Here is a 56951-nt window from a genome sequence, read left to right as displayed (position 1 = left end):
TCGTAAGCTGACCGAAAATGTGCTCCTGTTACGAGAATAGCGACTTCGCGGACCGCCGCCGGTAAGGATGGCTGGGTCACCATCGCTTTAGTCAACTCCCAAACAGGTTTACCGAATTGCGGTTCGTGCAACCAGGGATTCCATGGTCCCAGTAAAGCCCCATCGTCTCGCACATTGATAAACCCCTGGAAATTTGCGGCGATTCCCTTTCGCATATCGTCGTAGAGGGCTTTCTGGTCCAGATTCAAAGTAGCGGGCGAAATAACTGGCAAGCGCATGTGAGAATCTCCCTATTTGCGACTTTTCGATTAAGCTTCGGACTGAAGGGCGGCGAGCAGTGGCGCTGCGCGGCCTGAAATCCGCTGGATTTGCAAGAAATTCAGTTCGCTTTATTTGGTACCTTTGGTGCGTGTCAGATATTCGACAATCGCCGGGACATCTTTCTCGTCCACCGGAGCTTTGAATATGTGGATCATCTTTTCGGCTTCGGCTTGCCACGTCGCCGTGGGCAACGCTGGTTGGTTGAGCACCATACCGGCCGAGTGACAGGCCAGGCAGTTGTCGTTGACGACGTCTGACCCAGGACCGGAAAACATCGTGCTGCGATCCGGCAGATCAATCGACACCGATTTGAGCGTCAGCGGCGATTGGGCATAAGCGGCGATCTGTATTGCGGCGGCGCTTACCAGTGCAAGGGTAAATATCATGCGCGACATCGGCGATCTCCTCAGGCCACGACGACGGGCGTTGCTTCGATGACGTTGCGCATAAACCCCGACGGATTCCAATTCGCCTGGTCGGGTTGCGCTACGCCGTTGCTGTTGGTGCAGCGAGTCATCAGTGTGTAGTTGCCGCCGGACCGCAAGGTGACCTGAGCCTGCCACTGCCGGAAACTGAACTTGCCCTCGTCCTTGCCAAGCGTGGTCGCCTGCCAGTTCCTGCCGCCGTCGCTTGACAGATCGACACCTGCCACGCCGGTATCGCCGCCGAACGCGATGCCTCTGACCAGCGTCGATTGATTTGGCCGCACGGTCTCCCCGGATCTGATGTTTGTGATGAACGATCGCGGCACCATCTTGTTGATCGGCACCATTTTGACGCCAGTCTGGCCGGGCTTCATGTCAGCACGCGGCGTGTCGGGGATGGTATAGGCGGTCTTGGTCCAGAAATTGTCGTCGGGTTGGTCAAGGACCTCGATGTCGCTGATCGCCTTCACCCAATAGGTGGCATACCAGCCGGGCACGACCAGTCGCAACGGAAATCCGTTGAGAAGCGGCAGCTGCTCCCCGTTCATTGCATAGGCGATCATGACCTCGCCGTCGCGCGCGTGATCGATGTCCAGCGACTTCTTGAAGTCAGGCGCGCCTGAAACCACCGGTTCGTCCAATCCGTTGAGCCGCACCTGAACGGCACCGGCCTTGATGCCGGCACGGTCGAGCACGTCCTTGAGGCGAACCCCCGTCCAGCGGGCATTTCCCATCGCGCCATTTGCCCATTCACCGCCGGCGACACGGGGTTGAAAAAAGCCTCGCGAATTGCCTGAGCACTGATTGACCGCCGCGATCTCGACACGCGGGAGGCTGAGGATATCCTTGATTGATAGGGACAGCACCTGGTTCACATGGCCACGCACCGCTAGTCGGAATTTATCGACGTCGACCTCCGTGGGGATCACCGCCCAATGCCAGCGGACATAGAACTGGTCGTTCGGCGTGAAGACGCCTTTGTCGAAGACCTCAAAAGGCGTTTCGAGCAGGGGTGGGCGCGAGCGCTGCAGAATCATCGAGCCCTTCTGCGGAAAGTCCGTTGTCATCGACCTTGCGTCGGGACCGCCCGGCAACCGCAGATGGACCAGCGTTTCTGCCCAGGCAGGCGCGGTTACCAGCGCGGCACCGGCAGTAACTGCTTGGCCGAGCAGATGTCGACGTGTCAGTGCGTAGCGCGTTGGATCTGGCTTCATTGAGGCTCCCGTTCCGTGTGAGCCTGGACCCGCACAGGCAATCCTGCTCGTCGCTTGTCTCGAACATGCTACGGGACGGCTTGACGACGGTAAGTTCGGCAAGCCGCCGTCCGTTGCCTAGCTGGTGTATCGCGCGGCTTCCACGATAACGTTCGCCACCGCGCGGGGTTGGGACAGGAAGACGGCATGGCTGGCCTTGATTTCGGTCACATGCGCCTTTGCACGCTTGTACATCGACCGCTCCAGGTCGGGATTGATCATCCGATCCTGGGTGGAGACGATTGCAAAAGTGGGCTTCACCTTCCAGGCTGGCTGCTGGCTGATCGCTGTACCAAAAGCCTTGGCGGCAACGGGCATTTGCGACAACGCGAGGAACTCTCCTTCTGCCTTCGGCAAGTCGCCAGCAAAATCGGCGGCGTAGACGGCCGGATCCAGAAATAGGAAACCATCCTTGGACGGTGCAATTCCCGTCGAAGCGGACGGGGTCTTCTCAAGCAACCCGCCAAGAACCTCGCCCGTATCGGGGGCAAAGGCGGCAACGTAAACGAGCGCGGTTACTTTCGGGTGGTTTCCGGCCTCGGTGATGACGGCGCCGCCATAGCTGTGCGCGACCAAGACCACAGATCCGTCTTGACGATCGAGGATACGGCCGGTCGCTGCAACATCGTCCTCGAGCGAAGTCATCGGTTGTTGCACGATGGCTACCTTATAGCCGTCCTTGATAAGGATGTCGGCGACTGGTTTCCAGCCCGAGCCATCGGCGAAGGCGCCGTGGACCAGCACAATGGTCTTCGCAGGGGCCGCCATGTCGGAGGCGCCTGCCAGCGCGATGGGCGAAGCAGCAGCGGATAGCGGGGCACTGATATTGGTCATGGAGTCTTTCCTTTGAGCCGGCAGCCGCCGGCGGTTCTTTCGAAATGGAATCGGCGCCGGTCGGCTGTCCGCGCACCGAGATGCGACTTGAAATCTCATGATAAGGCCGTGCCGGCCTCAACCCGTTCCCTAGGGGACAAGGGCGCCGTGACATCGAAGCCGTTAAGCGAGGTCGAAACAAAGGCATAAACCCCGACGAGGTAGACGAGCTGCGCTGCGCCCAGGTCGCCGAAGGCAGCAACGGCACGACGCCAGGTCGCTTCCGGCAACGGACCACCTCTGCAAAGCAAATAGGCCACGTCGAACGCGATACCTTCGTCATCGGAGAGTTCAGAAGGCTTCTCGTTTGCAACCAGCGTCGATATCTTGGCGGCCGACATGCCTAGCCGCTCAGCCACGGCGGTATGAGCGTAGATCTCGTAAAGCGCTTGATGGAAGCCGCCGACAACCAGGATCGCGACTTCTTTGACGTTGGCGGGCAACGTCGCAAGTGCGTTAACCGCCTTGGTCAGTTCCCAAGAAGCTTTCCCGACCGCGGGATGATGCAGTGAGGCGTTCCATGGCCCGATCATAGACCCGTCATCGAGCGCGGTGCTGAACGCGCTGAATCCACTCGCGATACCGGCGCGCATATCGTCGTAGAGGTCTTTCTGAATCGGATCGAGCGCCGATGGATGGATCAACGGAAGGCGAATCACCATCACCGCTCTCCAAAAACTGACGAATCGATCTTGCCTCTCAGGCGGCGCCCAAGCTCGGCGGAATATGCAATCACCTGCTCGTAAGGCCGGTGAAAGAGCTGGATATTCTCGATGGCTCCGGCGGCATCGAACGCCAGGATCGTCGTTCCGGCGATATCGCTCCCCAGGAATTTTCCTTCCCATTCGAGGCACGTACGCAATCCCGCACTCGTCTCATGGGTGAAACGAATGGTATCGTACATGGAGCGTGACGCTTCGAAGAAATGCCATACTCCCTCGGGACCGACAATCGGTTGGCTGGCGATCGATGTGTCGAGGATGACATCACTCGCGAACGCGGCCGCAAACGCTTCCTCCGTTGGACGCCTTACGATCTCGAACCAGGCGTGGCCCGGCGGGTCGCCGGCCGTGACTTTTTCAACGTTTGCAGTCATGAGAAACTCCATCGAAAAGATGCACTGTTACGCCGCACTGGCAGTAGTGGCGCGAAGCGCCGGATAGTCGGTGTATCCGTGCGCGCCGCCGCCATACGAGGTCGACCGGTCAAACGCGTTCAGCGGCATGCCAGCCCGTATGCGCTCGGGTAAATCCGGGTTAGCGATGAACATCCGACCGAAGGCGACGGCATCGGCCAAGCCGCGCTCAACTGCCACAACGCCCATTTCGGGGGTGTACCCGCCGGCGGTGATAACCGGGCCATGGTACAGGTGCCGGAACAGAGTGGCGTTGTCGGCACTGTCGATACTCGCGTCGTCAGCGATCCCAGCGGATGAGGCGCGAGGCTCGATCAAGTGCAGGTAGGCGAGATCGCGCTTGCTGAGTTCAGATATCACGTAGCCGAAATGAGGCACGGTATCGCTGTCGCTGAGGCCGCCGAGATTACCGTGCGGCGAGAGGCGAACCCCGACCCGATCCCTGCCGATGTCGTCAGCGATGCCATCAACCACCTCAAGCAGGAGTCTTGTGCGGTTCTCGATGTTTCCACCATAAGCGTCCTCGCGCTTGTTGCTGCCGTCCTGCAAAAACTGGTCGAGAAGGAAGCCGTTGGCGCCGTGGATTTCGACGGCGTCGAACCCGGCGGCGCGCGCATTCTTGGCGGCTTGGCGAAAATCGGCGACGATCGATGGAAGTTCGCTTGTTTCCAGCGCCCGAGGCGTCTCATAGGGGACTTGTTCAGATGTTATCGTATAGGCATTGCCAGGCGGTGTGATCGCCGATGGCGCGACAGGCAGACTTCCGTCGGGATTGTAGGAAGAGTGCGACCAGCGGCCATGGTGTACGATTTGCAGCACGAAGCGTCCGCCCTGCGCATGTACCGCTGAGGTTACGAGCCGCCAGCCCTCGATCTGTTCCGAGGAGTGGATCCCAGGCATCTGCGGGTAGCCGTGGCCTTGAACACTGATGGCGGTGGCCTCTGTGATATTTAGCCCGGCGGAGGCGCGCTGACCGTAATATTCAGCGTTCAGGGCGTTGGGCACGCCACCAGGGCCGGCTCGCATGCGGGTCAGTGCCGGCATGACGATCCGGTTGGGAAGGTTAAGGGCGCCGAGCTTGAGCGGCTTGAAGAGAATATCGTTGGACATGATTATAACTTTCCAAGAAACGAGCGTTAGCCAAGTGCTATGGCGTCCGCGGTCTAGCTAAAGATGTTCACTCTTCCGACCTAACAGCGTGCGGCCGTTATGCAGGAAACTCCGTGCCGAACATGGGCAGACCGCTTTGCGACTCTGCGTTGGTCGCTTCGTCCTGCAGGACGTCCCAATGCTCCGCACGCAGGCCATCAGCGATGCGCACGACGTCGGCAGCGATCCAACTACGCGGTCTCCCATGACCCGAAAATCGACCGTGGACGATCGCAAGGTGCTTTTCACTCACGATGGCACCGTGTTGATATCGCAGCGTCGAAGGTGCGCTTTTGATAAGATTGAAGAGGCCGTCGCGTCCCGGTGCGATATGGGCGCTGTGTTGACTGTATTTCGGCGACCAATATCGCTCGGCAGCCTGGTAGTCTCGCTTGTTGAAGAGCGCATCGAATGCTTCAAGGACCAGTGCTTTGTTGGTCTCTTCGATCGTCTTTGGCATTTCCGTGTTCCCTTTGCGAGCTAAGCATCTTTGCGGGTCAGGGGCAGGTTAGCTGAAAGTCAGGTCGCCGAAGTCGAGCGAAACGAGCAGCGGCTCGGGTACCTTCTGCATCGCTGTGTCATAGGCGTAGATCCGGCGCGTGGTCGGCATCTTGATGCCCTGAAAATTCCTGTAGTTGGTGGTGTAATTCGCACCGGTCGCGCCGCCCAGAATGTCGACCGTATAGTCATGCCGACGCATCAGACCATCGGGGCCGAAATGCGTGATCTGTGTCTTGTTGTGGCTGGCAATATGATCAGGGAAGGTGACCTTCAGGCGACGCCACACCTCGCCATTCTCGCGCCAGGGCTCGATCTCCTCGCTTTCGAAGCCGGGATAGGTGTAGAGGAAGGGCAAGGTGAGGTAGGTCCACAGCGCCTCGCTCGCGAAATAGGCGACGTGGAATTTGTCCCACGGCGTTTCGAACGTCTGGCCCGCGTAGGCTGCCTCAGGATCGTCGCGGCTCTCGACGACGGTTCCATCCAGCGACTCGAGCACCAACCGGTCGGGTACGAATACACTTCGACGGTCGGGCGCTGTAAAAGGCGTGATCGTCAACCGCTCGCTGTGGGTGTCGATCTCAAAAATCTTGTCGGTGAGTAGCCCCGGCTGCTGCTTTGCGTACCAAATAGCGCCGTCGACTGACAGTTCGGCCTTGAGCGTCGTGAAATCGTTCCAACGGTCGAGGCCGCCGTGGGCATCGAGAGCCATAGTCAAAAGGTCGTTCATCCGTTTTTCCTCTTCGAGAATCTTTGGTGGAACCCCGACACGATCGACCGTGATCGTGCGGATTGATAAGCGCTGGCGGCTGGACTTTCCGATCGTCTCTGGATGTCAGAGTTGCCAACTGGCACCCAACGCTCCTCAAAACGTGGAAGAAGCATCGGCCGGAGCGGACAAGAACGCCAATTAAAGGGTGTAAAAGGGAGTAAAATCATAGCTTCTGTCGTGTCGGTGAAGAATTTCACGCGACACGCCGAAGCGGAAACCCGAGAAAATCGGGTTCGCTTGGATTCGATCAGAACGAGATAGGAGCCTTGGGCTATTATTCTTTAGGACGGAAGCCCGGCAATGAGCTCAGACGCGATTTTCAAATCGGTGGTTTGGTGTCCTTGTTTAAACAAGGCAAGGACCGGCTCGAGAACCTCACGCGCGGAGGGCGCGTCGTCTTCATTTCGCTTCAGGTGGGCGATGCTGGTCGCCAATCGCAATTGCCATGAACGCGCGCCCTGTGCTTCAGCGACTTCGTAGGCGCGGCGCAACAGAAATTCCTTTTGACCTTTCACCCGGTGCGGTCGATCGATTTCTGCATCTATTCGCATCAGTTCCGCCGTGCACCATGTTGGTGAGCCGGGCGGAGAGCGTGCAAGAAGCCTGGTGCTTGCGAAGGTCGGGCTGAAGGTAGCGAAAAGATCCTCTTGGGATGGGATCATCTCGGCAAATAACTTCGGAAACGCGGGCGAGTGCTGGGCCATCTCCAGATCGCCAATAGCGATCCGGTACATGCGCGACCATCCATGCCAGTGCTCGAATGTCTTTACTGATTGCGTGGAGGCGATGGATGCGAACTGACCAGCGAGCGCAACGTCGCCGCGCCAGATGGCAACAGGGCAGAGATTGAATGTGAGTGCCCAGCAGATTGTCTGAGCGTGATCAACTTTCAGTCCGTGCTGGAGGCACTCTTCCGCGGCAGCCAGAGCATCATCGACATGCCCACTGATCCACAGCAATCGAGATCGGATCGCGAGGGAGGCGGTCATATCGTCGATTTCGTAGGCATTGAGAGTAACGGGAGCCGTGAGATCATTGGAGTTGGCGAAGACCTGATCGAGTTCCCGGAGAGCATCGGCGTGATTGCCGAGATCGTGCCACGCCCGCGCAAGGATACGGTGCTTTTTGCGCTTGACCGCAGGCTCATTCATGTTTCGTGCAGACAGAGCGTAATCGCTCGCGAAATCGATGGCTGCCTGGTAGTCCCCCCAGTTTCCGGAGACACCGTAAAGCATCCAGAGAATACTTAGCTCCCGCGACTTTTCCGAAAGGCTACGTGCAATGGAAAGCGCGCGCTCGAGATGAGCGATGACCCCCGGTGTCGGGCCTGTGCCGTAGTAGAACGATAGCCCAATCGCAGTTTCAAGCGCCAACTCGTCGTGACGACGATTTTTGCCTTGCTGGATCAGCGCTTTAAGTGCGAGTTCGAGAAAATCTCGGTTCTCAACCAGGCGTGATAGAGACAGCCATACCGGCAGCGCTGCTATGACTAGATTCAGTCCCACAGAAACGTTTCGCGCCTGACCGAGAGCCCAGTCCAGACTCGCGCGAACGTTTTTCAGGCTTTGACGACAACGTTCAAGCCGCTCGAACCTTCCTCTTTCGTCAGCCTCCGATACAGATGCGAGTTGGTTCAGCAAATAGTTGGCAAGCGAAAGATGGGCATCATCCGCTTTACCGGAGCGATCAAGTTCTTCTAGAGCAAAGGCTCGGGTTGTTTCGTTAAACCGGTACCTAGCGATCTCTCCGCTCACATCGACTGTGAGCATCGACTTCGCGACGAGGTTGGTGACGCCATCGAGGCACGCGCCAGACTCCGCGGCATCGCCTGGCGCCATTTCGGCAGCATCCACGATATTGAACGTCGTTGGGAAGACAGACAACCGGCACAAAAGCAACTGTTCCACAGGCGAGAGCAGTTGATAACTCCACTCAAGCAGTCCTCTGAGTGTTTGATGCCGGGCAAAGGCCGTGCGCCGTCCTCGGGTCAGTAGCCCAAAGCGATCATTGAGACCTTGCGCCAACTGCGCCAGGCTGAACAGGTCCACTCTTGCCGCCGCCAATTCGAGTGCCAACGGAATTCCGCCTAGCCGCCGACAGATGTCCAGAGTTGCCGGAACGTCTGCGTTGCTCAGATGAAACCCATCCTGATTGGCAATGACACGCTCGACGAAAAGCGCGACGGCAGAGTATTTTAAGGCATCGCTGGCTGTGACACCTTCGTTTTCTTCTGGATAGTCCAGTGGGGCGAGGCGATGTACCCACTCATCGGGAATACGCAGTGGCTCGCGGCTTGTCGCAAGTACACGAGTGCCATTTGTGGTTTTAAGGACCGTCTCCGTAAAACGGGCCGCGGCCTCTATCATATGTTCGCAATTATCGAGAATAATCAGGGTCGGCACGTCGCGAACGCGCCTCAGAACGTGGGCGCGAGGTTCCGAAGGAAAATCGGCGCCGAGCGCAACGGCGGCAATCACCCAAATTCGTTCAGGATCCGTTGTGGTGCTCAAGTCGACAAAAGCCCGTACCCTCGTCGCTATATCCGTCCACGATTCTGCAACAACCAGCGCAAGGCTGGTCTTTCCGATCCCTCCAGGTCCCACGATTGTGACCAACCGACGATGGGAAAGCTGCGTAGAAAGGTTGCCGATAGCATTCGATCTGCCCACAAGCCGCATTGGCGCGGGAAGCAGATTATTTCTGGTCGGCTCGACGTCCGCAGGCAGTGAAATAGCAGCGTTGCTATCTCTAACAACCGGTTCGATGAAGCGATAGCCTCGGCCGGGAACATTCAGGATAAACCTCCGCCCAGTACGGCCGTCACCCAACGCCTTTCTCAGCGCTCCTATGTGAACGCGCAGGTTGGCTTCGTCCACCCACACTCCTGGCCAGACTTTCGCTATCAGTTGTTCTTTCGTTACGAGTTCACCCGCCTCTTCGAGCAGGGCCTGTAACAATCCGAACGCTCGACTTCCGACAAGGAGAGGACGACCGCTTTCGCGCAATTGTTGACGCGCCGGCAAGAGTTCAAACGCGCCGAATGAATAAACCAATTCAGACACCGTCGCACTCCTCGCACTCGAACGAGCCGCGGCTTCTATTTACCCGCGCTTTTACATCTTTTTACAACCGTATGATTGAGCAAAATTGAACAGGAGGGCGCATAAAGTGGCCAGGCAGCGCGGGCGAGAGCTAAGGCGACGTCGATTTCTCTCCCAGTTGAACAGTCAAGCAAAGGGGATGTCATTCGCGGCATTGTCATGTGTGACCCCAAAGCGAAGTTCCTCGACCGTCTTTCCCGAGTTGGTCCAAGATCGGGATGCGTTCCTTTGGGGGCAAGTGTCGGTATTTGACCCGCGTCTAAGTCTGCGAGTTTCCAAATTCGTGCATTTATCGTGAAAGTGTTCTTTTTTATACAGGTCGTGGAAGGCCAGATATGCAAACCTTCTTCGCATCACCGTCCTGCTTCAGCATCTACCGGTGGCTGAGAGTTTTGCGCTCCCACCTGATCCAAGGTGAGCAACATGTCCCGACCACAACAGTCATTGACTGGTATGGAGCGCGACACGTGCGAAAGTGCCGTGACTGAGGCTTGGCAGGAGCCAAAGCATTAACGCCATCGCTGCTGGCGGCAAGCCCGCGCCACTGCTCAGATCGTCGAAGCAAAAGGCTTTTGCCGCCGCGCTCACGCGCGAGGACCTCGGCAGAATCTTCGCTGCTCAGAGAGGTCCGCGACTATCGATCAAAGCCGAATGAATGGAGAAAGCACATGACTCGTATATTGTTCGTGGGCCAAAAGCCCGAAACCGTAGACTTCTCCGACCCCGCCTTGCCACCAGGTTTCGATGCGGAAAAGATCAACGCCGGCATTGCCGTCGCCGTTGCGAAGATCGGAGAACGCGGATGGCAAGGCGACACCTGCATGATCACACCCGATGAGGCTGGGCGCGCAATGCTCGAAAAAGCACTAAAGGAGGCAGCCTATGACTGCGTGGTGATCGGTGGCGGCCTCAGGATTCCGCCAAAAAGCCTGACCCTGTTTGAGATGGTGGTCAACGCCGTCCATAAAGCAGCACCTGGCGCAAAAATCGCATTCAACACGCGCCCGGATGACACTGCCGAAGCTGCAGCCCGCCAACTCTAATGCTGGCTAATGCGTGCAAAATAGGCTGTGTCGTTAGTATTTGCAGACGGTCAAATACACAATTCAGTGCTAACGAGTGCGGCCTTCACGCGCGCGTTAACGGCGACTTCAATCCGCGAAACTGTGCTTATTTCGAGCCTTGCGATTGTATCACGAGTGTGTATCACTGCCGCAGTTGATGCGCGTGATACTCTTTGTATTTCAACAGATTAGCGTCCTAGCTCCCGGAGGTTCGAATCCTCCCGCCCCAGCCAACTAGTTCACTCAACTTAAGATAGTTTACAACTTCGCCACGGAATCTCTTTAGAATAAGGGGGTTTCTGCATTGTGACTCTCCAATTTTGTCTCTGCAAGTTCACTACTTTAGCGAGAATCTCTCGAAAGTCTCCAGCCTGTGACGGGAATATTCCCGTTTTTCGGAGACTTCGGACGGAGACTTTTGCGATAACGACTGCGACGTAAAGGTTGCAGTCGAAAATAAGTCTGGTCCCACCGCTTTCTCTAGTTCGCTAAAGCACGTATTGAAACGTGAATGTTAAAGAAGCTGGAGAAAGTTTCCACGGGAACGCGCGAGCGTATTCTGCGCATCGCAATCTCAGAATTTTCTGAGAAGGGCTACAGTGGTGCGCGCGTGTCGACTATCTGTCGCAAATCGCGCGCCAATCCGCGGATGATATATCATTACTTTAGCGGCAAGGACGGTCTCTACGTCGCCGTGCTAGAGCATGTCCTTGGCGAACTGCGCCAAGAGGAACTCAAGCTCGATGTCGAGCATGTCAGTCCGCTGGACGGCATCATGCAGCTTTTCGACTTTACCTACGAGCATTTTGGTCAACACCCTGAACTAATTCACATTCTTAGCGGCGAAAATCTTCAGCGCGCTAAATTTCTTAAACGTTCTTCGAAAACGCCAGTCGTAGCCTCGCCGCTCATTTCGTTGATTGGCCAGTTGCTGAAGAAGGGCGAAAAAACCGCTGAATTTCGGAGGGGTATCGACCCGCTCCAGCTATATGTAGCGATGGTCGGCTTCGCTTACTTTCACCGTTCTAACGCGCCTACGCTATCGGTCATTTTCAAGTCGGACATACTTAAGGGCGACTGGCAGGCGGAGCACAAGCGCTACGCCAAAGAAATGCTGGAGCGGTTCCTCAAGCACAAGCCGTCGTAAATTTGGTCAACGGCTGCCCAGACGTTCGGCAAGTCTCGGCCGCTCTCTACTTTTGTCTGCGGCAGGTCATTTCGCTTTTTTCTGCATTTTCAGATGGATCGGGAAGATCCGGCTTCGTGGCATGGTGCTTGCTTCAGGTAAATAAACGTTTACTTACTCAGAGGAGCGTCGCATGAAAAAGATCGTGTTTCTTTCCACTCTAGCGATTATCGGTGGCTTCAACTTTGCGGATCCGGCGTTTGCCGAAGACAAGATTGGCTTCATTTATGTCGGGCCAGCTGCCGACGCCGGCTACAACACTTCGATGGATAATGGTCGCAAGTACGTCGAGAAAAACATGCCGGGCGTCACCACGACCTCGTTTGAGTTGATTCCGGAGACCGCCGAAGTTGAACGGGTGATGGAGCGCTTGATTGCCAGCGGCCACAAGATCATCTTCGCAACGTCCTACGGATATCTCGATTACGCTATCAAGGTTGGCGAGAAACACCCCGATGTGACCATCCTTCACGCCGGTGGTCTTAAAACGTCGAAGAACGTCGGTACCTATTGGGCTGACAGCGATGCGGGCATGTATCTCGCAGGCGTCGCCGCGGCTCATGTAAGCAAGAGCGGTAAGCTCGGCTTCCAAGGCGGCTTTCAGATCCCGCAACTAATGCGTTCGGTGAACGCGTTTACGCTGGGCGCCCAGTCGGTGAACCCAAATATCACTACGACGGTCGTTTGGAATGGCGGTTGGTGGGAGCCTCAGAAGGAAACGGAAGCGACCAACGCTTTCGCCGACGCCGGCATCGATGTGATTGCCGAACAAGTCGACAGCCCAATCACGATCGCGCAGGCGGCCGAGAAACGCGGGATCTACATGATTGGCAAGGACGTCGATATTCACGACCGTGCCCCGAAGGCATGGCTAACCGGCATATCTTGGGACTGGGGCCCGATGATGGTGGAGGAGATCAAGCAGATCAAAGCCGGCGCCTGGAAGCCGTCCAATCTCAGAGGCGATCTTTCGACCGGGAACGTCGTGCTTGATCCCTTCGGTCCCGCCGTTCCCGCTTCCGCCCAGGCTGATATTCTGAAACTCAAAGCCGAGATCAACGCCGGCAAGAAGTCCATTTGGGAAGGACCGATCCTTAAGCAGGATGGTACAGTGGTCGTGCCCGCCGGCCAAAAACTCTCGATGGAGCAGGTTGAGACCATGAACTACCTCGTCAAAGGCATCACGGGCGCAACCAAATAGAACAAACCTCATCGCCGCGTCAGGAGGCTAACCATGAACGTGACAGCCAAGCCAGCCGTTCCCGTCGAGATGGGGACCAGCCCAAGCCAGTCCTGGAAGGTCACGCCTGACGCGGTCGACATGACGCGGCCGGCACCCCCGGTTCGGCCGCTCGCCATCGCTGCCGAACCGCAGAATATCACCGTCGATGCAGCCAAATCAGCCTTGCTGATCGTCGACATGCAGAATGACTTCTGCACCCGAGGGGGCTGGCTCGATTCCCGCGGCATTGACATCAGCCCGAACCGCAAGCCGATCCAGCCGCTCGCGTCCCTGATCAAAGCGTTCCGGACAAATCAAATTCCCGTCGTTTGGGTAAATTGGGGCGTCCGCAAAGATCTGCTCAATATTAGCCCGTCATTGCGCCACGCCCACAATCCGCGCGGCGATGAACCCGGGATCGCTCAGCCTGTGCCGGGCACCCGGTCGGAAGTTATCGCGATAGGAAGCTGGGGCGCTCAGGTTGTGGATGAGATCAATCCAGGAGAGGCGGACATCCAGATCATCAAGCACCGTTTCAGCGCGTTCTGGGATACTGAGACGGACGCGGTGTTGCGTAATATGGGCATCAAGACCTTGTTCGTCAGTGGCGTGAACATGGATCAATGCGTCATGACAACGCTCGAAGACGCCAGCTTCCTCGGTTACGATACGATCCTTATCGAGGACGGAACGGCTACGACCTCGCCCGAGTACTGCGTCCAGGCCGTACTCTACAATGTCAAATTGCTGTTCGGTTTCGTCACGCAGTCGGCTGCAATTCTGGAGGCGCTGGTTGCCGCCGACCAGAGATAAGCGATGACCGAATCTTCATTCATCAAGTCCGCGGAAGAGCGGCTGGCGAAGCTTGGCATCGAATTACCTGATGTGCCGACCCCGATCGCGAACTTCGTGCCGTTTCGCCGCCACGAAGGGCTTGTGTATCTCGCCGGTCAGGTTTGCGAATGGAATGGCGAAGTGCGCTTCGTTGGCAAAGTGGGTGAACAATACGGGCTTGCCGAGGCTCAACAGGCGGCGCGCATCTGTGGGCTCAACCTGCTCGCCGCGCTGAGGCTCGCCTGCGGCGGCTCGCTTAATCGCGTAGCTTATTGTTTGCGGCTCGGCGGCTTCGTAAATTGTACACCGACGTTTCCAAGCGTCCCGCAAGTCGTCAACGGCGCCTCCGACCTTATGCATGAACTGTTCGGCGCGCAGGGCCATCATGTCCGTACGGCTGTCGGGGTGGCTAATCTTCCACACGGCGCGGCGGTCGAGGTCGATGCCGTGTTCGCCCTGGAGTGAGTCATGTCCGCTCTTGTGACGCTTTCCGCCATTCGCAAGCAGTTCGGCTCCGTCATCGCCAATGACGACGTGAGCCTTGAAATCCATGCGGGCGAAGTGCTGGCGTTGCTCGGCGAAAACGGCGCCGGCAAAAGCACGTTGATGAAGATTTTGTACGGCTTCTATCGTCCTGACGCTGGCACGATTGCCATAGATGGCTCGCCAGTAACATTCCACTCGCCGCGCGACGCGATGAGAATTGGTATCGGGATGGTCTTTCAGCGGTTCTCATTGGTCCCCGCGCTGACGGTGCTTGAAAATCTGCTAGCGGCATTGCCTGATGCGCCGTGGTTCCAGTTTCGGAGCAGCGCCCGCGTTGCAGCGGCCACGCGCTGGCTGAAACGGCTCGCGCCGGATATTGACCCTCGGCGCCCGGTTCGCACACTGGGCATCGGCGAGCGTCAGCTTGTCGAACTCGCCAAGGTACTGAACTTGGATGCTAGGATCGTGGTGCTGGACGAACCCACCTCAGTACTGACTCCCTCGGAGACCGATCGACTTTACGGGTTCATTCGGACGCTTGCCTCTGAAGGCAAAGCCGTGGTGCTGATTACCCACAAGCTCGCGGATGTCGCGGCCTGCGCGGATCGAATCGCGGTGATGCGAAGTGGCAAAGTTGTTGACCGGGCTGCAGCCCGCGGCCGCTCGCCGCAAGCGCTGGCAGAAGCGATGGTTGGATCAGGGTCGGTCGGCTCGTTGGAGCCGCCTCGACTTCCCGAGAGCACGTTGCCAGTGCTACAGGTCTGTGCGCTTAGCGCCCACGTGGAAAGCCGGACGATCAAAAATGTATCTTTCGAACTTGCGGCCGGCGAGATACTCGGGATTGCTGGCGTCTCCGGTAACGGACAGTTCGCTCTAGCGGAGGCGTTGGCTGGCCTTATTCCAATTTCCAGTGGCGATATCTTGGTGTCAGGCATCAGCATTGCGAGCCGACGATCCGATGGCAGCGTGGCTCGCGATGTCGCCTACATTCCCGAACGTCCGATTGACAATGCGGTAGTGGCGAGCCTCGATCTTTCGACTAATCTTTTGCTAAGAGGCGCACGCGACCTGCCATTCTTTCCGAGGCACGGGGAGATCGAGAGGCAGGCGCTCAAGTTGATTGCAAGCTATGATGTGCGACCGCCAAGACCGACCGCGGTCGCTTCGGCGCTATCGGGCGGGAACCTGCAGAAACTAGTCATAGCCCGCGAACTATCCCGCAATCCACGGGTCGTGATCGCCTGCTATCCAACAATGGGTCTTGACGTTCTCGCAGCTCACTCGGTCTATCGTGAACTATTCCGGCACGCTGCGGAGGGGGCCTGCGTCGTTTGGATTTCCGAAGAGCTCGACGACCTTATGAGTTACGCACATAGGATCGCGGTTATTTACGATGGTGAAATCGCTGGAATCGTGCGTCACGAGCAGGCCGACCGCCTGGTTCTCGGCGAATGGATGGCGGGTCATACAGCAGAAGCCGCATGAGCAACGCCGGTCGTGTAAGTTTCATCGCAGTTTGCGGCGGAGCCACCGCTTTTTTGCTCGTCGCTGTCGCGTTTCTGTTCGCAATCGGTCGGCCGCCGCTGGCGACGCTCGCTCAAATGGGACTTTACGCTTTCGGAGACAGCTATTCGTTGTCGGAAAGCTTGGTCAAGGCGACGCCGATCCTGCTGTGCGCGCTCGCGGTTATCCTGCCCGCGCGGCTAGGGCTCATAACGGTCGGAGCTGAGGGCCAGCTGTATTTCGGCGCGCTGACGGGCACAGCTGTCGTCATATCTTTCTCAAATGGCCCAGCCATCCTGCTGATGCCGGCCATGCTCGCGGCCGGCGCGATAGGCGGCGCGCTTTGGAGTGGCGTTGCGGGGCTGCTTCGGGCGAGATGTAACGTCAACGAAACCATCTCGACATTGCTGATGAACTACGTCGCGGTGCTGCTGGTGAACTATTTTATCTACGGGCCCTGGAAAGATCCGGCAAGCCTGGGCTGGCCAGCGACAATTCCGTTTCCGGCGGGTGCGCTTGTGCCCACTTTGTTGGGTACCCGCGTCCACGTAGGTCTAGTTGTCGGCATTGCAGCCGCTGTGATCCTTCATGTGGGAGTGACTCGCACGCGTTGGGGCATTGCTCTGAGTGTACTCGCAGGAAACCGCAAGGTCGGTGCGATGGCCGGGTTCAGTTTCGTTTTCCAAACCATGCTAGTCATGGCGATTGGCGGGATGCTTGCCGGCTTTGCAGGTATCTGCGAGACCTCGGCCATACAAGGACGACTGCAGGCAGGCCTTTCCGTTGGATATGGCTTAACGGGATTCCTGGTAGCTTGGTTGTCGGGCCAACATTTTCTGCGGGCGGTGCCGATCGCGATCCTAGTCGGTGGACTGATTGCCGCGGGTGATGCATTGCAGCTTTATTCAAAGATCCCAAGCGACAGCGCGACTATCCTGCAGGGATTTCTGTTCGTAGCCGCACTTGGCGCCAGCGGCCTGGCAAGCCGGTGGATTACCCGCCATGGATAGCCAGGACTATATCACTGCTGGCTCCTGGGCTGCAGCGATGCTGCGTTCGTCCACACCCCTTATGATGGTGACGCTCGGAGAAACACTTACGCAGCGTGTCGGCATCGTTAATCTTGGAATCGAAGGCCAAATGCTATGCGGAGCCTGCGTAGGGTTCGCGGCTGCTGCGCAGACGGGTAGCCCTGAGCTGGGGCTGATCGCGGGCGCAGTTGCCGGTGTCCTGTTGTCGCTAGTACACGCGGTCCTTTGTCTTGGATGCTCCGCCAATCAAATCGGAAGCGGCATCGCCGTATGGACGCTGGGGCTCGGGCTCACGTCCTACTTCGGCCGCGCGGTGATCGGCGGGAAGGTGAGCGGGCTCGCGTCGATGGCTGGGCCAGGCTTTGCCAGCGTTCCTTTCGCAGGGCCGATTCTTACGCAACTAACCCCCGTTGCGCCGCTAGCTATTGCCCTGGTTCTCTTCGGCGGTTTCTGGCTTTATCGGACGCGCACCGGGCTAAACTGGAGGGTGGTCGGAGAATCGTTCGAAGCAAGTCGAGCGCTTGGAATACGTCCGCTGCTCGTTCAGTTCCAGGCCATCTTAGTGGGCGGCTTGTTGTCTGGTTTCGCCGGCGCGATCCTGTCCGTGGATTATACGCAGACCTGGGCGAATGAAATGACGAAAGGACGGGGATTTGTTGCTGTCGGTCTTGTCATCGTCGCTCGGTGGAATCCCAATCTTGTTCTGCCGGTCGTGCTGCTTTTCGGTTTAAGCGAAGCCGCAACCCTGCGCCTGCAGACCACGGGTTTGGCGGTCTCGCCGTACCTGATCGGATGCTTACCTTACCTAGTCTGCCTGACTTGCGTGGTGATTGTCTCGCTGCGGGAAGGCCGCATTGGCGGAATGCCCGCAGAATTGGCTTCAGTGTTCGGACGACGGCATTAGAGCCCATGTAATAGCCGAATCCCGCCGGTGCGGACATTTGTACTGCCGCCTGGGTCATCCGTTCTTAACGTGAGCAAACCATTACCCGCGTCTCCCATGCCCTTACATTTTAGGCATACGGGCCCGAAAGTCTCCGAGCCTGCAATCGGCGGAAATCAGGCGAAATTCCTTTGAGATTTCAAAGGTCTTTTTCTAGCTGGGAATATGGGAGTTCGAATCCTGCGAGGTCAGCCAACCATTCGCTCAATCTTAGATAGTTTATAATTTGGCGACGGAATCCCTTCGAAATAAGCATTTTTTGCATTCTAGTTGGTTTTGTTCGTCTCCACCAGCGCGCTACTTCTACGAGAATCCGCCGAAAGTCTCCGGCCTCTCACGGGAATATTCCCGTTTTTAGGAGACTTCGGGCGGAGACTTTTTTCGATATCGACTGCGCCGTGGAGGATGAAGTCGAAGTTGCGTCTCTTTATGCCCGTTTTCAACGTCTGCTGACACAAACAAAGCAGACGACTTATAGTCGATAAGTGCGCTTCTGCTCCTGACGCACAGCGGCCTTTGCTTCTCCGTCTGGCAAAATCAGCATCAAACGGTTTTCTTGCGTGCATCGAGCGAACTGCGCTTGATCAAATTATAGTCCGTTGCTGCATATTAAAGATACTTGCATAGCGTGCATCGCCCCGTATCCTATTCATTGGAATGTGTGAAGGAGGGGCGTATGGACAATCTCGCTTCTGGGACTGCAGCGGCGCCGCTCTCTCGTTACGCGCCATTTCGGCGCGCAGGCGATGTCGTCTATTTCTCCGGCATTATTGCCGCTGACCCATCCACTATGAGGATTATCAAGGGCTATTCGGATCTTCCTGCGGAAGCGCGCAAGCTGGCTGGCGAGATCGGTGAGATGTCGTCGGACTTGAAGGACGGGCCGATCGCCGCCCAATCGTGGTGGATATTGAACAGCTTGCGTCTGACGGTTGAGGAGGCGGGCGGGACGCTCAATGACGTCGTCAAGCTTACGCAATTCTTCCGAAATTTGCGCGACTTTCCGATCTATAATCGGATCCGTGCCACCTTCTTCGAAACGCCGCCGGCAAGTACGGTGGTCCAGGTATCAGAGCTGCTGCCGACCTCCGAGACGTTGCTTGAGGTCGAAGCGGTTGCCCACATTCCGCTCGCGCGCGGCGATGCGTGCTAGCCGTGGCCTCCCGCCAATTATTTCCGGCAGATCGAACCCACAGCATCGATGACGGCCCGCTCATCGAGCTGAAGAACGTTGCGAAGGATTATCCGGGCGTGCGCGCGTTACGGGGAGTCTCCCTGGATTTGCGTCGAGGCGAGGTCCACGCGCTGGTCGGCGAAAACGGTGCTGGCAAATCGACCTTGATCCGGATTCTGTCAGGCGACGTTCCGCCTGATGACGGATCGATGTTGATCGACGGCAAGCCGGTCGTCTTTGAGGGGCCGCGCGACGCGCGGCGGAACGGCATCGTCACGATCTTTCAAGAACTAACGATTGCGCCGGATTTGAGCGTCGCGGAAAACATCTTCCTCGGTAATGAGCCGGGCTCGGTATTTTACTCGCGGAAAAAGGCCGAGCGCAGGGCGGCCGGGGTTCTGGCTTCGCTCGGCATAGGATCTCAAATAAGGCCATCCGAATTGGCAGGCCATCTTTCGACGGCCCAAAGGCAGCTCATTGAAATCGCTCGTGCGCTGGTGTTGCACGCACCGGTGATTGTGATGGATGAGCCGACCGCGGCCTTGTCGGAAAACGAAGCGGCGGCTCTGCGCCAGTTGATCATCCGAATGAGGACGGAAGGTACCTGCATTCTCTATGTGTCCCACCGGCTCGACGAAGTCATGGAGATTGCCGACCGTGTGACGGTGCTTCGCGGCGGGGAGCGGGTTGCGACGATGGATGCATCCTCTGTCGGCGGGACGTCCGAACTGATTGGCCTGATGGTCGGGCGTCCGATTTCCGAACTGTTTCCGTCGCTCAACGAGAAAATCGGCGAGGTTGTGCTGAGCGTTTCAGGCCTCTGTCGTCGCGGTGTCTTCGATGACATCAGTTTCAACGTACGCGCCGGAGAGGTGGTCGGCTTTGCCGGACTCGTCGGCGCCGGCCGGACAGAGGTCATGCGGGCCATCTTCGGCGCCGACGCACTGGATTCTGGCCAAATTCGCAAAAATGGCGAGGCTGTCACAATACGCAATCCGCGAGATGCCATTGCACAGGGCATCGCATATCTGCCGGAAGACCGCAAAAACCAAGGCCTGGTGCTCTCGATGTCGGGCGCCGAGAACGTCGTCATGGCGTCGCTCGAAAAGTCGACCGTTGCCGGCTTCGTCTCTGCGTCGGCGATCCGCAAAACAGCGAAGACCGTCGGCGACCGGTTGCACTTCAAAGGGCAACTCGACGCCGCGGCGGGAACAGCGTCGGGTGGTAATCAGCAAAAGCTCGTCATTGGCAAATCAATCCTGACGGGCGCGCAAATACTGATCTTCGACGAACCGACGCGCGGTATCGACGTCGGTGCAAAAGCCGAAATCTACAGGCTCATTCATCTTCTGGCTGCAGACGGCGCTGCGGTGATTATCGTCTCGTCTGATCTGCCCGAGCTTGTAGGGACCTGTCATAGACTTTACGTCATGTCGAATGGCCGTATTCGCGACGAACTCCGGTCCGCCGAATTCGACGAAAATCGAATTCTGGCCGGAGCCTTCGCGGGGCACATGGCGCTGGGAACTCCGCACGCGGCGGGGGTGCCATGACCATCGCGACCGACGCCCCTGAAAAAGCCGATCATACGCCCAGCCAGGATGACGGCCGTTCGACACCGGTCGCTTTCCTTCAGCGCCATGGGCGCGCGATCGGTCTCCCGATCATCGTCTTTGCTATGGCGGTCTTCTTTTCCATCGAATCAAACGTCTTTCTCTCGCTGTCGAATTTCAGAAATATCGGGGTATCGGCGGCCGCGCTTGCCGCGGTTTCCTTTGGCCAGACGTTCGCGATTCTGACCGCAGGTCTGGACCTGTCGGTCGGTGCGACCGTCGCTTTTGTCAGCATCGTCGGAGCGCTGGTCATGCGCGACCATGGTGTTCTGGCGGGGCTCGTCGCTTCGCTCACGGCCGGCGCCGGTGTTGGCCTCGTCAATGGGATCGTCATTACGCGTTTCAAGGTTTTTCCGTTTATCGCGACGCTGGCGATGATGTCCGTGGTCTCCGGCCTCGCGCTCAGCCTCAGTGGCGGCGTTGCCGTTACCGGCGTTCCGGAAGCCTTCTCCAGTTTGGCCTACACACGTATCGTCGGCGTTCCGATCCCCACCGTTATCGCTCTCTCCGTCCTGGTCGTCTGTATCGTCACGCTGCGATACACGAAATTGGGCCGGCGAATCTACGCGATTGGCGGCAATGAAGAGGCAGCGCGGCTTTCCGGTATTGCGATCGGCGCGGTCAAGATCGCCGCCTACGTTCTGAGTGGCCTCTGCGCTGCGGTCGGCTCCCTCATTCTGACGGCCCGCGTCGCATCGGGTCAGCCCTCGCTTGGCGCGACGCTTCCTCTGGAATCGGTTGCAGCCGTCGTTCTTGGTGGCGTCTCGCTTTTCGGTGGGCGTGGTTCGGTCGTCGGCGTCGCGTTTGGCGTGCTGTTCATCAGCATTCTCTCAAACGGCCTCAACCTGCTGAACGTCCCGTCTTACACGCAGATGATGGTGATCGGTGGTGCGCTTATCCTTGCGGTTTCTCTCGATCAAACCTTCATCGACTCCCGGGTCGGCAAACGAAGTTGATGCATCTCACACGCAAATACAAACAGGAGAATCAAATGCAGTCTGGTTTATCTATCAAGATATTCGTAACGGCGTTGACCGCTGCGGGCGTTCTCGCGCTTACGGCCGCGAATTCCGTCTCTGCTGCCGAGAAGATCGGCGTATCGATGCCCAATGTCAAAGGCCCGTGGTTCACACCCGTGCTTTACGGAATCTCGGATGAGGCAAAGAAGCTCGGTTACGACGTCACCATCCAGGACGCGGGCGGATATGCGAACGTCGATAAGCAGGTGAGCCAGTTCTCCAACCTTGTTGTGCAGAAGGTTGCCGCCATCCTGATAGATCCTGCAAACCCGGCTTCCTTCAATGGAGCGGTGAGAGAGGCGAAGGCCGATAAAATTCCCGTAATTGGTGCCGGAAGCCCGATCGTGGCCAGCGATGTCGAAGCTGACGCGGCAGCGTCTTCAAGCCACTGCAACATCGGGCACGAACTTGCCAAGGGCGCTAAGACTCTGTTGCCGAACGGCGGTACTCTCGCTGTGCTTGCCGGACCGGCCGGAGCATTCTGGGCGTCCGACCGCCTCCGCTGCTTCAAGGAAGATCTTGCCGGCGGCAATATCAAGATCGTCGCTGAACAAACGAGCGAGCAGGACCCTGCAGTTGCGCTTTCGTTGGCCAGTGACTTCCTGCAGCGGTTTCCGCAGGTCGATATGCTGTATGGCGCCGATGATACATACGGAGTCGGCGCGGCGCGCGCAGCACAAGGGGCGCAAAAATGCGGCAAGGTGAAAGTGCTGTTCGCAGTGCTGGGCGAGGCCGCCGAAGAAATGATGCGGGCCGGCTGTGCGGATTACGTCGTGGCGCAGCAACCCGTGGTGATCGGCCGAACGGCCGTCCAGATGATGGATGCGCTTGTCAAGGGCAAGCCACTCCCGGCCAAGAAAGTCGAAGTGCCGCTCGTGCCCGTAACAATGGTGAACCTGAACTCAATCGACAAGACTGGCATGCAGGCACCCAAGGGTTGGACCCCATAACCCGCCTTACACGTTTCCCGCGCCGTTCGTGGCGCGGGAATGACCGTCCGCAGGGGGAACATCATGACAACGACCAAGATCAAGCTACGTCTCAATCAACAGCAACTCGAGCTGATCGACAACACGGTCAGGGCCGGTGAGAGCAACAGTCGCGAGGATCTTGTCCGCCGCGCCTTGCGCGAGTTCGTCAAAGTCAACCTTCCGCAACTGGAACAAGACAAATGACGTCATCCGAGCGCAAACTGCTCTGCGAGCACATCATCCAGCCCGGAACGGGCAAGGCGCTAGTAATGCGGCGCGGGCAGGTTCTTCGGATTGCTCAAACCAGCGGGCGGCAATGCGCTGACTTCAACTGTTTTAACCTGCACGACTACAAGGAATTCTTCCACACTGGCCGTACGCGTCATCTTCACGGCCTGCATCCAACCAAAGGCGATTTCCTGTGGTCGGCGCCGCCGCGCGAGCGTCCGATGATGGCGATCATCGAGGACACAGTCGGCACTAACGACGTTCTCTATCCGCGCTGCAGCGCATTTCTGTTCGAATATCAGTATGGTCTGCCGGTCCACACGAATTGCCATGACATCCAAGCCGAAGCGCAACGCGAATACGGGCTGACTCCGGACGACGTGCACGACTCATTCAATTTCTTTATGCACACCGGTGTCGGCCAGGATGGCCACCCTTTCATTGCGAAAAACACCGCGGGACCCGGCGACTATGTCGAACTGTTCGCACTGATCGACGTGCTTGCGGTGCCCAACGTCTGCGGCGCCGACGTCATGATGACGAGCGATTTCGAACTCAAGCCGCTGAAGCTGAGCCTCTATGAAGGCACGGAAGCGGATTGGGCTCGTGTCACCGAGCCACCGAAAATGCGCAATCAGCGCAACCCGCTTCATTTCAAGGTCAAGAACATCAAGGCGAATCGCGAGCTTTACAAGGATGAAGCCTATACGCCTGACTTCACCAACGTGCCGATCCAGATCGCTGATCTCGAGGTTGAACTAAGCAGCGAAGAGATGGGCTTGCTCTCCGAACTCGCCAAAACTGGTAAGTATGGCAACACCGATGCCGATGTCCTGCGGTACGTGTTCTTTACATGGTGGATCGGAGAGTTCATGCGCGGCCCTAAGCACGTCCCGAAGGAGTGAAACGGTCGCAAAGATCAGCTTCGCCGGGAGCTGCCGACTCACTTGCGGATGTGTTGACTGACAACTTATAGAAAGCGGAAAGGATGGCTGACGGCGACGTATCGGGCGTTCCGGCCTCCGTCTAGCAAACGTCCACGGGAAGCGAACAATGATTGCCAGGGCACGCAAGAAAGACAAGATCGGCTCGATGCCCGAGAGCCGCCTCGGGCTCAAGATGCGGCACACGCGGTTGCTCAAAGGGTTGACGTTGAAGAAAGTTGCCGAACTGGCCGAATGTTCGGAATCGCTTTTGTCCCGGATCGAAAACGGAAACGCGAACCCATCGATCAAGACGATGCACCGCGTCGCACTGGCGCTCGAAATGCCTGTATCGGGTTTGTTTCAGGAGGGCGTCGAGGATTCAAGCGTCGTGCTCCGCCAGGGCGAACGTCCGAGAGTCCAGGCCGGACAGCGTAAGGGTCATAGACTCGAGGCATTGATACCGAGCCGTCGAGGAAATCTACTCTCAGGCTATATCAACGATATCGAGCCGGGCAGCGGCAGTGAAGGAGTCATTACGCACGAGGGCGAAGAGTTCGGATACGTGCTAGATGGCGAGCTCGAACTGATCGTCGACAAGAAAAAGTATCAGCTGCGGCCCGGAGATAGTTTCTATTTCCGGTCAGAGAGGCCACATTCCTACACCAACAATCGCAAGAAGGTCGCGCGCATTCTCTGGCTGAACACCCCCCCGACATTCTAGATCGCTGGACGTCATGCCGGCCTTCGATCTATCTGCAAAAGACTGAGCAAACGGAGACTATTACGTTGGACAAAAAGTTCATTCACCCGCCCGAACTGTTCAAGCATCCGGCCTACAGCCGTGTCGTCACCGTGGCGGGTCGCAGCAAGATGATTTTCATTGCGGGGCAGACGGCGTCGGACGAGAATTATAAGCCGATGTTTGTGGGCGACTTGCGCGGCCAGTATGGTCGGGTCATGGAGGCGCTGACAGTCCAACTCAAAGCTGCCGGCGCGTCCTGGGACGACGTCGTTTTTCGTCGGCTTTACGTGCTCGACATGGATGCATTTATCAAAATCCAGACTGATCCAGCGATGACATTTCCATGGCATCCGGATCGTCCGCCACCGAGCACTTTGGTGGGCGTAACTCGCTTATCGCACCCAGACTTTCTCATCGAGATCGATCTGCTCGCGGTGACCGGAGGTTAGGCTACCTCGTAAACGGCTAACTACGGATGATAAGCAGCGCGCGCGGCTGAACTACACGAGCGGCGAATATCTTTTCCTCGTTGGCGTAAATGCCGATGCCGCCGGGGAGGGCGCCGGGCAGAACTCGGCGCGTTCGGTCTCCGTGCTCCGGATTACGGGAAGTATAGTTCCGAAAGTCTCCAGCCCGCACTTTCGGAGAAACGCCCGAAATTCTCGCGATATTTCAAAGGGCACTTTCGAATTAGGAATATGCTGGTTCGAATCCTGCTAAGTCAGCCAGGCATTCTAACGTTCTGCCGGGCTCCCAAATTACTGCGAAATAAGGCCGGAAATCCAGGCTTTTCGCGAATTTGCCCTTGTCTCCAGACTCCCAGTTCGCCGATTTTGGATCGCCAATTGCCGAAAGTCTCCGGCCACCTCGCGAATATTCCCGTTTTGCGGAGACCGTCGGCGGAGACTTGGTGCGATAACGACTGCCGCCCGAAGGCGGCACCCGATTCTGTGCACTGATAAGGTTTCGACCGAAAGCTTATCAGTTGCTGAGCACGGATCACCGAATGTGGCCGAAGCGATACGCCAGATTGTCGTGACGGAGCTCAGTCACCTTTTATTTGACTGGTAATTGCGTCGGCCGATTTGAAGGCGAGCGCCGTCATGGTGATTGTGCTGTTGCCGCAGGCGGTAGACGGCATGGCACCGCCGCCTGGGATGAACAGATTCTCATGATCATGTGTACGGCAGTCGGCGTCCACCACTGACATATCTGGATTGTCGCCCATAATAGTGCCGCCCATGATGTGTTTGCTCTGAGCGAACTTCGGTGAACGTTCGACTTCGACTGCACCCATGACCTCGCATATCGTAAAGTTGTTTGCTTGCGGCAGACGGAGGCGCGGTGAAGCTCTTACCTAGTACATGTGTGATGTCGAACTGAGTGCTGTAGCTGAGGTTCACTGAACCCGCCTTTACGTTCCGGCCGCCCCAGGTATCGATTATCTTGCACGCGTCCGTCTCGGGCGGGGCGACTGCTTCCGCCCGAAAGCCCGCAAAGAGAGGAATTGCGGTAGTTGCCAAAGAGACTGCCGATTTAATTACCGCTTCTCCTTGGCCGGTAGTGTTTTGGTTGATGGTCTTCAATCGTCCATCATCGTAGAAGCCGAACGTCGCGTCGCTGTCCACGAAGGTGTGAAATTCGCCTTCGATATCCCGAACGTTTATTGAGTGCATGCTCGCGGTATCGGCTGAATAGGCCATCGTCGGTCCGGACGACGTGCTTGTTACGATCAGATTTGTTCTCGAAGCGTCGCAAGATATCGCTTGTGCGACGGTCACTGATGTTTCGGACTTGGCAAAATAGTAATTGTACTGCACGTCAGGAATTGATGAGCAACCGGTAAGTATTACTGACATGCAAAGCGCACGAAAAAGCTTGGAAATACATTCCTCCGATTGACCCAACGGTAGGTTGCTGTGCAAGATGAAACATGTCAAGGTTGTTTGCCGCCGAAAGGATTCAGCGGCGAGCCGTTCTCGATAACTACCTTGGCGTTTGCCTTTTACGGAAGTTGAAACCCTTTGAGCGGGGGCGGGCAGGGCGACGGACTGCGAACAAGCGTCGGCGCGTGCCCCCAGATATCCCCTGACGCGCGCTGATCCAGCGGAAGAATGGCTCAACCGCTTGCGATCGAATGCAGATCACCACGGCTGGCACAGATACGACAAACCGATGGTCGCCAGTCTCAGCTCCAGCAGTGGGCAACTGATAAGGAAATTAGCAAAACTGAGTCAGTTGTGGACTGATAAGGTTTTTATGCTTACCAATCGAGGGGACCAGTGGCGTCGGCCACTGACCGAATTATTCCGTAACGTCTCATTTGCGAATTAATGTGTTTCCCAATTGGCACTATCTGATTCTACTCAGCAGCAAACCCTCGAGCTGCGAGACGGTCTTTTCCTCGCTTATGCCTTCAACCATGGATACCTCTCCGGCAAGCCGGTCAAGCGCGGCGGTGTAAAGTTGCCGCTCGCTGTAGCTTTGTTCCGAGTTTGCAGATCGCCGACAGAGATCGCGTGTTGCTTCAGCGACGGCGATGATATCACCCGATTTGATCTTGGCTTCAAATGCTCTAGCCAGTTGTGACCAATTGGTCCGCGCGCGACGAGAAGTTTCGCTCAAGACCAGTCGAGCGCGTTCGATAGTGGCGGAACTAGAGAGTTTGCGCATTCCGACGCGGGATGCCTTTTGTGTAGGCACGCGCAGGCTCATTTTTCTTTTCACGAAGTAGATGACGAAGAATTCTAGGCAGGCTCCAGCAATTGTTTGAACTTCGATCGCCAATATTTGGCCGACGCCGTGAGCCGGGTACACGACAAACTCGCCTAGAGCGAACTCAAGAGGATTGTCGGGCGTCTTCTCTGCTTGGGCGCTGTCAGATTGAACCGAGAAACTGTTTGTCTTCCGACTAGACTGATTTGCGTTGTCAAATTGGCTCTTTCGAAATTCTAAATTCATGTCGCCATGGGTCCATCACCTCTGATTCAACGCATCGCGAGATGCGCTCAAATACTAATAAGGTGCGAGGCCCATCACCGCCATGATGATGAACGTGTTAGCGCTATTCCCTCGATAGCTGTGGCTCTCAAGCAACTTGTTCCCGATCGGTGAATCAGCAACACACCGTAGATGCACGGGAGAACTTAGGCCGAATGAACTTATGCGAGAGGCTGCTGAGTGTCTGCTCAACGTCAAAAGCGGCCTGTGAGCGATGATCACTTAACGCTGGACCGGATCTCGGTCATCGGTCGACGTATTCCGTAACCGTTTCATATCTGAATTCCCCCAAGCGTTCGGCGCAGGGCTTCCTTCCTTCGGGTGACCCGGTTGGGTTTGAGAAGATCCAGTTTCAGCGCGGACGGCTGGGCAAGTCTCAACGAAAAACCGGACCGTTATGCAGCAGCCATCTGCATAAGGGTCCGGCCTGAATGTTTTTTGTTCGGATATTCTTTCGGCGAAGGATGCTCCAGTCTGAGCTGCGAAGGGCGCAACAGACATCAGGCACTATCCGCATCTTGTGAGATTTCGTCGATAGATTACTTCTTTTTCTTCTTGGCTGTCTTCTTTGACTTCTTTGCTTTCTTCGCTTTCTTAGCCATGTTGCCCTCCGTGGCCCCAAGAGTTGAGTCAATGCAAGTCGACGATCGACATGCATGCATTCAGAATACACCACAATTGCAAAATTGATATCGCGCGGTTCGAAGATGGTAAACGCCGTCGCGACTTGTGACCGGACGATGCGGTCGCGCGCGTGATGCTTGGAGAGCGGGCGCCTTGTCGGATCAGGACGAGAAGAAGTTTTCGTGTGGTCGGAAGAAGCAGCGAGAGCGAAGCCGAACCATCTCGTGGATCCTTGAACCCGATGATGGATCACTCATTGCGAAAACTAGGAGTCACAGGCTGGAGCAAGGTTTAATGATCTAAGGAGGCCACTAAGTACGGCGGTGCGATCACAGCGCTTGATCTGCTCGCTCAGCCTGGAATGATCCGCGTCCCGGCTCTCTTTGGAATCACCGGCGGACTTGCTGTTCTTGGCGGTTCGCTTGGATTTTGAGATCGATGGTTTTATGGCGTTGGGATCGTGCCAATGCCGGCTGACAATACTCGACTCGGACGGCGAAATCATTTTTTGGGCCTCCGGAACGACCAGGTCGATTGGCTGCAATGTAGACTGGCTTGGATTTTCCTGGCGCACATAGGCGACCTCAAGCCGGTCAGCCTTAATTAGTGGTTCCTGCGCCAAGCCGGTGCCAACGGTCGCTCCGGCTATCGGTCTTTCGTCGGTCGCCTGAGCGGCAGGCGCTTTAGCAACCTTGCCTGCGGCCATCGCGCAGAGCAGCACAACCAAACATCCAACCGCGAACCAAACAGTCCTGATCATCTTCGGTCACCAGTTTCCCACAACAGCGTCCCGGTTGATTCGGGCGGTTACGCGGCGGAATTTATCTTGATCGTGGCGATCCCCCGAAAAAATCAGCCTAGCAATCGCCGGTGTTCCGTCCACTGCAAAGGAAGCAGCTTTGGAATCTGAGCCAGCGAGAGGCCGGACGGTTGCCTGCCATCTATAATTGCTGACGTGACGTCGGGTGAAAGAAACGCCAGCCGAAGAGCCTGACGCACGACCTTCGGATGAACGCGGCTGGCTTCGGCTAGCGCCTCGACGGACACGTATGTACCCTCGTGGAGGTGCCGTATCCAGGTGTGAGCCCGAACGATGGACTGGATCAAACTCGCGTTGCGCGTTTGATCCGGAGCACTTTCGCATTTCACCACAGTTGCGGTATCCGCTGCCTTGCTAGACCACGGAATTCTGATCTCTTGCGCCGGTCTGTCCTCGTCGGGGACGCCGGTAATCTGGATCAGCAGTTGGCCTCGAGCGACGACAACGCGGTGAATCTGTCCGATGTGCAGGGATGCACCATCAAATCCTAGTTGTTGATGAGCTGAAAGAGCGGAGAGAACTGCGCTCTCTACCTGCATGGCTGCAACACGCCTGATCGATCCTGCAGCTGCTTTACGTCCACGCAGCAATGCAGAGCTAACGTAGAAGCGATAGCGCACGCCGTTTTTGCTGGAAAAGCTCGGGCTCATGCGATTGCCCTTGTCGTCGTAGAGCTTGCCAGCGAGGAGGGCGCCGCTTTCGGATCGATTTTACTTTCCGATCGTTGGATTTGGTGGAAAGGAGCTGCTGGACCCGGTCGAAAGGCACGCGATCGACGATGGCGTTGTGCTCGCCCTCGAACCACTTGCCGCCGTGGTGAACCTCGCCAAGGTAGATGCGGTGTTTCAGGAAATGGGCGACGGGACCGTAGGTGAAAGGAATACCACCGTTGTACTTAATGACCTTGGTGGCGCGCCGTTTTGTCACGATGCCACGCTGGTCGAGATCCGCCACCAACCTGCTGAACGACTGAAGTTCGAGATAGCGGTTGAAGATGGTGCGCACAGTCTCGGCCTCGCTTTTGTTGACAACGAGCTTCTTGTCCTTGGCGTCATAGCCGAGGGGCACCGACCCGCCGGTCCATTTGCCCTTCCGGCGGGAGGCCGCGATCTTGTCACGCACCCGCTCGGACGACAGTTCTCGCTCGAACTGAGCAAACGACAGAAGCACGTTGAGGGTGAGTCGCCCCATGGACGAAGTGGTGTTGAATTGCTGGGTGACGGCTACAAACGAAACGGATCTTGCGTCAAAGGCCTCAACCAATTTCGCGAAGTCGGCGAGCGAACGGGTGAGGCGATCGATCTTGTAGACCACCACAACGTCGATCCTGCGGGCCTCGATATCCGCAAGCAGCTTTTTCAGGGCGGGCCGCTCTAGGTTGCCGCCCGAATACGCCGGGTCGTCGTAGTGCTGGGAGAGGGCCTTCCAACCCTGTGACGCCTGACTTTTAATGTAGGCCTCGCAGGCATCGCGTTGAGCATCCAACGAGTTGAATTCCTGCTCCAGGCCATGTTCGGTGGATTTGCGGGTGTAAATGGCACAACGCAGGGGTTTAGGACTACTTGCCATCGGAGCCAGCCTTGGTCCGGAGTCCAAAAAAGCGCGGTCCGTTCCATTTGGTGCCGGTGATCTCCATGGCGATTTCCGAGAGGCTCGCGTATCTCTCCCCATCATAGACAAAGTCATCGGTTGTTACCGCGACGCGGTGAGTCTGGCCCTTCCACGTCCGAACCAATTCCGAGCCCGGTTTAATCCGCCGCGGCAATTCGAGCCGACCATTGGGTTTTGCCAAGGCGGCCTTGACCAATTGATCGAGCAGGCGCCGGGTCGGAGCAGGGAGGCCGCCATAGGCCTTCTCTTGGATTCGATGTGCTATGCTTCGCCTCAAGAGGTCTGGACCGAACGCCTTTGGCGGCTCGGTCGGGAACAGCTCGCGGTACCGATGGCGGGGCTGCACAATTGGCGTCGTAGGCAGCCGATCCAGCTCCGCCTCGACCGCCGGATCGGCTGTTCTGTTTGAAAGGCTTGGCGGCATGGTGATCATCGAGCTCGCATCGAGCCGATCCGGTAAACGCGCTGCCCGTCAACCTTGTCGGAGAGAAGGTTCAACTTCAGCTTCTTCTTAACCACCCCCGCAAAGAAGCCGCGCACCGAATGCTGTTGCCAATCCGTCGCCTTCATGACCGCGGCGATGGTTGTGCCCTTCGGCTGGCGAAGCATCCCCAGTACGGCATTTTGTTTGGAAGAGGTCGCTTCCTTCGCGGATGCCGGACTCATGGCGACGGCGCTCGCTTCCGGCTTCGCATTCGATTGCGCGCGCCCTTTTACCTTGGCGGCGCCTTTCGCGGTCCGCCGTAATTTGCTTACGGTCGCGGCCGGCTTGGATTTCGGTTTGCTGGACATTCAGGTCTCCCTAGCGTGAGCGACAGCATCGGGTGCTGCCACTGACATGAGCCCCGAAGTCATGCGGGGCGAGAGACCGAGGATTGCTAAGGAGAAGGACGTATTGGCTCAGCTTAGCAAAGTCGAAACAGTACTGCTCTGCCGACCGGAAAAGTCGAGCGAATTCCGGGCAATCTTATGGCTCTTTTGCCCGGAAATGCCGAGTGCGGCCGGTCAGGGCGTGCAAAGGCGCCGTCCGGAGGCTCAGAAACCTTCGCTGTTACCTCGTGCGATCGCGATCCCGTAGCAAAAGGTGTCCAGCAGGTCATCCTCCCGATCGCTGTCCTTATCGCCGATGCGGAAGCTCTCGACCTGTTCAATGCGGCGACTTGCGCAGGGCCCCGTCCATCCGCTCTGACCTGGTGCGAGGACGACGACGGTCGCGCCTTGCCTCACTCGATCAAAGAGATCGATGACGTCCTCGTTGGTCATGATAAATCGCAAAAATCCTCGTATCGGTGAGCCGATTCCCGTCAGCGCACCAAAGCTCAATATTCGCCACGCCTTATCGTCTCCATTTGAGCTTTCGCAAGGGCTGTTTGAGCGTCATGTTGCGTTGCGTCCTCGGATGTAGTCAGCCCAAGATTGACACAACGCGTTCTTCGTCCGAAAACTCGCGAAAAGGTAACCGGTTTTTGCGGCAGGGGACGGAGCGAAAGCGAAGGCGAAGGCTTGTTCAGTGAGGATTCTGATTATCGAGGACGATGCCGCGATGGCGCGAGGCCTTGCCGAGCGGCTCAAACTGTCTGGGTTTGCAGTCGATATCGAGTCCGACGGCGCTGCCGCCGCGCAGATCGCGTTGCTCGAACCCTACAGTCTGGTGATTCTGGATATCAACCTTCCAAATGTTTCGGGCTTCGACGTCCTGCATAGGATACGGCAAGCCGGATCAACCGTCCCGGTCATGATTCTGACGGCCAGATATGCGGTTGACGACAAGGTGAGCGGGCTCGATCTCGGCGCCGACGATTATCTCTCCAAACCCTTTGATATCGCCGAATTCGACGCCCGTGTTCGCGCGCTGGTGAGGCGAGGGCAGGGGTTGCCCAATCCGACCCTGATTTGCGGTCCGCTCGCGTTCGATCGCGCCGTCGGCACGATTACCCTGAACGGTGAGCCGCTTGAGTTGCGGCGTCGTGAATTTGCGGTGCTGGAAGTGCTGATGACTCGTGCCGGCAAACTCGTGTCCAAGGAAAGGCTGATCGCTGAGGTGTTTGGCTTCGACGAGCCGGTGGCGCCAAACGCCGCCGAACTGTACGTGGCTCGGGTCCGGCAAAAGCTTGGGCCCGACGGACCGCGGATTCGAACAGTTCGCGGCCTGGGCTATTTATTGGAGGTCATGTGATCGCCACCTGGCGGCCGTCGTTGAGAAGAACTCTCCTGACGAATTTGGTGGCGCCCGCCATCGTTCTCGCGGCTGTGCTTGGTATCGGCGGGATGGTGTTGATCCACAGGGTTGTCGAGACAACCCATGACCGCTTGCTCGACGGATCGGTGCTGGCCATCGCCGAACGCGTCGGGGTCGAGGATGACGAATTGACCGTCGATTTGCCACAGGTTGCCCTTGGAATGTTGGAGAGTCAGTCTAACGACAGCATCTACTACAGCGTGTCCTACCTTGGCGAATTGATTACGGGATACAAGGATCTTCCGCTGCTTGGCTTCGATCGATTGAAGGCCGGTGAGATCGGTCATCGCGACGGTGAATACCGCGGCAATCCGGTCCGTATTGCCGCGCAGGCGCGACAGGTTTACGGCAGGCCCGGCTTGATCCTCGTTGCGGTCGCCGAGACCGTACAGGCACGTCGAGCGGTCGAGCGGGAGATGCTTACCGGTCTTGCAACTCTCGAGGCTGGATTGATTGGTCTGGTTGCTCTGCTCGGTTGGTATGCGGTCGAACGAGGGTTGAGGCCGCTTGGCGAACTCAAGCAGGAGATCGACGCGCGTGGCATTCAAGGCGGGCCAAATCTCAGTCCGCTCGATCTGTCCCGCGTGCCGCAGGAAGCGCTGGCGCCGGCGATCGCGGTAAATTCCCTGCTGCAGCGTCTCGATATGGCGATTGAACTGGTGCGCCGATTCACCGCCGATGCCTCTCATCAAATGCGCACGCCTTTGGCGATCTTGCGGACGCATCTCGATCTGGTGCGACGTCTGGGCTCGGAAACGCCCGGGGGCCGATCTGCCCTTGACGAAATTGATAACGCAATCAACCGGCTAGAGAGGCTTCTCGGGCAACTCGTTACGCTGGCCCGGGTGGATGAACAAAACATTGCGCAACCTCTCGTCGAGAGCGTGGACTTGAACGAGATTGCCTTCAACGTCTTGTCGGAGCGTACGCCACAGGCGTTCGCGCGGGATATCGATGTCCAGCTCGATCGGTTTGATGGACCTGCTCTGATTCCCGGAAACAGTGTGCTGATCGGTGAATTGCTGGCAAACCTTGTCGATAATGCCATCCGCTATAACCGCGCCGGCGGGTTGGTGCTTGTTCGCACCGTGGTTGGCCTGACCGCCGCGCGTGTTGAAGTCGAGGACACCGGCCCGGGAATTCCAGCCGCCCATCTGGCGCGCGTCTTCGAGCGCTTTTATCGGGTTCCGATGACGAACGGACCTGATGGCAGCGGTCTCGGGCTGGCGATCGTAAAAGCGCTGTCAGACCGCCTCGGCGCTCAAATCGTGCTTTCGCCGGGCGCGGAGGGGCATGGCCTCCTGGTTTCGGTGAGCTTTCCTCTTGCCAAACAGGATGCTGAAAGTTCTGTTTGAAGCCGCGTTATGTCGGCTATCGAATACGAAAGCTGGTATCGAGGCGTCATCGGCGAACGTGACTCTGGCGCGGGGGTGACAGGCCCGACGGTTACGCTCTTGAATAACTGAAGCGCGCAAACGCGGCTCATGAATGAGGAAACGTTACGATGAGGGCTACGAACGCCTTGCTGCTGTGCGTTGGAATCCTGCTGGCTGCACCGACGCCCGCTCAGCAGTTGCATGAAGTTGCTTCGCCAAAGGGTCAGGTGGCCGCGGCTGTCGAGGCCAGGGAGCAGCTCAACATCGTTTCGACCACCGATGCGTCGGAGGTGGCCGACTTGCTGGCCGATTTCCGAGCCCGCTTTCCGGGCATCCAAACCGTCTATTCGAAGGTGAATTCGAACGACATTTATAATCAAATCGTCGATCCCGCCTCCTCTGGCGATGCGCCTGGTGATGTCGTCTGGAGTTCGGCGATGGATTTGCAGATCAAGCTGGTCAATGACGGTTATGCACAACCCTATGTGTCGAAAGAAATGGCACACATGCCGGACTGGGCGATCTGGAAGGATGAAGCTTACGCGATCACCGCGGAACCAATTGTCATTGTTTACAACAAGAATCTCGTTGCGGAATCGGCTGACAAATCTCATGATCAGAAAGCCGGACACCTATCGAGGAAAGATTGCGTCTTACGATCCGGAGCAAAGCGGATCCGGATTTTTGTTTATAACGCGCGATGCGGAGATCACCAAGACGACGTGGGAAATGGTCCGCGCGTTTGGCGCCGCCGGCATCAAGCTCTATTCAACAACTGGAACCATCCTTGATCGAATTGCGTCTGGCGAACACCTGATCGCCTACAATATGATCGGGTCCTATGCGATCGAGCGGGCCAAGGAAGATGCGTCAATCGGCGTCGTTTTCCCTGCCGACTATATCACCCTGATGTCGCGCATCGCTTTTATACCTGTCGCGGCGCGGCATCCCGAATCCGCGAAGCTGTTTCTCGATTATCTGCTTTCGGAGCGTGGTCAGAAATTTCTCCTGGCGCGATCAGTGGGGCCTGTTCGCGTGGGCCTCGGCGCGGATGGTGTGATCCCGTCGGACCGCAGCGCCGCAGTAAAGCCGATCCATATTGGGCCAGAGTTGCTTACCTATCTCGATCAATCCAAGCGTGCGAGCTTTCTGAAAGAGTGGCGCCGCGCTCTGCAGGATAGGTAGAAATCCGCAAATTTGGATTTGTCGGCACGTTATAACTTTTTCAGGAGATTCAGGCCACTCGCGATCGACGCAGTCGTCGCGGGAGCGCAAGGCTTCGCTTTGATGCATCAGGTGACTGTTGCTGCGATGCCCCGCGATACCGCTACGACAGGTTGGTGACAGGTCAACTGATATAGGATGGGCGGCACGTATCTTCGGCACAAGAACGCTGCGTTCACGTCTGGCTTTGGAGCCGAGTGGCCAGACGTACTCCGGATGCGATCAAGCTTGAAACACCCGCACGCCGGGTGAACAATGACAAAAATTATAAAGACAAAAGGGAGGACGGCATGACGGCTAACACCGGGCAATCGAAGCTTGGGATGGTGCTCCGCGTCACCAGCGGAAACTTTCTGGAGATGTTCGACTTCTTTTTGTCGGGTGTCTACGCTTCGTACATCGCAAAAGCATTCTTTCCGCTTGAGAACGAATACGCGTCATTGCTGTTGACCTTTGTCGCGTTTGGCGCGGGCTTTCTGATGCGCCCGCTTGGCGCCATCATCCTCGGCGCCTACGTCGATCGCATTGGCCGGCGAAAAGGTCTGATCGTTACATTATCCATCATGGCCGCGGGTACGGTGCTCATCGCGTTCGTACCAAGCTACGCGACCATCGGCCTGTTTGCACCGCTGCTGGTCCTGATAGGGCGGCTGCTGCAAGGATTTTCGGCAGGCGTCGAGCTCGGTGGCGTTTCGGTCTACCTTTCGGAGATGGCCACGCCGGGAAGGAAGGGCTTTTACGCGAGCTGGCAGTCCGCAAGCCAACAAGCCGCGATCATCGTCTCGGCCGCGCTGGGCTTTGCCTTGAATGCATGGCTTTCCCCGGCGCAACTTGACGATTGGGGCTGGCGCATCCCGTTCTTCATCGGCTGCATGATCGTTCCTTTCGTATTCGTTATTCGGCGATCCCTGCAGGAGACCGACGAGTTTCTCGCTCGCAAGCATCATCCCACTCCGCGTGAGATTTATCGTTCCGTTCTCGCAAACTGGAGCATTGTGCTTGCGGGAATGATGATGGTGATCATGACCACCGTGTCGTTCTACCTCATCACGGTTTACACGCCGACCTTCGGCAAGTCGGTTCTGAAGCTGTCCGCGGCCGACAGCCTTATCGTGACTTTTTGTGTGGGCATTTCGAACTTTATCTGGCTGCCCATCATGGGCGCATTGTCCGACAGGATCGGGCGTCGTCCGATCCTGATTGCGTTCTCGACGTTGGCGTTTTTCACCGCCTATCCGGCGCTTTCCTGGTTGGTCGAAGGTCCGACCTTTACGAAAATGATGATGGTCGAGCTTTGGTTGTCGTTCATTTACGCCAGCTACAATGGTGCGATGATCGTGGCGTTGACCGAAGTCATGCCGATCGGCGTGCGAACATCAGGGTTCTCGCTCGCGTATAGTCTCGCAACGACCTTCGGTGGGTTTACCGCGGCCATCTGCACATGGTTGATCGCGACCACCGGAGACAATGCGTCGCCCGGGTACTGGATGAGTGTGGCGGCGCTCAGCGGTCTGGCCGGAACCTATTTCGTCTACAAGTCCCAAGAACGGCTCTCGCTGTCCGGGGTCAGCCCGAGAGAAGGGGTGATAGGAGCGTAGCCCCCGCAAATTAGTCGATCCTTGAGGCCCGCTTGGTGTGGACGTCGGGGACACGAATTGGGGAGTTGGGCGGGGCTCGGCTTGCCGAGTTGGCAAAACGCTTCGTCCCCGCTCGTTTCCTTCGTTCCGCCGCGTCTTCTTGTCGTTGGTTACAGATCCTAGAATGAGGGGTGACTTCGCGATGAAATATCTCAACAGCTTTGATGCTCGCCAAACGCTCACTGTCGGTGGAAAGAGCTACGTCTATTATTCGCTTCCGGCGGCGGAGAGGAATGGCTTGTCGAGCGTCTCCCGGCTGCCATTTTCGCTGAAAGTCATCATCGAGAATATGCTGCGCAACGAAGACGGCCGCAGTACGAGCAAGTCCGACATCGAGAATGCAGCGCACTGGATTGAGGACAAGGGCGCGGCCGAAAAGGAAATCGCCTTCCGGCCGGCGCGGGTGCTGATGCAGGACTTCACCGGCGTCCCGGCAGTGGTCGATCTCGCCGCGATGCGGGACGCCATGAAGAGTCTTGGCGACGATCCGCAAAAGATCAACCCACTAGTGCCGGTGGATCTGGTCATCGACCACTCGGTGATCGTCGATGCCTTCGGCAACGGACAGGCGCTCGGCAAGAATGTCGAGCTCGAATACCAGCGCAACGGCGAGCGCTACCGGTTCCTGAAATGGGGGCAGGGCGCATTCTCGAACTTTCGCGTGGTTCCCCCCGGCACGGGTATCTGCCACCAGGTCAATCTTGAATTCCTGGCGCAAACGATCTGGACCCGCACGCCCGAAGACGACGGAATGGAGCTGGCCTATCCCGATACACTCGTCGGCACCGACTCGCACACGATGGTCAACGGCCTCGCGGTGCTCGGTTGGGGCGTCGGCGGAATCGAGGCCGAAGCCGTCATGCTCGGTCAGCAAATCTCGATGCTGTTGCCGCAGGTGATTGGCTTCAAATTGACCGGCCGGCTGAAGGAAGGTGTCACGGCGACCGATCTCGTGCTGACCGTGACGCAGGTGCTGCGCAAGCGCGGCGTCGTCGGAAAATTTGTCGAGTTCTACGGCCCGGGGCTCGATGACATGACCGTCGCCGACCGCGCCACCATTGCCAATATGGCGCCGGAATATGGCGCAACCTGCGGCTTTTTCCCGATTGACCAACGAACCATCGACTATCTGACGACCACGGGTCGCGATCCCGAACGCATTGCCCTGGTCAAGGCTTATGCGCAAGCCCAGGGCATGTGGCGCACCGCGGATACGCTGGATCCGGTGTTCACGGACAGCCTGCAGCTCGACATGGCCGACGTCGTGCCTTCGCTGGCTGGACCGAAACGACCACAGGATCGCGTGACGCTCGATACGGCGAAGACGTCTTTCCTGGGAGCGATGGATCAGGAATTCCGCCAGGCCTCGCAGATCGGAGAGCGGCATCGCGTCGAAGGCGAAAAATTCGATCTCGGTCACGGTGATGTTGTCATCGCAGCGATCACGTCATGCACCAATACATCCAACCCCAGCGTCATGCTGGCGGCTGGTCTTCTGGCACGCAACGCTGTCGCCAGCGGAATGAGCGCAAAGCCCTGGGTCAAAACATCGCTCGCGCCCGGTTCGCAGGTGGTTGAGGAGTATTTCAAGAAGTCAGGCCTGCAGACTGATCTCGACAAGCTCGGTTTTAATCTTGTCGGTTTCGGCTGCACGACCTGCATTGGAAATTCCGGACCATTACAGGAAACCATCTCGGAGACGATTTCCGACAAAAATCTGGTTGCTGTCGCCGTGCTGTCCGGCAATCGCAACTTTGAGGGACGGGTCAATCCGGATGTGCGGGCGAATTATCTCGCCTCGCCGCCGCTCGTCGTGGCTTACGCGCTGGCCGGGTCCATGGCGTTGGATCTGGCGAAAGAGCCGCTCGGGTTGGGGAGCGACGGCAAGCCCGTGTACCTCAGGGATATCTGGCCTTCGAGCAAGGAAGTGCAGGACTGTATCGACCGCACGATAGGCAGCGAGCTCTTCAAGGCGCGCTATTCGGATGTCTTCAGCGGCGATGCAAACTGGAAAAATATCGGTGTCACCAAAGGGCTGACCTACGAGTGGGACCAGGTTTCAACCTATGTTCAGAATCCGCCTTATTTCGTCGGGATGACGAGGGAGCCGACACCACCCACCGACATCATCAACGCGCGCATCCTTGGCATGTTTCTCGATTCGATCACCACGGATCACATCTCGCCTGCGGGATCGATCAAGGAAAGCAGTCCGGCGGGACACTACCTGCGCGACCATCAGATTCGCGTGGTCGATTTCAATCAGTACGGCACCCGCCGCGGAAACCACGAAGTGATGATGCGCGGAACATTCGCTAACATCCGTATCAAGAACCAGATGGTGAAGGATGAAGCCGGCCGGGTAGTCGAGGGCGGCTACGCCATTCATCAGCCGAGCGGCGAGCGAATGTCGATCTACGACGCCGCCATGCGCTATCAGGCCGAGAAGGTGCCGCTCGTTGTCTTTGCCGGCAAGGAATATGGCACCGGTTCGTCGCGCGATTGGGCCGCCAAGGGTACCAACCTTCTCGGCATCCGGGCCGTGATCGCCGAGAGCTTCGAGCGCATTCACCGGTCGAACCTGGTCGGCATGGGCGTGATGCCGCTTGTCTTCGAGGAAGGCACCTCCTGGCAGTCGCTGGGATTGAAGGGCGGCGAGATCATCACCCTGCACGGGATCGAGGGCGATCTGGCGCCTCGTCAGAAGCTTGCCGTCGAGATCCGTGGTCCCGACGGCGCCAGCAACGCCGTCGTTCCGCTGAACTGCTGCATCGATACGCTCGATGAACTGGAATATTTCCGTAACGGCGGAATTCTCCAATACGTCCTGCGCCAGTTGGCAGCCTGACGATCCCCCGATCATTTCATCGAGAGAACATCCATGACGAGCACATCCGGCAAGCTTCCCGCGACACTCATTCCAGGCGACGGTATCGGTCCGGAGATCGTAAAATCGGCGGTCGATATTCTTGACGCGCTCGGCTCCCCGTTCGAATGGGACATCCAGCAAGGCGGGTTGGCGGCCATCGAGGCGAGCCATGATCCGCTGCCACAGGCGACGCTGGATAGCATCCGGCGCACGCGGCTCGCCTTGAAGGGTCCGCTGACAACGCCCGTCGGTGGGGGATTCCGATCGATCAACGTTCGCCTGCGCGAGGAATTCGGTCTTTACGCCAACGTGAGGCCGGTTCGAAGCATGGTCCCCGGAGGACGGTTCGACGATATCGATATCGTACTGGTGCGAGAGAATCTCGGCGGTCTTTATGTGGCCTTTGAGCACTACATCCCGATCGGGGACGATCCGCACGCGGTCGCGATTTCGACTGGCGTCAACACGCGCGAGGGTTCACGCAAAATCATCGAGTTCGCATTTGATTACGCGCTCAAGAATGGACGCAAGAAGGTTACCGTCGTTCACAAGGCCAATGTCCTCAAAGCACTAACCGGCGTGTTTCTTGAGGTCGGTCACGAGGTCGCAAAAAAATACGAGGGCAGGATCAAAATGGACGATCGCATCGTCGATGCGACGGCGATGCAGCTTGTGATGAACCCGTGGCAGTTCGACGTCATCGTCACCACCAATTTGTTCGGAGACATTTTGTCCGATCAACTGGCCGGACTGGTGGGCGGTCTTGGTATGGCTCCTGGTGCCAATATCGGGCCGGACGCCGCGATATTCGAAGCCGTGCACGGTTCGGCTCCGGATATTGCCGGCAAAGGCATCGCCAATCCGCTCGCGCTATTGCTGGCGGTCGGTTTGATGCTGGAGCATATCGACCAGCCGGAACTCGCCAACCGTCTCAGGGCAGCCATCGATCAGGTTTTGCGCAAGGACGGGATTCGCACTCCGGATCTGGGCGGCAAGGCATCCACAACCGACTTCACGCAAAGCATTATCCGTCGGATCAATCAGTAGGCAGCAAACGCGAATCGCGGAAGGAAAGCGACGAATTGACTGAATCCGATATCCAGTTGTTGCTGACCGCGCTCGGCGGTGTGGCGTTGTTGGTGACACTGATCGTCACCCGCATTCGGCTGCACCCGCTGATTGCTTTGCTTGTGGTTTCCCTCGCCGTCGGCATCGCGGCCGGGATGGATATCGGCTCGATCGCCGGAGCGACGGTGGATGGCGCGGGTCGCACCCTGGGTGTCGTAGGAATCGTCATCGCGCTGGGCGCTATGCTCGGCAAAATCCTGGCGGATTCGGGGGTCACCGAGGCGATTGCCGATTCTATCCTTAGCCGGTCGTCCGACAACAGGTTGCCCTGGGCCATGGCATTTGCGGCGTTTATCGTCGGCATCCCGATGTTTTTCGAGGTCGGCCTTGTCGTGCTGCTGCCGCTGATCTTCAGCGTCGCGCGCAAGCTGGAGAGCAAAGGCACAGTCAAAGGCTCGCCCTATGTTCTGATCGGCGTTCCGGTAATTGCGGCATTGGCATCGTTGCACGGCATGGTCCCGCCGCATCCGGGCCCGCTCACGGCGATCGCCACCCTGAAGACAAGTGTCGGACCGACCATGGTCTACGGCTTCATTGCCGCGATTCCCGCGATCGTCCTTGCCGGTCCAATCTATGCGCGGTTCATTTCGCCGCGGATGTCGGTGCGTCCCGATCAAGGGCTGCTGGACCAATTTACCTCTTCGGGCGCGGGTGCGTCGGGGACGACACGCGCCCCGATCGGGATCGGCATCCTCGCCGTGCTGATGCCGGCGATCCTCATGCTTGCCAATACCCTGGGCGAGACGCTGCTTCTCAAGGGCTCCTGGGGCGCCAAGGTCACGGCGTTTTTGGGCGATCCCCTGATTGCCATGCTCGCCGGCGTCCTGTTTGCCTCGATCACCCTGGTCTACCTGCGCGGCGGTAGTACCGAAAAGCTTCGTGATTCTCTTGGTGCCAGCCTCAAGCCGATCGCAGGAATCCTGCTGATCATTGCCGGTGGCGGCGCGTTTCAGCAGATTCTGGTGAAGGCTAAAGTAGGCGACGCCATCGTGCATCTCACGCAGCATTTCTCGTTGCCGCCGTTGCTGCTCGGCTGGCTGATTGCCATGCTGCTGTCGGTCTCGACGGGGTCGGCCACCGTCGGCATTGTCGGAGCGGCGGGACTGCTGGCGCCACTGGCAACGGCCGATCCGTCGCTCAATCTACCGCTGCTGGCCCTTGCGATCGGTTCGGGATCTCTGTTCTTCAACTACGCCAATCACGCCGGCTTCTGGCTGGTGAAAGAGTCCTTCGGGATGACGATGGGCGAGGCGACAAAGACAATTTCAGTCGTCCAGTCCATCGTCGCGCTTGTCGGTCTTGGTATGGTGCTGCTCATGAACTTGTTTCCGGCGCTGCCGTCATGACCGCGCCAGGGAGAGAGATGCTGCGAACGGCTTAAGCCGACCACCGCGCGAAACAGAATTCAGTTATCGACGTTTAAACGGAAGATCAGGAGTACAAAATGCCGAAGGGATCAGACTTATTGGTAGCCGCGCTCGAGAATGAGGGCGTCGACCGAATCTTCGGAGTTCCAGGCGAGGAGAATCTGGATGTCGTCGAGAGCTTACGAAACTCATCGATCAAGCTGATTCTCACCCGCCACGAGCAAGGTGCGGCCTTCATGGCGGCGACTTACGGGCGGCTGACTGGCAAGCCGGGTGTCTGCATCACCACGCTCGGTCCGGGCGCGTTGAACCTGACGACGGCGGCGGCCTATGCTCTGCTCGGTGCCATGCCGATGATAATGCTGACCGGGCAAAAGGGCATCATGAGCAGCCGGCAGGCAAAATTCCAGATTGTGGACGTGGTCAGTGCATTCAAGCCACTTACAAAGCTCTCGCTGCAAATCGTCAGCACGAGCAGCATCCCGACCTTGGTTCGTGATGCGTTTCGGATCGCGATGGAGGAGCGGCCAGGTCCTGTCTTGCTCGAGTTACCCGAAGACGTTGCTGGTGAAGAGACTGAACAGATTGCTATGATCCAGCAACATCCGATAGAAATTCCGGTCGCGCACCGCGCCGCGCTCGACCGCGCTGCCGAGATGATCCTGAAAGCCAAGCGGCCATTGATCATGCTCGGCGCGGCGGCATCGCGTCCGCGCAGCACGGCAGGGATCGGTGGTTTCGTGCGCCGCTCGAAAATTCCCTACTTCACGACGCAGATGGGCAAGGGAACTGTCCCCGGCGGTAGTAACCTGTATATGGGTACAGCCGCTCTCAGCGAGCGCGACTATGTGCACGAGGCCGTGGACCGCGCCGATCTGATCATCGCCATCGGCCACGATACCATCGAGAAGCCTCCCTTCATTATGGGCCCGAAGGGTCCCCAGGTAATCCATGTCAGCTACACGCCGGCCAACGTCGAACGGGTTTATTTTCCGCAGTGCGAGGTGGTGGGAGATGTCGGGCCGAGTCTTGAATTGCTGGCCGACCGCGTCGAGGGGCGGCTGCATAATGCCGGCGCATTGCTGAGCCTTCGCGAGAGTATTTTAACCCGTATCGCCGATCGCGCCACCGAAGATCGCTGGCCGCCCACTCCGCAGCGTATCGTGCACGACGTAAGAAGGGTTATTCCCGAGGATGGCATCGTCGCGCTTGATAACGGGATGTACAAGATATGGTTCGCGCGAAACTATCGAACTTATGTAGCGAACACGCTGCTGCTCGATAACGCGCTCGCGACCATGGGGGCCGGCCTGCCGTCCGCGATGGCGGCAGCGATGCTGTATCCGGACCGCCGAGTATTGGCGGTGTGTGGCGACGGCGGGTTCATGATGAATTCGCAGGAAATGGAAACCGCGGTCCGCCTCAAGCTGAACCTCGTGGTGCTGATCCTGGAAGATTCGGCTTACGGCATGATCCGCTGGAAGCAGGCCGTGGATAATTTCCCCGATTTCGGCCTGACGTTCGGAAATCCGGATTTCGTCAAATACGCCGAGAGTTATGGCGCAAAGGGCTCGCGGGTTGAAAGCAGCGGCGATCTGATACCGACGCTTGAGCGGGCTTTCAAGGGCGGCGGTGTGCACCTGGTCGTTGTTCCCATCGATTACAGCGAAAATACCCGGGTGCTGATCGATGAGCTTCGCGAGAAACTGAAGACGGTCGCCGAACCGGCGACGTGAGCCTTGGGAGCCAGTCTTAGTCGATGACGATCACGTAATCGCAACTGCACCAGAAATGGAGAACACCATGAGCGACAAAATGAACGAGCAGACGGAAAAGATGCGCGAAATGGCGCAGGCTACGCTCGACAAGGCGAGAGACGCCGTATCGAAATACATGGCTGAATCGCAGAAGATGCGCGAGAAAGTCGATTCCAGCGTGCAGGCTTCGTACTCGAGTGCCAAAGAGATGAATGAGAAGGCTGTGGCATTCGCGGAAGCAAATGTGGTCGCAGGATTCGAATTCGCGCAACGGCTGCTGCAGGCGAAAGATCCGCAGGAGATGGGCGCGGTTTATCAAGGCCATCTGAAAGAGCAGATGGAAAAGATGAATGCACAATTTCGGGAGCTTGGAAGTTTGATGAGCAAGCCGGCCCCCGTCGATCTGAACAAGTAGGGATTCACGGCAGGGCAAACATCGGAAGTTCCGGTATTTGTCATTTTGAATGCTGTTTGCGCCTGGCCACATGCACGCCGTATCAGGGATGGCACTTGCCTGCAGATTGCGACGTTTGCCGCGAAGGGGGAGGCTCTAGATGGAATCGTCAGAGGGCTCATTGGTCTATGCCGTGCCGGCGGGCTGGGGTGAGCGCGCGCATGTCGATGCGGCGAAGTACAACGAGATGTATGAGTTGTCCGTTTCGGCACCTCAGGAGTTTTGGGGGCATCATGGCAAGCGAATAGACTGGATCAAGCCGTTCACGAAAGTGAAGAGCACCTGTTTCGATCCCGGCCAGATCGCGATCAAGTGGTTCGAGGACGGCACTACCAATGTGGCGATGAACTGTATCGACCGGCATTTGGCGACGCGTGGCGACCGGACGGCGATCATCTGGGAGGGCGACGATCCCGGTGAATCGAGAAAAATAACCTACCGGCAGCTACACGATCAGGTCTGCCGCTTCGCAAATGTCCTGAAAAGCCATGGCGTCGCCAAGGGCGATACCGTCACGATCTATCTGCCGATGATCCCGGAAGCGGCTTACGCCATGCTGGCCTGCGCGCGGATCGGCGCCGTCCATTCCATCGTGTTCGGCGGCTTTTCGCCAGACGCGCTCGCCGGACGCATCGAGGGCTGCAAATCCAAGGTCGTCATTACGGCGGATGAAGGGTTGCGCGGCGGACGCAAGGTGCCGTCGAAGGTCAATGCCGACGAGGCCGCGAGGAAGGCCGGCGGCAGCGTGAAGACGATGATCGTGGTCAAGCGCACCGGCGGCCCGGTCGACTGGGTCGATGGCCGCGACGTCTGGTATGAAGACGAGACGGAGAAGGCGTCTACCGTATGTCCGCCTGCCGAGATGAATGCCGAGGATCCGCTGTTCATCCTCTATACGTCGGGGTCAACCGGGGCTCCGAAGGGCGTCGTTCATACCACCGGCGGCTATCTCGTTTTCGCCTCGATGACGCATCAATACGTGTTCGATTACCACGACGGCGATATTTACTGGTGCACCGCCGATGTCGGCTGGGTCACCGGCCACAGCTACATCGTCTACGGCCCGCTCGCCAATGGCGCAACCACCCTGATGTTCGAGGGGATTCCGAACTACCCGTCGATGTCGCGGTTCTGGGAGGTCATCGACAAACACAAAGTCAATATCTTCTATACCGCGCCGACTGCGATCCGCTCGCTGATGGGCGCGGGCGAGGGGCCTGTCAAGCAGACCAGCCGCGCCTCGCTGCGGCTGCTCGGTTCGGTCGGTGAGCCGATTAATCCGGAAGCGTGGGAATGGTACCACCGCGTCGTCGGAGATCAGCGCTGCCCGATCGTCGACACCTGGTGGCAAACCGAGACCGGCGGAATCCTGATCACGCCGCTTCCCGGCGCCACGGCCCTCAAGCCGGGTTCGGCCACCCTGCCGTTTTTTGGGGTGACACCGGAAGTGGTGGACGCGGCCGGAGCCGTGCTGACCGGCGCGTGCGAAGGCAATCTTGTCATCGCCGATTCCTGGCCGGGTCAGATGCGCACGGTCTATGGCGATCACGAGCGCTTCATGCAGACCTATTTTGCGACCTATCCGGGAAAATATTTCACGGGTGACGGCTGTCGCCGCGATGCCGACGGTTATTACTGGATCACGGGCCGCGTCGACGATGTCATCAACGTATCCGGTCATCGGATGGGGACGGCTGAGGTCGAAAGCGCACTCGTCGCGCATCAAAAGGTATCTGAAGCCGCCGTCGTCGGCTTTCCGCACGACATCAAGGGACAGGGCATCTACGCTTACGTTACCTTGATGACGGGTACGGAGCCTTCTCCTGAACTGCGCAAGGAACTCGTCACCTGGGTACGCAAGGAAATCGGCCCCATTGCGGCTCCCGACGTCATTCAGTTCGCGCCAGGTTTGCCCAAGACGCGTTCGGGAAAGATCATGCGCCGAATCCTGCGCAAGATTGCAGAGAACGAAGTCAATGCGCTCGGCGACACCTCCACGCTGGCCGATCCGGCGGTGGTCGATGATCTGATCAAGAACCGGCACGGGCAGAAAAAGGCGGCGTCGACATGAATATCGATGCGATTTCGATTGGCGACAATCCCCCCGAGGACGTCAATGTGATCATTGAGGTCCCGATCGGAGGTGAACCGATCAAATACGAGATGAACAAGAAAGCCGGAGCGCTGTTTGTCGATCGCTTCCTCTACACGCCGATGCGCTATCCCGGAAATTACGGCTTCGTACCGCACACATTGTCCGATGATGGCGATCCGATTGACGTGCTGGTGGCAAATTCGCGGCCGATCGCACCGGGCGCGGTGATCAATGTGCGGCCGATTGGCGTGCTCAAGATGGACGACGAGGGCGGCGGCGACGAGAAGATCATCGCCGTGCCGATGCCGAAACTGACCATGCGCTACGCACATGTGATGGGCATCGCCGACATGCCGCAAATCACCATCGAGCAGATCCAGCACTTCTTCGAGCACTACAAGGATCTGGAGCCGGGAAAATGGGTGAAGATGATCGGTTGGGGTGACAGCGACGAGGCGCGACGACTTATTGTCGATGCCATTGCGCGCGCAAAGCACTGAGAATCGCAAGGTGGAGCAGGGTTGATGAGACTGGTTTTGTTGGGACCGCCGGGGGCGGGCAAGGGCACGCAGGCGACGAGAATCGTCAGCCGCCTCGCCATTCCGCAATTGTCGACCGGCGACATGCTGCGCGAAGCGGTCGCGGAAGGCACGGCTTCGGGGTTGCATGTCAAATACATCATGGATCGCGGCGAACTCGTGCCCGACGATGTCGTGGTTTCGGTGGTCGCTGGCCGCATCGATCATGCCGACGCGACGAATGGCTTCGTTCTCGATGGTTTTCCCCGCACAGTCGCGCAGGCCGAAGCGCTCGACCGGGAACTCGCCACCAGGGGTATCAAGCTCGACGCGGTGCTGGAGCTGGAGGTCGATGAAGACGCGCTGCTCGATCGCATCAGAGGCCGTGCCGCGGAAGCCGCAAGTAAAGGCGAGCCAGTACGCCGCGACGATAACCCTGAAGTCTTCAAGACCCGGCTGGATGTCTATCGCGAGCAAACCGCGCCGGTTACCGAATACTACCGGTCACGGGGGCTGCTCAATATCGTCGACGGTCTGCAGCCGATCGATGCCGTGACCGAACAACTTGCTGCTGCCTTGGCAGCATTGCCGTCCTATCAGATCAGGAGTGATGTCAGATGAAACCCTTCACGTTCCAGGCCCCGCCGAACATTCTGTTTGAAGCCGGCGCATCAAAGAAGCTGGCGGAACTGGTGGCCGGATATGGCGCCAAACGGGTTCTGCTGGTCACCGACAAGGGTGTTCGCAACGCGGGCCTGACCGGGAATGCAGAGGCAGGTCTGGTCGGCGGTGGTTGCGAACTCACCGTGTTCGACGACGTGGAGGCCGATCCGCCGTCGCATGTCATCGAGCGGGCGGTCGCGCTTTGCCGCGACAAGGGGATCGAACTGGTCGCCTCGATCGGAGGCGGCAGTGCGCTCGATACCGCAAAGCTAGTCGCCTATCTCGCAAAAACCCCTGACCGCCTTGATGATATCTATGGTGTCGGTCTTGCCAAGGGTGAGCGTCTTCCGCTGTTGCTGGTGCCAACCACCGCCGGAACCGGCTCGGAGGTCACGCCGATTGCGATCGTCACGACGCCCACAACAGAAAAGAAGGGGGTCGTTTCGCCGCGATTGCTGCCTGACTGGGCGATCCTTGACCCGGAACTGACGCTCGGCTTGCCCGCCCATGTCACCGCCGCGACCGGCATCGACGCCATGGTGCATGCGATCGAAGCCTATACCAGCCGGCACAGGAAGAACCCGATGTCGGATCAGCTGGCGCGGCAGGCCCTCGCTTTGCTGTCGGCGAATGTACGCACGGTCTGTGCGGACGGCTCGAACCTCGAAGCACGGTCGCAGATGCTGCTGGGATCGATGCTGGCCGGAATGGCGTTCGCCAATTCGCCGGTGGCCGCGGTTCATGCGCTGGCCTATCCGATCGGCGCGATATTCCATGTACCACACGGATTATCGAACGCACTGGTCCTTACCCAGGTGCTGCGGTTCAATTTGCCGGAAGCGGAGACGCTTTATGCTGAACTGGCACCGATTGTCGATCCTAAGACTGAAGGCCTGTCGGTCAGCCAAAAAGCGCGCTTGTTCGTCGATGCCATCGCCGGCATCTGCAGGGACTGCAAAGTCCCGGCGTCGCTGGCTGATGTGGGGATCGCTGCGAAAGATCTGAAGAAGCTTGCCGAAGATGCGATGAAGCAGACGCGGCTTCTGGTCAATAATCCGCGCGAGGTCACTTTTGACGACGCCTTGGCCATTTACACAGAAGCGTTCGGAAATCGCGCGGCAGCCTGATCAGGCCGCCCTTAGCAATATCCGGCGACGTCGACCTGCGAGGAATGTGATGAACGAAAAAAGCGAATCGAATGTAGCTCCTTCCCAGGCGGCTCCGCAGTGGGCTGATCTTTGGCAGTCGTTCTCGGAATCGTCCAGGCAGATAGCGGAAGCCTGGTCGAGCTCGATGGCCCCGTTCATGCTCGCCCGTCTGCTGGAACACCCGACGGGATTCGCTGCCGGCAACGAGATGTCGGAAGCCATTGAGAAAATGGCGCAGGGACCGCGTTTGGCCGACGTGTGGGACATTGATCGCAAGATGGCGCTGGTTTTCGGGGCATGGATGGACATGCGCCAAAAGCTGGCGAGCTACAATGCGGTGACGGCAGCGCCATGGACCGAGGCCACCAAGAGGTTCATGGAAGCAATGTCGACAGCAACCGACAACGGTAGCAAGCCGGCTCCGGAGTGGCGCGAAGCGTTCGCGAAATGGAGTGAAATCTCCAATGAGGAATTGATCCGAAATCAACGCGGCGAGAGCTTCCTTCATGCACAAAAGGAGCTGCTGCAGTCCGGGCTGAAGCTTCGCAGCCGGCAGGATGATGTCGCTGAAGCCGCGGCGGCGATGTTCGGCATGCCGAGCCGTAAGGATTTTGACGAAGTGACGCGACAATTGACCGAGCTTCGGCGCGAGGTTCGCTCGCTCAGCCATCAGGTCAATGCGCAGCAGCGGGGGTCCCGTTCGGCGCGCGCCAGAGCAGGTGACGCCGTTGTCAGTTCTGAAAACCAGCCGAATACCCAGTGAGAGACCTGTTATGACAGAGGACGATCGGGCAGCTCGGTTTTTTCGAGACATGGCCGCCAACACCGAAAAAATGGTTAAGGCGACGCAGCTGTTCGGGCAGACGAAAGACGAGGACGTCGCCATCGGTACGACGCCGAAGCATCTCGTCATGCGCCGCGACAAGGTGGAGTTGTTCCATTACGAGCCGATCGCGCAAGCGACCGCGAAGACGCCTGTGCTTCTGGCCTACGGCTTGATCGGGCGATACACCATGGCCGATCTCCAGCCTGATCGTTCGCTGGTGCGCAGCCTGCTCTCGAAAGGGCTCGATCTCTGGCTAATCGACTGGGGCCAGCCCGGCCGGACCGAACGCTGGCTCACCATCGACGATTACGTGGATGACTACATCGATGCCGCGGTCGATCGTATCTCTCAGGATACCGGGCACGATCAGGTGACGTTGCTCGGCATTTGCGAAGGCGGCGTCTTCACGACGTGCTACGCCGCGCTGCATCCGGAGAAGGTGAAAAACCTCGTCATCACCATTACGCCGATCGATTTCCATGCCGACGTGAAGGACAAGGCTGCTCATCACGGCTTTCTCAACATCTGGACCCGCAGCCTCGACCCCGAGGATATCGACAATCTCGTCGATACCTACGGTGTGGTGCCGGGCGAATTCATGAGCTCGGTGTTCTCGATGATGACGCCGATGCGCTCGCTGACGAAATACAATGTCGACCTCATCGATATTGTCGACGACGAGGCCAAATTCATGAATTTCCTGCGCATGGAGAAGTGGCTCGCGGATCGACCGCATCACCCGGGCGAAGCGGCCAAGCAGTGGTTGAAGGATCTCTATCAGGAGAATCGCCTGGTGGATGGCAGCTTTATGTTGTCTGGTCGTCAGGTCGACCTGAAGTCGATCACGGCGCCGGTCCTCAATGTATTCGCACTGGACGACCACATTATCCCTCCGGACTGCTCGCGTGCGCTTGGCACGAAGATCGGAAGCCGGGACTATACCGAAATCCCGTTGCCTGGAGGCCATGTCGGCCTGTTCGTTTCGAGCAAATCGCAGGGAAAACTCAGCCAGAGCATCGCCGATTGGCTGGTCGCCCGCGATGTCACCGCTGTGAGCGAAACCTGATGCGTAACAAGATCGTCGATGCCGCGGAAGCGGTTGCCATCATCCGTTCCGGCGATACCGTCGCATCGTCCGGCTTCGTCGGCGTGGGGACGCCCGATGAAATCATCAGGGCGCTGGAGCGTCGCTTCATTGCTACCGGGGAGCCCCGGGATCTCTCACTGGTGTTTGCAGCGGCGCCTGGGGATGGCGCAGACCGTGGTCTTAATCGCCTGGCCCATCCCGGTCTCATCAAGCGCCTGGTCGGCGGGCATTTCGGTCTGGTACCGAAGCTGGCCCGGATGGCGGTCGAAAACCATGTCGAGGCCTACAATCTGCCGCTCGGATGCGTGTCGCATCTGTTTCGCGAGATCGCAGGACGCAAGGCCGGTCTTCTCTCCAAGGTCGGGCTCGGAACCTTCGTCGATCCGGCCAATGGCGGCGGTAAACTGAATGCGCGCACCACCGAAGAGTTGGTGCGGCTGATCGAAATCGACGGCGAACCCTGGCTGTTCTACAAGGCGTTTCCGATCAACGTGGCGATTATCAGGGGCACCACGGCTGACCACAACGGCAACATCTCGATGGAGAAAGAAGCTTTGACGCTCGACAATCTGGCGCTGGCAACGGCCGCCAAGAACTGCAAGGGATTTGTCATTGCGCAGGTCGAGCGCATCGCGGCGTCCGGTTCACTCAACCCGCGTCACGTCAAGATTCCTAGCGTGCTGATCGATTGCGTCGTCGTCGCCCAGCCTGAAAACCATGTGCAGACCTATGCCACCGGCTACAACGGGGCATTTTCGGGTGAGTTGCGCGCGCCGGCGGATCGCAATGTCCCGATGCCGCTGGATAACCGCAAGATCATTGCACGCCGCTGTGCTCTGGAATTGCCGATGGGCGGCGTGGTCAATCTCGGGATCGGTATGCCCGAAGGCATTGCGTGCGTTGCTGCGGAAGAAAAGCTGTTCGACTTTGTGACCCTGACGGCCGAACCCGGAATCATCGGCGGTATTCCGCAGGGCGGGCTCGATTTCGGCGCGGCGATCAATGCCGAATCGATCATCGACCAGAACCAGATGTTCGATTTCTATGACGGCGGCGGCCTCGATCTGGCCTGCCTCGGCATGGCGCAGGTCGACGGCCGCGGCGACGTCAACGTCAGCCTGTTCAATGGCCGTCTTGCCGGCGCCGGCGGATTTATCAACATCTCCCAGAATGCGCGCCGGCTCGTCTTCGCGGGGACGTTCACAACCGGCGGTCTCAAGACGGTCGTCGAGGATGGTCAGTTAAAAATATTGAGCGAAGGAAAGTCCTCAAAATTCATCAGCAAGGTCGATCAGATCACGTTTTCCGGCCGGCTTGCCGCTGTTAACAAGCAGCCGGTTCTTTATGTGACGGAGCGATGCGTGTTCAGACTGGTCCCGGATGGCCTCGAACTGATCGAGGTCGCGCCCGGTATCGATATCGAGCGGGACATTCTGGCGCTGATGGGTTTTCGGCCGATTATCCGATCACCGAAAGCCATGGATGCTTCACTCTTCAATGAAGCGCTGATGCAGCTTGATGACCGGCTTCTCAACCGGCCGTTGGCGGAGCGGCTGTCGTACGATGCGGACCGCAACACGCTCTTCCTCGGTCTCGACGGATATCGTGTCTATACGGAGGCCGACGTCGAGGCTATCCGGGCCGCCATCCTCGAAGTCTTCCATTGTGCGGGCCGCCGGTTTGCCGCTGTTATCAACTACGATTCATCTGACATCGCGTCCCACATGGCGGACAAGTGGTTTTCCATGGCCGCCGAGGTCGAGCGAACCTGCTACCTGCATGCCTCGCGCTACACTACCAGCGCGTTCATGCGCCTCAAGCTCGGCGACGCCTTGTCGCGCCGCGACGTTGCTCCGCATATTTTTGAAACGTCGGCCGACGCCCACCGATTTGTTATCGAATAAGCCGATGGAGTGGAAATCCCCTGAACTGCGTGGAACTTCGCAAGTGTCCGCGGATCGGCCTGAAGGACGACAGATGGCTCCCGATCGAACCGGATCGGTGCGTGGGCTGACCCGGCGAAGCTTTCATCGCATTGCGTTCACCGACTGGGGGCCAGTGTCCGCCGCGCGGCCGGTGCTCTGCGTCCATGGACTCACCAGAAACGGCCGGGACTTCGACCACCTCGCGGCGGCGCTCGCGGGGGCAGGGCGTCGGACCATTTGTCCAGATCTGCCGGGGAGGGGGCAGAGCGATCGGTTGCAGGACAGCAGCGATTATGTCTTGCCCCAGTATTGCAGCGACATGACCGTGTTGATGGCTGCATTTGATTCAACCGAGGTCGACTGGGTCGGAACCTCTCTGGGCGGGTTGATCGGAATGGTTCTGGCCGCGCTTCCGGACAGCCCGATCCGCCGCATTGTCGTCAACGATATCGGACCGTATCTGCCCTGGGCCGGCTTGCTGCGCCTTGGCGCAAATCTCAACGATGCGCCAAAGTCTTTCGAGACGATCGAGCAGGCCGAAGCTTACTTCCGGCGGATTCTGGCGCCCTTCGGGCAGCTCGAGGACGCGCACTGGCGGCACCTGACCACGCACAGCATCGCCTGGAGTGCCAAGGGAGCCTGTTTCAAGTCACTTTGCGATCCGAACATTGCCCATGCCTTTCGCAACCCCTGGCATTACAGCGTGGACCTCTGGAAATACTGGGATACAATCAATGTCCCCATTCTGGTGGTGCGCGGGCAACAGTCGGATTTGCTTCCTGAGGCCGTTCTCAAGGACATGATGCGCCGGAATCGTAATGTGAGTGTTCATACGTTTCAAAACTGCGGACATGCACCGGCTCTGATCGCTGAAGATCAGATCGAGGCTGTCACGAAATTTCTGAACGGCGACGACCCCGGCCCCCGCTGAACGGTTTGCGCCCGCGCGTCGATAGATGGAAGCCGGCAACGTTTGCCACGCCGCGCGCGGGTACTTCGGTTTCTGTCAGACCCCGCGCGTGCTCACGAACCTGGAAGCCTGGATCCGCCGGAGATTGCGTCTGTATCTCTGGCGACAATGGCGGAACGGGCACAACCGATTTAAAGAGCTTCGCCGCCTTGGCATCGCGAAGTTCGCCGCATCGGTCGCTGCCGGTTCATCGACGGGACTCTGGCGCATGTCCGGACACCCGGCGGTTCAACACGCTCTACGAAATCACGTATTCGATTCTCTTGGTCTTCCCCGACTCCATATGCCTGTGCAAGCCTAACTCGATCGAACCGCCGTGGTACGGACCCGTATGCCCGGTGGTGTGGGAGTTGCGCCTTGAAAGCGCGTTGAAGTCTGCCGTCTGCGATGACGGCCGCGGCAAAGCCTAGCGAGCAGCCGCGAACCGAGTCTTGCGTGACGACCGGTAACGGCCGTTGCGAAGCGTAGACAGGGAGGTTGTAGGCCGGAATCAAGTGAACGGGAAAATAGCCCCGAAATCGAACGTGATCGGAGTAGCCGACCCTGTCTCTCAAAGGGGAAGGCGGAACCAAAGGCCACGCCAATGCGAGCAGTCTAAGGTGCTCCCGGGGTTCGTACCGCCAGCATGCAACCAAAGGAAGCAGCGTGAACAAGGGAGATCCATCCGGTTCAAACGCAAGTTTGTAGGGCCCGACGAGCCGCCAAGGTGAGGAAGGCCTGACGACCGAATGGAAGTCAGACTGACTGATATTACTCTGAGGACGGGAGAGCCGGCCACATGGGGAAGCGGTCAGCGGTAGTTGAATTGTTCTTGGGCGACATGGGCTCCATTCAACGGGAGTTACGGCCTTCTATTCAAAGAGAAGATCAGCTGACCATGGAAACGAAACTTGAACAGATAGCAGTGAAAGCTCGAAGGGAGCCAAATCTCCGCTTCACCTCGCTGGCCCATCACATCACGCGCGACCGGGTGCTGGAGAATCTATCAAAGATTCCGAAGCGATCCGCCGCCGGGGTGGATGGTCAGACGGTGGAGGCGGCGAAGAAGAGCTTCGAGGGCTGGATAGAGCCGGTGCTCCAATCCATCCACCGCCAGGGATATCGCGCGCCTAACATTCGGCGGGTCTATATCCCCAAGCCTGGCAAGACGGAGAAGCGCCCCCTTGGGGTTCCAACTGTCTCCGACCGGGCGCTCCAACGCACCACGGCTGAGGTGCCGTCCGCTATTTACGAGCAGGACTTCTTGCCCTGCTCGTTCGGCGGCAGACCAAAGCTCAGCGCCCATCATGCTCTGGGGACCCTTACTGAGGTCATCTCCGGCGGCCTGATCAGCTGGGTGCTGGAGGCGGATTTGAAGAACTTCTTTGGGAGCCTCAATCACGATTGGGTGCTCCGATTTGTCGAACATCGAGTCGGCGATCCGCGCCTGATCAGCTTGATCCGGCGTTGGTTGAAAGCGGGCGTCTTGGAAGATGGAGAGGTTCGTCCGAGCGAGCAGGGAACCCCGCAAGGTGGATCGATTAGTGTGCTGTTGAGCAACGTGTACCTTCATTATGTTCTCGACCTATGGTTCGAACGCGTGGTGAAGGGCCGGTTGCGGGGCGAAGCCCGACTGGTTCGCTATATCGATGACTTTGTGATCTGTTTCCAATATCGATCGGACGCCATCCGCGTACAGGATGCCTTGCGTCTCCGGTTGGGGAAGTTCGGCCTCACTCTAGAACCGACCAAGACCAAGTTGGTCGAGTTTGGTCGGTTCGCGCAAAGACACGCGGGAAAACGCGGCAGGAATCGCCCGGAAACCATCTACTTCCTGGGTCTGACGCTTTATTGTACGCGAAACCGAAAAGGTAACTTCAAGGTTGGGATGCGCACCGAGAAATCTCGGCTAAAACGCAGCCTCCTGTCTCTGCAAGAGCTGAAGCGGCGAATACGGCATTATAAAATCAGTGACCAGGCCGGTGAAATCAACATCGTCCTGCGCGGCCACTATGCCTATTACGGTGTCGCCGGAAATCTCCGGAGTCTCGTAAAAGTCTATCAGGTCGTGGAACGTTACTGGCGCAAAATGCTGCGCAGCCGTAGCTGGGCAGGCCGACGCCTCACTTGGGACGTCTTCAACCAAATCAAAGAACGGATACCGTTGCTGAAACCTAAACTGCGTCTTCCTTACGGGAAGCTGCAGGCGCTTGCAGTGCTGTGAACCACCTGCCGAAGAGCGTGGTGCGGTAAATCCGCACGCCACGTTCTGTGGGAGCGTGCAGCGAAGCTAGCTACCATTCCAGCGGGTGTAAGTCCCGCCGACATAGGAGTCCAATCGATGTCGTAGTCATATCCAGCGACGGTAAGGGTGACCGCTCCGTCGAAAGCCTGGAAGTAAAAGCCTCCTGTGGCTGGAAGCCTATTCCGGTCAGATCCGCCTAGGGAGGCGAGCAACCTGATAGGCCGTAGCAGTTGTGAATCAGTGCAGCCCCGAAATGAACGACCACGTGAAACGGATTGTGGAGGTATCGGGAGTGTCGAGCCAGTGTTCCCATGGCGAAGACCATGTCGGCATCGTTAATTTGGACGATACGATGTCTGAACTCCCCGGGGTCGGAGAGGGCGGCATGTCAGGAAGGAATGAGTAGCGAAAGCTCGGAACCACTCGCGGGTCGCTTAGGCGCTCCCGCACAGCGAAGACATCGCGTATAAGCCGCCGTGCGGTGAAATCGCGATGTGCCCACGAGTGGGGCGGATGGGGTCGATTAAGTGATGACGGCTCGAGACAACATAACTCGAGCAATAGCGAGGACCCCTGGGGAAGTGGTAACCCCACTTCATGGCGGTGCACGATCGAGTCAACGACCCGACACTGTGCGGGATAACTGTTTGACCACGAGGTGTACGAAGGGTGGATGCAAACTGGCCGACGCGCCGCGGATGTTGGGAGCAGACTTAAGCTCGCGTGGAAGCCGGGAAGGCCCCATCTGAAAGCCAGCCTTCCAGCCGTATCGGGGAAAACCCGCCGTACGGAATGATAGGGGGGATCGAGGAAACGTCGGCATCATGCGAAGCCCGGTCCGCGCCTCGATCCTACCCGACCGGAGGCGGGTGACTGCCTCCGGCGACCCGGTGGGTGGCGTCGCGAGACGCCCCCCTATC

General features: G+C 58.1%; 54 protein-coding genes and 2 pseudogenes (1 of these 56 running past the window's edge). 38 read left to right on the top strand and 18 right to left on the bottom strand.

What is annotated here, in order from left to right; translation table 11 throughout:
* From ABSE61_RS28980 to ABSE61_RS28935, 10 genes are all read right to left on the bottom strand, one after another.
* Positions 1–278 carry the 5' portion of a carboxymuconolactone decarboxylase family protein gene (locus ABSE61_RS28980; RefSeq protein WP_423874588.1) on the bottom strand. Its footprint begins 286 nt before the window's first position, so the window shows 278 of its 564 coding nt (coding positions 1–278); its start codon is at positions 276–278; the stop codon falls past the left edge of the window.
* Between the two features lie 111 nt (positions 279–389).
* A complete protein-coding gene (locus ABSE61_RS28975) occupies positions 390–716 on the bottom strand; it encodes a c-type cytochrome (protein ID WP_423874587.1) in 327 nt (108 codons plus the stop codon).
* Between the two features lie 11 nt (positions 717–727).
* Positions 728–1960, bottom strand: a complete 1233-nt coding sequence (locus tag ABSE61_RS28970) for a molybdopterin-dependent oxidoreductase (protein ID WP_423874586.1) — start codon at positions 1958–1960, stop codon at positions 728–730.
* 117 nt (positions 1961–2077) lie between these two features.
* Positions 2078–2833: an alpha/beta fold hydrolase gene (locus ABSE61_RS28965; protein WP_423874585.1), complete on the bottom strand. Its 756-nt coding sequence runs from the start codon at positions 2831–2833 to the stop codon at positions 2078–2080.
* Between the two features lie 95 nt (positions 2834–2928).
* Positions 2929–3534, bottom strand: coding sequence for a carboxymuconolactone decarboxylase family protein (locus tag ABSE61_RS28960; protein ID WP_423874584.1), 606 nt, complete (start codon positions 3532–3534; stop codon positions 2929–2931).
* Positions 3534–3968, bottom strand: coding sequence for a hypothetical protein (locus ABSE61_RS28955; RefSeq protein WP_423874583.1), 435 nt, complete (start codon positions 3966–3968; stop codon positions 3534–3536). The genes ABSE61_RS28960 and ABSE61_RS28955 overlap by 1 nt, the downstream gene beginning before the upstream one ends.
* A 27-nt stretch (positions 3969–3995) precedes the next feature.
* Positions 3996–5117 (bottom strand): alkene reductase, encoded by a 1122-nt coding sequence (locus tag ABSE61_RS28950; protein ID WP_423874582.1) that lies wholly within the window; start codon positions 5115–5117, stop codon positions 3996–3998.
* Positions 5118–5214: 97 nt separating this feature from the next.
* Complete coding sequence (locus tag ABSE61_RS28945) at positions 5215–5616, bottom strand: nuclear transport factor 2 family protein (RefSeq protein WP_423874581.1); 402 nt, start codon at positions 5614–5616, stop codon at positions 5215–5217.
* A gap of 48 nt (positions 5617–5664) precedes the next feature.
* Positions 5665–6384, bottom strand: a complete 720-nt coding sequence (locus ABSE61_RS28940) for a hypothetical protein (RefSeq protein ID WP_423874580.1) — start codon at positions 6382–6384, stop codon at positions 5665–5667.
* Between the two features lie 323 nt (positions 6385–6707).
* Positions 6708–9488 (bottom strand): ATP-binding protein, encoded by a 2781-nt coding sequence (locus tag ABSE61_RS28935; protein WP_423874579.1) that lies wholly within the window; start codon positions 9486–9488, stop codon positions 6708–6710.
* A gap of 530 nt (positions 9489–10018) precedes the next feature.
* Between ABSE61_RS28935 and ABSE61_RS28930 the strand changes: the two genes are divergently transcribed.
* From ABSE61_RS28930 to ABSE61_RS28850, 17 genes and pseudogenes are all read left to right on the top strand, one after another.
* Complete coding sequence (locus tag ABSE61_RS28930; protein ID WP_423874578.1) at positions 10019–10570, top strand: hypothetical protein; 552 nt, start codon at positions 10019–10021, stop codon at positions 10568–10570.
* Positions 10571–11102: 532 nt separating this feature from the next.
* On the top strand, positions 11103–11738 hold the full coding sequence (locus ABSE61_RS28925) for a TetR/AcrR family transcriptional regulator (protein ID WP_423874577.1): 636 nt from the start codon (positions 11103–11105) through the stop codon (positions 11736–11738).
* A 172-nt stretch (positions 11739–11910) separates the two neighbouring features.
* Positions 11911–12978, top strand: coding sequence for a BMP family ABC transporter substrate-binding protein (locus ABSE61_RS28920; protein WP_423874576.1), 1068 nt, complete (start codon positions 11911–11913; stop codon positions 12976–12978).
* Between the two features lie 33 nt (positions 12979–13011).
* Positions 13012–13812: a cysteine hydrolase family protein gene (locus tag ABSE61_RS28915; RefSeq protein ID WP_423874575.1), complete on the top strand. Its 801-nt coding sequence runs from the start codon at positions 13012–13014 to the stop codon at positions 13810–13812.
* Positions 13813–13815: 3 nt separating this feature from the next.
* A complete protein-coding gene (locus ABSE61_RS28910) occupies positions 13816–14298 on the top strand; it encodes a RidA family protein (protein WP_423874574.1) in 483 nt (160 codons plus the stop codon).
* A gap of 3 nt (positions 14299–14301) precedes the next feature.
* Positions 14302–15804: an ABC transporter ATP-binding protein gene (locus ABSE61_RS28905; protein ID WP_423874573.1), complete on the top strand. Its 1503-nt coding sequence runs from the start codon at positions 14302–14304 to the stop codon at positions 15802–15804.
* A 161-nt stretch (positions 15805–15965) separates the two neighbouring features.
* Positions 15966–16832: an ABC transporter permease gene (locus tag ABSE61_RS28900; RefSeq protein WP_423874572.1), complete on the top strand. Its 867-nt coding sequence runs from the start codon at positions 15966–15968 to the stop codon at positions 16830–16832.
* A complete protein-coding gene (locus ABSE61_RS28895) occupies positions 16825–17757 on the top strand; it encodes an ABC transporter permease (RefSeq protein WP_423874571.1) in 933 nt (310 codons plus the stop codon). Before ABSE61_RS28900 ends, ABSE61_RS28895 begins: the two co-directional genes overlap by 8 nt.
* 715 nt (positions 17758–18472) lie before the next feature.
* Positions 18473–18949 (top strand): RidA family protein, encoded by a 477-nt coding sequence (locus ABSE61_RS28890; RefSeq protein ID WP_423874570.1) that lies wholly within the window; start codon positions 18473–18475, stop codon positions 18947–18949.
* Positions 18943–19497, top strand: a pseudogene (locus ABSE61_RS28885) (ATP-binding cassette domain-containing protein); the annotation flags it as partial. The gene ABSE61_RS28890 and the pseudogene ABSE61_RS28885, both read left to right, overlap by 7 nt.
* A 114-nt stretch (positions 19498–19611) precedes the next feature.
* Positions 19612–20523: an ATP-binding cassette domain-containing protein gene (locus ABSE61_RS28880; RefSeq protein WP_423874593.1), complete on the top strand. Its 912-nt coding sequence runs from the start codon at positions 19612–19614 to the stop codon at positions 20521–20523.
* Positions 20520–21539, top strand: coding sequence for an ABC transporter permease (locus ABSE61_RS28875; RefSeq protein ID WP_423874569.1), 1020 nt, complete (start codon positions 20520–20522; stop codon positions 21537–21539). Before ABSE61_RS28880 ends, ABSE61_RS28875 begins: the two co-directional genes overlap by 4 nt.
* A gap of 35 nt (positions 21540–21574) precedes the next feature.
* Positions 21575–22552: a substrate-binding domain-containing protein gene (locus tag ABSE61_RS28870; RefSeq protein WP_423874568.1), complete on the top strand. Its 978-nt coding sequence runs from the start codon at positions 21575–21577 to the stop codon at positions 22550–22552.
* Between the two features lie 63 nt (positions 22553–22615).
* Positions 22616–22777, top strand: a complete 162-nt coding sequence (locus ABSE61_RS28865; RefSeq protein ID WP_423874567.1) for a ribbon-helix-helix protein, CopG family — start codon at positions 22616–22618, stop codon at positions 22775–22777.
* Positions 22774–23706, top strand: coding sequence for a DUF1989 domain-containing protein (locus tag ABSE61_RS28860; protein WP_423874566.1), 933 nt, complete (start codon positions 22774–22776; stop codon positions 23704–23706). Before ABSE61_RS28865 ends, ABSE61_RS28860 begins: the two co-directional genes overlap by 4 nt.
* A gap of 148 nt (positions 23707–23854) precedes the next feature.
* On the top strand, positions 23855–24448 hold the full coding sequence (locus ABSE61_RS28855) for a helix-turn-helix domain-containing protein (protein WP_423874565.1): 594 nt from the start codon (positions 23855–23857) through the stop codon (positions 24446–24448).
* A 65-nt stretch (positions 24449–24513) separates the two neighbouring features.
* On the top strand, positions 24514–24918 hold the full coding sequence (locus tag ABSE61_RS28850) for a RidA family protein (protein WP_423874564.1): 405 nt from the start codon (positions 24514–24516) through the stop codon (positions 24916–24918).
* 596 nt (positions 24919–25514) lie between these two features.
* Here the strand turns inward: ABSE61_RS28850 and ABSE61_RS28845 are convergent.
* The 8 genes from ABSE61_RS28845 to ABSE61_RS28810 form a co-directional block, all read right to left on the bottom strand.
* On the bottom strand, positions 25515–25766 hold the full coding sequence (locus tag ABSE61_RS28845; RefSeq protein ID WP_423874563.1) for a GMC oxidoreductase: 252 nt from the start codon (positions 25764–25766) through the stop codon (positions 25515–25517).
* 1055 nt (positions 25767–26821) lie between these two features.
* Complete coding sequence (locus tag ABSE61_RS28840; protein WP_423874562.1) at positions 26822–27430, bottom strand: CarD family transcriptional regulator; 609 nt, start codon at positions 27428–27430, stop codon at positions 26822–26824.
* 928 nt (positions 27431–28358) lie between these two features.
* Positions 28359–28853 (bottom strand): hypothetical protein, encoded by a 495-nt coding sequence (locus ABSE61_RS28835; RefSeq protein WP_423874561.1) that lies wholly within the window; start codon positions 28851–28853, stop codon positions 28359–28361.
* 92 nt (positions 28854–28945) lie between these two features.
* Positions 28946–29563 carry a hypothetical protein gene (locus tag ABSE61_RS28830; RefSeq protein WP_423874560.1) on the bottom strand — a complete coding sequence of 206 codons (618 nt, stop codon included), beginning with the start codon at positions 29561–29563 and terminating at the stop codon, positions 28946–28948.
* Positions 29511–30509 carry a recombinase family protein gene (locus ABSE61_RS28825; protein ID WP_423874559.1) on the bottom strand — a complete coding sequence of 333 codons (999 nt, stop codon included), beginning with the start codon at positions 30507–30509 and terminating at the stop codon, positions 29511–29513. The genes ABSE61_RS28830 and ABSE61_RS28825 overlap by 53 nt, the downstream gene beginning before the upstream one ends.
* Positions 30472–30957, bottom strand: coding sequence for a DUF2924 domain-containing protein (locus ABSE61_RS28820; RefSeq protein ID WP_423874558.1), 486 nt, complete (start codon positions 30955–30957; stop codon positions 30472–30474). Before ABSE61_RS28820 ends, ABSE61_RS28825 begins: the two co-directional genes overlap by 38 nt.
* On the bottom strand, positions 30954–31316 hold the full coding sequence (locus ABSE61_RS28815) for a DUF3489 domain-containing protein (RefSeq protein ID WP_423874557.1): 363 nt from the start codon (positions 31314–31316) through the stop codon (positions 30954–30956). Before ABSE61_RS28815 ends, ABSE61_RS28820 begins: the two co-directional genes overlap by 4 nt.
* A gap of 243 nt (positions 31317–31559) precedes the next feature.
* The gene (locus ABSE61_RS28810) at positions 31560–31787 is read right to left on the bottom strand and encodes a hypothetical protein (RefSeq protein ID WP_423874556.1); all 228 of its coding nucleotides are present in this window, start codon (positions 31785–31787) and stop codon (positions 31560–31562) included.
* A gap of 247 nt (positions 31788–32034) precedes the next feature.
* Here ABSE61_RS28810 and ABSE61_RS28805 point away from each other — a divergent pair, with 247 nt between their 5' ends.
* From ABSE61_RS28805 to ltrA, 21 genes and pseudogenes are all read left to right on the top strand, one after another.
* Positions 32035–32700: a response regulator gene (locus ABSE61_RS28805; RefSeq protein WP_423874555.1), complete on the top strand. Its 666-nt coding sequence runs from the start codon at positions 32035–32037 to the stop codon at positions 32698–32700.
* 92 nt (positions 32701–32792) lie between these two features.
* Positions 32793–33122: pseudogene (locus ABSE61_RS28800) on the top strand (sensor histidine kinase N-terminal domain-containing protein); the annotation flags it as partial.
* 285 nt (positions 33123–33407) lie between these two features.
* Positions 33408–34118, top strand: coding sequence for a sensor histidine kinase (locus ABSE61_RS28795; RefSeq protein ID WP_423874592.1), 711 nt, complete (start codon positions 33408–33410; stop codon positions 34116–34118).
* 149 nt (positions 34119–34267) lie between these two features.
* Positions 34268–34930 carry an ABC transporter substrate-binding protein gene (locus ABSE61_RS28790; RefSeq protein ID WP_423874554.1) on the top strand — a complete coding sequence of 221 codons (663 nt, stop codon included), beginning with the start codon at positions 34268–34270 and terminating at the stop codon, positions 34928–34930.
* A complete protein-coding gene (locus ABSE61_RS28785; protein ID WP_423874553.1) occupies positions 34869–35324 on the top strand; it encodes an ABC transporter substrate-binding protein in 456 nt (151 codons plus the stop codon). The genes ABSE61_RS28790 and ABSE61_RS28785 overlap by 62 nt, the downstream gene beginning before the upstream one ends.
* Positions 35325–35653: 329 nt before the next feature.
* The gene (locus ABSE61_RS28780; protein WP_423874552.1) at positions 35654–36961 is read left to right on the top strand and encodes an MFS transporter; all 1308 of its coding nucleotides are present in this window, start codon (positions 35654–35656) and stop codon (positions 36959–36961) included.
* A gap of 181 nt (positions 36962–37142) precedes the next feature.
* A complete protein-coding gene (gene acnA / locus ABSE61_RS28775) occupies positions 37143–39848 on the top strand; it encodes an aconitate hydratase AcnA (protein WP_423874591.1) in 2706 nt (901 codons plus the stop codon).
* A gap of 33 nt (positions 39849–39881) precedes the next feature.
* Entirely contained in the window at positions 39882–40916 is a 1035-nt protein-coding gene (locus ABSE61_RS28770; RefSeq protein ID WP_423874551.1) for an isocitrate/isopropylmalate dehydrogenase family protein, read from the top strand.
* A gap of 35 nt (positions 40917–40951) precedes the next feature.
* The gene (locus tag ABSE61_RS28765; protein WP_423874550.1) at positions 40952–42343 is read left to right on the top strand and encodes a GntP family permease; all 1392 of its coding nucleotides are present in this window, start codon (positions 40952–40954) and stop codon (positions 42341–42343) included.
* Positions 42344–42441: 98 nt separating this feature from the next.
* On the top strand, positions 42442–44100 hold the full coding sequence (locus ABSE61_RS28760; protein ID WP_423874549.1) for an acetolactate synthase large subunit: 1659 nt from the start codon (positions 42442–42444) through the stop codon (positions 44098–44100).
* Positions 44101–44167: 67 nt separating this feature from the next.
* On the top strand, positions 44168–44536 hold the full coding sequence (locus tag ABSE61_RS28755) for a phasin family protein (RefSeq protein WP_423874548.1): 369 nt from the start codon (positions 44168–44170) through the stop codon (positions 44534–44536).
* Between the two features lie 139 nt (positions 44537–44675).
* Entirely contained in the window at positions 44676–46646 is a 1971-nt protein-coding gene (gene acs / locus ABSE61_RS28750; protein WP_423874547.1) for an acetate--CoA ligase, read from the top strand.
* Positions 46643–47170 (top strand): inorganic diphosphatase, encoded by a 528-nt coding sequence (gene ppa, locus ABSE61_RS28745; RefSeq protein WP_423874546.1) that lies wholly within the window; start codon positions 46643–46645, stop codon positions 47168–47170. Before acs ends, ppa begins: the two co-directional genes overlap by 4 nt.
* A 24-nt stretch (positions 47171–47194) precedes the next feature.
* Entirely contained in the window at positions 47195–47809 is a 615-nt protein-coding gene (locus ABSE61_RS28740; RefSeq protein WP_423874545.1) for an adenylate kinase, read from the top strand.
* On the top strand, positions 47806–48978 hold the full coding sequence (locus tag ABSE61_RS28735; RefSeq protein WP_423874544.1) for an iron-containing alcohol dehydrogenase: 1173 nt from the start codon (positions 47806–47808) through the stop codon (positions 48976–48978). The genes ABSE61_RS28740 and ABSE61_RS28735 overlap by 4 nt, the downstream gene beginning before the upstream one ends.
* A 49-nt stretch (positions 48979–49027) precedes the next feature.
* Positions 49028–49762: a poly(R)-hydroxyalkanoic acid synthase subunit PhaE gene (locus ABSE61_RS28730; protein WP_423874543.1), complete on the top strand. Its 735-nt coding sequence runs from the start codon at positions 49028–49030 to the stop codon at positions 49760–49762.
* Positions 49763–49772: 10 nt separating this feature from the next.
* On the top strand, positions 49773–50891 hold the full coding sequence (gene phaC, locus ABSE61_RS28725) for a class III poly(R)-hydroxyalkanoic acid synthase subunit PhaC (protein WP_423874542.1): 1119 nt from the start codon (positions 49773–49775) through the stop codon (positions 50889–50891).
* Positions 50891–52816, top strand: a complete 1926-nt coding sequence (locus ABSE61_RS28720) for an acyl CoA:acetate/3-ketoacid CoA transferase (protein ID WP_423874541.1) — start codon at positions 50891–50893, stop codon at positions 52814–52816. The genes phaC and ABSE61_RS28720 overlap by 1 nt, the downstream gene beginning before the upstream one ends.
* Before the next feature lie 154 nt (positions 52817–52970).
* Positions 52971–53768, top strand: coding sequence for an alpha/beta fold hydrolase (locus ABSE61_RS28715; RefSeq protein ID WP_423874540.1), 798 nt, complete (start codon positions 52971–52973; stop codon positions 53766–53768).
* Positions 53769–53793: 25 nt separating this feature from the next.
* Positions 53794–54108 carry a group II intron maturase-specific domain-containing protein gene (locus ABSE61_RS28710; protein ID WP_423874539.1) on the top strand — a complete coding sequence of 105 codons (315 nt, stop codon included), beginning with the start codon at positions 53794–53796 and terminating at the stop codon, positions 54106–54108.
* 477 nt (positions 54109–54585) lie between these two features.
* On the top strand, positions 54586–56010 hold the full coding sequence (ltrA, locus tag ABSE61_RS28705; RefSeq protein WP_423874538.1) for a group II intron reverse transcriptase/maturase: 1425 nt from the start codon (positions 54586–54588) through the stop codon (positions 56008–56010).
* Positions 56011–56951 lie beyond the last annotated feature (941 nt).

This window comes from Bradyrhizobium sp. (assembly GCF_049519115.1).
In the GTDB taxonomy this organism is placed as follows: domain Bacteria; phylum Pseudomonadota; class Alphaproteobacteria; order Rhizobiales; family Xanthobacteraceae; genus Bradyrhizobium.
The sequence above is the reverse complement of the archived record's forward strand: the minus strand, read 5'-3'. Positions and strand labels throughout refer to the sequence as shown.

Excerpts from the sequence above, each read along its gene's own strand:
- ABSE61_RS28970 (WP_423874586.1), bottom strand. The coding sequence starts at position 1,960 with ATGAAGCCAGATCCAACGCGCTACGCACTGACACGTCGACATCTGCTC.
- phaC (WP_423874542.1), top strand. The coding sequence starts at position 49,773 with ATGACAGAGGACGATCGGGCAGCTCGGTTTTTTCGAGACATGGCCGCC.
- ABSE61_RS28955 (WP_423874583.1), bottom strand. The coding sequence starts at position 3,968 with ATGACTGCAAACGTTGAAAAAGTCACGGCCGGCGACCCGCCGGGCCAC.
- ABSE61_RS28950 (WP_423874582.1), bottom strand. The coding sequence starts at position 5,117 with ATGTCCAACGATATTCTCTTCAAGCCGCTCAAGCTCGGCGCCCTTAAC.
- ABSE61_RS28895 (WP_423874571.1), top strand. The coding sequence starts at position 16,825 with ATGGATAGCCAGGACTATATCACTGCTGGCTCCTGGGCTGCAGCGATG.
- ABSE61_RS28785 (WP_423874553.1), top strand. The coding sequence starts at position 34,869 with ATGGTCCGCGCGTTTGGCGCCGCCGGCATCAAGCTCTATTCAACAACT.
- ABSE61_RS28965 (WP_423874585.1), bottom strand. The coding sequence starts at position 2,833 with ATGACCAATATCAGTGCCCCGCTATCCGCTGCTGCTTCGCCCATCGCG.
- ABSE61_RS28845 (WP_423874563.1), bottom strand. The coding sequence starts at position 25,766 with ATGGGTGCAGTCGAAGTCGAACGTTCACCGAAGTTCGCTCAGAGCAAA.
- ABSE61_RS28910 (WP_423874574.1), top strand. The coding sequence starts at position 13,816 with ATGACCGAATCTTCATTCATCAAGTCCGCGGAAGAGCGGCTGGCGAAG.
- ABSE61_RS28975 (WP_423874587.1), bottom strand. The coding sequence starts at position 716 with ATGTCGCGCATGATATTTACCCTTGCACTGGTAAGCGCCGCCGCAATA.
- ABSE61_RS28905 (WP_423874573.1), top strand. The coding sequence starts at position 14,302 with ATGTCCGCTCTTGTGACGCTTTCCGCCATTCGCAAGCAGTTCGGCTCC.
- ABSE61_RS28735 (WP_423874544.1), top strand. The coding sequence starts at position 47,806 with ATGAAACCCTTCACGTTCCAGGCCCCGCCGAACATTCTGTTTGAAGCC.
- ABSE61_RS28865 (WP_423874567.1), top strand. The coding sequence starts at position 22,616 with ATGACAACGACCAAGATCAAGCTACGTCTCAATCAACAGCAACTCGAG.
- ABSE61_RS28720 (WP_423874541.1), top strand. The coding sequence starts at position 50,891 with ATGCGTAACAAGATCGTCGATGCCGCGGAAGCGGTTGCCATCATCCGT.
- ABSE61_RS28940 (WP_423874580.1), bottom strand. The coding sequence starts at position 6,384 with ATGAACGACCTTTTGACTATGGCTCTCGATGCCCACGGCGGCCTCGAC.
- ABSE61_RS28870 (WP_423874568.1), top strand. The coding sequence starts at position 21,575 with ATGCAGTCTGGTTTATCTATCAAGATATTCGTAACGGCGTTGACCGCT.
- ABSE61_RS28880 (WP_423874593.1), top strand. The coding sequence starts at position 19,612 with ATGGAGATTGCCGACCGTGTGACGGTGCTTCGCGGCGGGGAGCGGGTT.
- ABSE61_RS28835 (WP_423874561.1), bottom strand. The coding sequence starts at position 28,853 with ATGATCAGGACTGTTTGGTTCGCGGTTGGATGTTTGGTTGTGCTGCTC.
- ABSE61_RS28875 (WP_423874569.1), top strand. The coding sequence starts at position 20,520 with ATGACCATCGCGACCGACGCCCCTGAAAAAGCCGATCATACGCCCAGC.
- acs (WP_423874547.1), top strand. The coding sequence starts at position 44,676 with ATGGAATCGTCAGAGGGCTCATTGGTCTATGCCGTGCCGGCGGGCTGG.
- ABSE61_RS28810 (WP_423874556.1), bottom strand. The coding sequence starts at position 31,787 with ATGACCAACGAGGACGTCATCGATCTCTTTGATCGAGTGAGGCAAGGC.
- ABSE61_RS28855 (WP_423874565.1), top strand. The coding sequence starts at position 23,855 with ATGATTGCCAGGGCACGCAAGAAAGACAAGATCGGCTCGATGCCCGAG.
- ABSE61_RS28770 (WP_423874551.1), top strand. The coding sequence starts at position 39,882 with ATGACGAGCACATCCGGCAAGCTTCCCGCGACACTCATTCCAGGCGAC.
- ABSE61_RS28840 (WP_423874562.1), bottom strand. The coding sequence starts at position 27,430 with ATGAATTTAGAATTTCGAAAGAGCCAATTTGACAACGCAAATCAGTCT.
- ABSE61_RS28960 (WP_423874584.1), bottom strand. The coding sequence starts at position 3,534 with ATGGTGATTCGCCTTCCGTTGATCCATCCATCGGCGCTCGATCCGATT.
- ABSE61_RS28755 (WP_423874548.1), top strand. The coding sequence starts at position 44,168 with ATGAGCGACAAAATGAACGAGCAGACGGAAAAGATGCGCGAAATGGCG.
- ABSE61_RS28925 (WP_423874577.1), top strand. The coding sequence starts at position 11,103 with ATGTTAAAGAAGCTGGAGAAAGTTTCCACGGGAACGCGCGAGCGTATT.
- ABSE61_RS28780 (WP_423874552.1), top strand. The coding sequence starts at position 35,654 with ATGACGGCTAACACCGGGCAATCGAAGCTTGGGATGGTGCTCCGCGTC.
- ABSE61_RS28915 (WP_423874575.1), top strand. The coding sequence starts at position 13,012 with ATGAACGTGACAGCCAAGCCAGCCGTTCCCGTCGAGATGGGGACCAGC.
- ppa (WP_423874546.1), top strand. The coding sequence starts at position 46,643 with ATGAATATCGATGCGATTTCGATTGGCGACAATCCCCCCGAGGACGTC.
- ltrA (WP_423874538.1), top strand. The coding sequence starts at position 54,586 with ATGGGGAAGCGGTCAGCGGTAGTTGAATTGTTCTTGGGCGACATGGGC.
- ABSE61_RS28710 (WP_423874539.1), top strand. The coding sequence starts at position 53,794 with ATGGAAGCCGGCAACGTTTGCCACGCCGCGCGCGGGTACTTCGGTTTC.
- ABSE61_RS28945 (WP_423874581.1), bottom strand. The coding sequence starts at position 5,616 with ATGCCAAAGACGATCGAAGAGACCAACAAAGCACTGGTCCTTGAAGCA.
- ABSE61_RS28815 (WP_423874557.1), bottom strand. The coding sequence starts at position 31,316 with ATGTCCAGCAAACCGAAATCCAAGCCGGCCGCGACCGTAAGCAAATTA.
- ABSE61_RS28795 (WP_423874592.1), top strand. The coding sequence starts at position 33,408 with ATGGCGATTGAACTGGTGCGCCGATTCACCGCCGATGCCTCTCATCAA.
- acnA (WP_423874591.1), top strand. The coding sequence starts at position 37,143 with ATGAAATATCTCAACAGCTTTGATGCTCGCCAAACGCTCACTGTCGGT.
- ABSE61_RS28890 (WP_423874570.1), top strand. The coding sequence starts at position 18,473 with ATGGACAATCTCGCTTCTGGGACTGCAGCGGCGCCGCTCTCTCGTTAC.
- ABSE61_RS28760 (WP_423874549.1), top strand. The coding sequence starts at position 42,442 with ATGCCGAAGGGATCAGACTTATTGGTAGCCGCGCTCGAGAATGAGGGC.
- ABSE61_RS28820 (WP_423874558.1), bottom strand. The coding sequence starts at position 30,957 with ATGATCACCATGCCGCCAAGCCTTTCAAACAGAACAGCCGATCCGGCG.
- ABSE61_RS28860 (WP_423874566.1), top strand. The coding sequence starts at position 22,774 with ATGACGTCATCCGAGCGCAAACTGCTCTGCGAGCACATCATCCAGCCC.
- ABSE61_RS28830 (WP_423874560.1), bottom strand. The coding sequence starts at position 29,563 with ATGAGCCCGAGCTTTTCCAGCAAAAACGGCGTGCGCTATCGCTTCTAC.
- ABSE61_RS28920 (WP_423874576.1), top strand. The coding sequence starts at position 11,911 with ATGAAAAAGATCGTGTTTCTTTCCACTCTAGCGATTATCGGTGGCTTC.
- ABSE61_RS28730 (WP_423874543.1), top strand. The coding sequence starts at position 49,028 with ATGAACGAAAAAAGCGAATCGAATGTAGCTCCTTCCCAGGCGGCTCCG.
- ABSE61_RS28790 (WP_423874554.1), top strand. The coding sequence starts at position 34,268 with ATGAGGGCTACGAACGCCTTGCTGCTGTGCGTTGGAATCCTGCTGGCT.
- ABSE61_RS28740 (WP_423874545.1), top strand. The coding sequence starts at position 47,195 with ATGAGACTGGTTTTGTTGGGACCGCCGGGGGCGGGCAAGGGCACGCAG.